This is a genomic window from Pseudomonas sp. 50_B, assembly GCF_017491625.1.
Classification (GTDB): Bacteria; Pseudomonadota; Gammaproteobacteria; order Pseudomonadales; family Pseudomonadaceae; genus Aquipseudomonas; species Aquipseudomonas danubii.
Genome location: NZ_JAFGYX010000020.1, coordinates 1 through 57671 on the forward strand (window position 1 = coordinate 1; position 57671 = coordinate 57671).

Below are 57671 nucleotides of genomic sequence, written 5' to 3' on the forward strand. Positions count from 1 at the left end.
TGGAACCACCTGATCCCATCCCGAACTCAGAAGTGAAACGATGCATCGCCGATGGTAGTGTGGGGTTTCCCCATGTGAGAGTAGGTCATCGTCAAGATTAAATTCCGAAACCCCAATTGCGAAAGCAGTTGGGGTTTTGTTTTTGCGCGGAGAAAAAGCCAAGTCCTACAGCGACCAGAAAGGACATTGCCCACGCATAGCCCCACAACCGCAGTGAGGGCCAGCACCATTGATCACTCGTGATGGAAATCCCCTCAAAAACAGTGAGTGGTTTTTGCTATGGTGCAGCTCTTTTTAAGGACTTGAGTTCACCCGCACGGATCAGCGTCGACCTCTATTCAACGAGAAGTTGTAGCAATGCCCGAAGCGATTCCGATCAAGGACCACGAAAAAGAGAACCGCCTGGTCAACAAGCGCCTGCTCGCCTGCGCTATGTTGGTGGTGGCCATTACTTGCGCCTTGGTAGGACGCATGTACTTCCTGCAGGTGGTGGAGTTCGACTATCACTCCACCGTCTCGGAAAACAACCGTGTCCACGTGCTGCCGATCACCCCGACCCGCGGGCTGATCTATGACCGCAATGGCGTGGTCCTGGCGGACAACCGCCCCAGCTTCAACCTGACCATCACCCGCGAACGCACCACTGATCTCAAAGGCGAGTTGGACACGGTAATCGACCTGCTGCACCTGCCGCCAGAGGATCGAACCCTGTTCGACAAGGAAATGAAGCAGGCCCGCCACCCCTTCGTCCCCGTGACCCTGTTCTACGAGCTCACCGAAGAGCAGATCGCCGTCCTTGCGGTCAACGAGTACCGCCTGCCAGGACTGGATGTGCAAGCCCAGTTCGTCCGCCATTACCCCATGGGCGCCCACTTTGCCCACTCCATCGGCTACGTTGGACGGATCAACGAGAAAGAAGCCAAGACCCTGGACTCGGTGGAATACCGTGGCACTCAGTCCATTGGCAAGACGGGCGTAGAGAAGTTCTATGAGTCCGAGTTGCACGGTCACGTCGGCTATGAAGAGGTGGAGACCAACGCTCAGGGGCGGGTCATGCGCGTGCTCAAACACACCGATCCTATCCCCGGGAAGAACATCGTCCTGAGCCTGGATATCAAGCTCCAGGAAGCTGCCGAAGAGGCCCTGGGGGACCGTCGCGGCTCAGTGGTGGCCCTCGACCCCGCCACGGGCGAAGTACTGGCCATGGTCAGCAAGCCAAGCTTTGACCCAAACCTGTTCGTCACCGGCATCAGCTTCAAGCAATACGCGGCACTGCACGACTCCATCGACCGCCCGCTGTTCAACCGGGTGCTGCGCGGCCTCTACGCACCGGGTTCCACCATCAAGCCAGAAGTGGCGATTGCCGGCCTCGACACCGGCGTGGTGACCGCCTCGACCCGAGTCTTCGATCCCGGTTACTACCAATTGCCGGACTTCGATCACAAATACCGCAACTGGAACCACAGCGGCGATGGTTGGGTGGATATGGACGCAGCGATCATGCGCTCCAACGACACCTACTTCTACGATCTGGCCCACAAGCTCGGCATCGACCGCCTGCACGACTACATGGCGATGTTCGGTCTGGGTCAGAAAGTCTCTCTGGACATGTTCGAGGAATCCCCCGGGTTAATGCCATCCCAAGACTGGAAGCGCGCCACCCGCCGCCAGCCCTGGTTCCCGGGGGAAACCGTGATCCTCGGCATTGGTCAGGGCTACATGCAGGTCACGCCGCTGCAACTGGCCCAGGCCACAGCGCTGATCGCCAACAAGGGCGTGTGGAACCGCCCGCACCTGGCCAAGACCATCGATGGCGTGGCTCCGGTGGATGAGCACCCAATGCCCAACATCCTGCTGAAGAACCCCCACGACTGGGATCAGGTCAGCCACGGTATGCAGATGGTGATGCACGACCCGCGGGGCATCGCCCGTGCTGCCGCCGCCGGTGCGCAGTACCGCATCGCCGGCAAGAGCGGCACCGCCCAGGTGGTGGCGATCAAGCAGGGCGAACGCTATGACCGCCTCAAGACCCGCGAGCGCAACCGCGACAACGCCTTGTTCGTTGGCTTCGCCCCCGCCGAGCACCCACAGATCGTAATTGCGGTCATGATCGAGAACGGTGAGGCCGGCGGCCGGGTCGCCGGGCCCGTGGTGCGACAGATCATGGACGCCTGGCTGCTGGACCAGAACGGCCACCTCAAGCCGCAATACGCTACACCCGCCAAGGCCCCTGGCGATCCCCACGTCTGACTCATTGCAACACCGGGCTGCCCGGCATCTTGTGAGTCCGCCCGAGCGTCCCTTGCCTCACTGAGCGCTGAGGCGTTCCTGCAGCAGCTCCAGGAACAGCACCTCGGCACGGCTCATGCGTTGTTCACGGTTCCACAGCAGATGGATGTCGACATCGGCGATGCCGTCGTGGGGCGGCAGACGCCACAGCAGCCTGGCGTCGACATCGGCCGCCACCACGTGCTCAGGCAGGCAGCCGATGCCAAACCCGGCGATCACCAGGCGCCGTACCTCCTCCAGGCTCGGCGACGACGCGACGATGCGCCCGCTGAAGCCTTGCTGGTCACGGAAGATGGTCAGCGGCGAGAGCATGCCGCCGATCTGGTAGCTGGTAAAACTGACGAAGTTCTCTCGCTGCAGATCGCCCTCGGCCACGTCCTGGCGCCCGAACAACGGGTGATGCTTGCCGCAAAAAAATGCGTAGCGCTGCCGCAGGAACAGCCGTTGTTCCAGGCGTGGCTGTGGCCGCCGATTAAGGCTCAGGCCCAGGGTCGCGGTCTTCTCTTGCAGGGCGCTGACGATGTCCGAACTGCGCATCACCTCCACCTCCAGGTCGACGCGCGGATGCTGGCGATGGAAGTCGGCCAGAAAGTCATCGAAACGCTCATTGAGGATCCGGCTGATGATCAACAGCCGCACCTTGCCGATCACCTCGTCGGCGGGTTGCTCCAGCACGCTGCTGACCTGGGACATCTGGCCGTAGATTTCCCCGGCCAGGGCAAAGATCTGTTCGCCCACTTCAGTCAGGGCAAAACGCGGCCCGCGCCGGGCGATCAACTGTCGTCCCAGCTGTTCTTCCAGGCGCTTGAGGGCTTGGCTCACTGCCGGTTGGGTCAGGTGCAGGCGCGCCGCTGCGCGACTGATGCTCAGTTCCTGGCCGATCACCCGGAAGGTGCGCAGCAGGTTCCAGTCGAGGCGGTCATTGAGCAGGCGTCGGGCATCGCGGTCGGACATGGCAGGGCTCTGGATCGGGATCTAGGCGAATAATAAGCAAGGATAATAATCGAGATAACCAATAGAAAATTGACTAATTATCCGGCGAAACGGATAAATCCCCCCAGACGGACGCCCACAGAAGCCCCTGCGCTTGACCCTTTCTCCTGCCACAAAAATAACCAAAGGAGCCAACCATGAAGCCTTCCGCTTCGCCGCAGCCACGTCGGGCCGCGGCCGCCGCCTTTATCGGCACCATGATCGAGTGGTACGACTTCTACATCTACGCCACCGCTGCGGCGCTGGTGTTCGGTGCCTTGTTCTTCCCCTCCGACGACAAACTGTTCAGCACCATGGCCGCCTTCGGAACCTTCGCCGTGGGCTTCTTCGCCCGGCCCCTGGGGGGCATCATCTTCGGCCATATCGGCGACCGTATCGGCCGCAAGAAATCCCTGGTCATCACCTTGCTGATGATGGGCGTGGTCACGGTGTGCATCGGCCTGTTGCCGACTTATGCACAGATCGGCGCCCTGGCCCCGGTGCTGCTGATCCTGCTGCGCATCGTCCAGGGCATTGCCGTGGGAGGCGAGTGGGGCGGGGCGGTGCTGATGGCCGGCGAACATGCGCTCAAGGGCCGGCGCAACTTCTTCGCCTCCTTCGCGCAATTGGGCAGCCCGGCGGGTTTGATCCTCTCGCTACTGGCCTTCAGCGCCGTGACCCGCCTGCCCGAGGACGCGTTGATGAGCTGGGGCTGGCGCCTGCCGTTCCTCGCCAGCGCGTTGTTGCTGCTGGTAGGCCTGGCGATTCGCCTGGGGGTCAACGAGTCGCCGGAGTTTCTCGCCAGCCGCGAGCAGGCGGCCAAATCGCTGCGCAAGGAACAGGCACCTGTGATGCAAGTGCTGCGCACGGCCTGGCGTCCGCTGCTGCTGTGCATCGGCGCCAACACCCTGGGGATCGCCGGGGTGTATTTCACCAACACCTTCATGATTGCCTACACCACCCAGCAACTGGAGATTCCCCGTTCGCTGATTCTCGAATGCCTGTTCGTGGTGGCGATCATCCAGTTCTGCATCCAGCCCCTGGCGGCCTGGACCGCCGAGAAAATCGGCGCCACGCGCTTTCTATGCCTGGTGTCAGTACTGGCCATGGCCTCGCCCTATCCGATGTTCGTCCTGGTGAGTTCCGGCCAGGCGCCGCTGATGATCCTCGGCATCGCCCTGGCAGTGGTGTGCATGGCCTCCTTCTACGCGGTGATCGCTGGTTACGTCAGCGGCATGTTCGAGACGCGGGTGCGCTACACCGCGATCTCCCTGGCCTATCAAGTCTGCGGTGCCCTGGCCGGTGGCCTGACCCCGCTGATCGGCACCTGGCTGGCCCATCGGTTTATTGGCCAATGGTGGCCGATGGCGCTGTTCTACAGCCTGATCGCTGCCGTTTCGCTGATCTGCGTGCTGGCCCTGTCGCGCCGTCACGCCCACGCCCATCGCCTGGAAATGGCGTCCCACGCTTGATTGTCCGGAGACACGATCGATGTTGAAAATCAATGGCCAACGCCTCTGGGCGAGCCTGATGGCCATGGCCGAAATCGGCGCCACCGCTCGCGGCGGCAGCTGCCGCCTGGCCCTGAGCGATGAGGACCGGGCCGGGCGCGAGCTCTTCGCTCACTGGTGTACAGAAGCCGGCATGACCCTGAGCGTCGACCCCATCGGCAACCTGTTTGCCCGGCGGCCCGGCAGTGACCCGCACGCAGCCCCAGTGATGATGGGCAGCCACCTCGACACCCAGCCCGAGGGCGGGCGTTTCGACGGTGTCTACGGCGTGCTGGCCGGCTTGGAAGTGCTGCGCACGCTCAATGATCTCGGAGTCCAGACGCGCAAGCCTCTGGAGCTGGCGGTGTGGACCAACGAGGAAGGCGCGCGTTTCACCCCGGCGATGTTCGGCTCGGCGGTGTTCACCGGGGCCATGTCCCTGGACGCCGCCCTGGCGGTACGCGACGCCGATGGCATCAGCGTTGCCCAGGCCCTGCAGCGCACCGGTTACGCCGGCAATCGGCCTTTGGGTGGGGCCGTGGATGCCTATTTCGAAGCCCATATCGAGCAGGGCCCGATCCTTGAAGACAACGCCAAGAGCATCGGCGTGGTCAGTGGCGGTCAGGCGATCCGCTGGCTCGACGTTCAGGTTGAAGGCAGGGCCGCCCACGCCGGCACCACGCCGATGTCACTGCGCAAGGATGCTCTGTATGGCGCCGCGCAGATGATCCTCGCCGTGGAGCAGGTGGCAGCGGATTTTGCCCCGCAAGGCCTGACCACTGTCGGTGAGCTGAGCGTTGCCAAGTCATCGCGCAATACCATTCCCGGGTTGCTGACCTTCACCGTCGACCTGCGCCACCACCATGATCAACAGATCACCGCCATGGAGCAGCAGGTTGAGGAACGCCTGGAGCGCATTGCCCGGCAGCGCGGGCTCAAGGTCCGCATCGACCGCCGTTGGCTCAGCCCGGCCACGCCCTTTGATGCCGAGTGCGTGGCGGCGGTGCAGCAGGCGGTGGACGGGCTGGGCTATCCTCATCAGTCCATCGTCAGTGGCGCGGGCCACGACGCCATCTTGCTGGCGCGCTATTGCCCCACCGCCATGGTGTTCATTCCCTGTGTCGGTGGCTTGAGTCATAACGAAGCCGAAGACGTGTTGCCCGAGGACGTGTGCCAGGGCGCCGATGTATTGCTTAATGCCGTGCTGGCCCGTGCCGGCCGGGTGGCCTGAGGAGACCTTGATGCGCAGTTTTTTCCACCCTGAACAATTGCTTCACCATCCCCGCAGCTATTACTCCCGGGGCCAGCTGCGCACGCCTCAGGAAGTCCCCGAGCGCGCCCAGCGCCTGGTGCAGGCGGCGCATTCCCTGAGCTTTGCGGTGTGCCAACCCGAGGACGCCGGTCTGCAGCCGTTGCTGGCGGTGCACAGTGCGCCGTACCTGAAATTCCTGGAGGAGGCTTACCCGCACTGGAATGAAATTCCCGAGGACTGGGGTGACGAAGTCATGTCCAACATCTTCGTGCGTGAGCCCAATGCCTTGCGCGGGGTCCTCGCCCAGGCCGCTTGCTATCTGGCCGACGGCAGTTGTCCGGTGGGCGAACAGACTTGGCGCTCGGCCTACTGGTCGGCGCAGAGCGCCATCGCCGGGGCCCGTGCCCTGCTGGATGGCGAACCTGCTGCCTATGCCTTGTGCCGCCCGCCGGGGCACCACGCCCGGGCCGAAGCCGCGGGTGGTTTCTGCTACTTGAACAACGCGGCGATCGCCGCTCAGGTTCTGCGGGAAAAATTCGCCCGGGTCGCGGTGCTGGATACCGATATGCATCACGGCCAGGGCATTCAGGAAATCTTCTACGAGCGGGACGACGTGCTTTACGTGTCGGTGCATGGTGACCCCACCAACTTTTACCCCGGGGTCAGCGGTTTTGCCGAAGAGCGCGGCAGCGGCGCGGGGGAGGGCTATAACCTCAACCTGCCGATGGCCCATGGCGCCAGCGAAGCGGACTTTCTCGCCCGCCTGGAACAGGCCCTGGCCGCGGTGAGGGCATTCGGCGCCGAGGTGCTGGTGCTGTCTCTGGGGTTCGACATCTACGAGCTCGATCCGCAAAGCAAGGTCGCGGTGACCCGAGACGGCTTCGCCATCCTTGGCCAGCGCATCCGCAGCCTTGGCCTGCCGTGCCTGATTGTCCAGGAGGGGGGTTACCACCTTGACAGCCTGGAAGACAACGCCCGCGCCTTCTTTGCCGACAGCGCCGCCTGGTCCCTTTAGGACCGGCCGGACGGCGTTTCGCCCGAAGGCCTTTTCGCCGGCAAGCCAGCTCCTGCAGCAGGGGCTGGCTTGCCGGCGTAGGGTACTTGCCATTTGCTTTACGTTAACGTCAAGATGCTCGGGCGCCCGTCCCACTGGCGCAGGTTTTGCTTGATCTCGAATGACAGGGTAAGCAATGCAGGGCTGCCCGATGATCCGGGCAAAGCCCCTTTACTGCCCTCTGAACCCGGTGTAGACATTGACCACGGCTTGCGTGCCTCGCGCAATCCAAGGGAGTGGAGCGGGTATAGCGGGCGGACCGATTCGGAGCGCTTGATGACTCTTATAAAAACAACAAAGGGTGAGCAGCAACACGAAGCCCGGCTGGCCCGGGAGCGGCTGCACCTGGAAGGCGAGATCCCCGACGGGGTCCTGCGTGCGGAAATCGATGCCTCATGGCGGCGCAGCCTCAGCCATGGCGTGCACTTTGGCAGTCAGCATCAACTGACCCTGGAATCTGGCGCCAGCCTTGAGGTGCTGCTGGCCAGCAATCGCCTGTTGCTGGACGCGGCAACCCCGGCCATCGACTACCTGACCCAGCATCAGGGCCAGGACGGCCTGATCATCCTGGCCAATGCCGACGCCACCATCCTGGCCATCGAGGGCCGTGCCGACCGGCTCAAGGACAGCGGGGTGCAGGACATCACCCTCGGCGCCTGCTGGAGCGAGGCCACCCGTGGCACCAACGCCCTGGGCACGGCCCTGGTGGAAGCCCGGCCGACCCTGATCGATTGCGGCGAGCATTACCTGGACCGCCTCAGCCATTTTTCCTGCACCTCGGTGCCGATCCAATGCCCCCAGGGCGAGATCCTCGGCGTTCTTGACCTGACCCGCGAAGGCCCCCTGGGCCGCGTCCAGGACAGCACCGCACTGTTGTCCATGGCGGTCAGCCAGATCGAGGCGCGGGTGTTCCATGCCTCCTACCCGGAGCAGATCGTCCTGGCCTTCCACAGTCGTCGGCAATACCTCGAATCGCCCTGGCAAGGTCTGCTGGCCCTGAGCCTGGGCGGGCAGATTCTTGCGGTCAGCGGCCAGGCCTGCCAGTTGCTCAACGCCCCGCGCGCGGCCCTGGTGGGACGGCGTTGCGAAGAGTTCCTCGGGCTCGACGGCCTGCAACTGCTGGCCCGCCTGCAGCAAGGCGCCGTGGGCAGCCTGCAGACCGCCAAAGGCGAGCTGTTCTACAAGGCCCTGCGGGCACCGCAGCCATCGCTGAACCTGCACCGCACGCCCCGCAGCACACCGAAAGCCACGCCCATGCCCCAGGACCTGGAAGCCCTGGCCGGGGGCAACAGCCGCTACGCCCGCACCCTGCGCATGGCCCGCCAGGGCCTGGCCAACGGCTTGCCAGTGCTGTTGCTGGGAGAGACCGGCACCGGCAAGGAGGTCCTGGCCCGGGCCCTGCATCGTGCGGGCAGTCGTGCCGAGAAACCCTTTGTCGCGGTCAACTGCGCGGCGATTCCCGAAGGCCTGATCGAGTCGGAGCTGTTCGGCTACCGCGAAGGCGCCTTTACCGGCTCACGTCGCGGCGGCATGATCGGGCGCCTGCAACAGGCCCATGGCGGCACCCTGTTCCTCGATGAGATCGGCGACATGCCCCTGGCCCTGCAAGCCCGCCTGCTGCGAGTGCTGCAAGACCGCAAGGTAGCGCCCCTGGGAGCCGGCGAGGAGCAGGACATCGACATTGCCCTGATCTGCGCCACCCACCGCGACCTCAAGCAGCAAGTGCAGGACCAGGCCTTTCGCGAAGACCTGTTCTACCGGGTCAACGGCATCAGCGTGCTGCTGCCGGCCCTGCGTGAACGCGAAGACCTGCAGCCGCTGGTGGACAGCCTGCTGGCCAGGCTCGGCGGCGCCGACGTGAGCCTCAGCGACGAACTGCGCCGGCTGCTGACGGACTACCACTGGCCGGGCAATATCCGCCAGCTGGAGATGGTCCTGCGCACCGCCCTGGCCCTGCGCGAAGAGGGCGAGTGCCACATCGGCCTGGAACATCTGCCCGACAGCATGCTCGACGATCTGCAGGCCAGCGAGCGGCCGCAGACCGGGAGCATCCGCGAGAACGAGCTGGAGCTGATCCGCAGTGCCCTGGACAACCATCAGGGCAATGTCTCGGCGGCTGCGGACGCCCTGGGCATCAGCCGCGCGACCCTGTACCGCAAGCTCAAGCAGTTGCGCGCCTGATGCGGCGCCTGATCACCCGGCTGGTGGACAGCCGCGATCCCCAGGCCCTGAGTGCCGCCCTGGGCTGGCTCTACAGTTTCGTGCGGCCCCATCGGCTGGCCATCGGTGGCCTGCTGGGGCTGTCGGTGTGCGCCTCGTTGCTGGTGCTGGTGCAACCCTGGCTGACCAAGCTGCTGATCGACGACGGCCTGCTGGCCCGGGACTTCTCCAAACTGGTGCTGATCGCCGGCTTGATGATCCTTGCCGGTCTGCTGGGCACGCTGTTGTCCGGGGTCAATCGCTACCTGCATACGCGCCTGTCCGGACGCATCCTGTTCGCCCTGCGCGACGACCTCTACCGCCATCTGCAACGACTGTCGCCGAGCTTCTACGGGCAGCGGCGAATCGGCGACCTGATGTCGCGCCTGGACGGCGATGTGGCGGAGATCCAGCGCTTTGCCGTCGACTCATTGTTTTCCGCAGTGTCCAGCGTGATCGGTCTTGTCGTCGCCCTGGCCATGCTCTTGACCCTGTCCTGGCAACTCTCGCTGCTGGCCCTGGTGTTGATTCCCCTGGACGTGCTCTGGCTGCGCTGGATGCGGCGCAAGGTGGAGCGCGATGTGCGCCAGTTGCGCGAGCGTTCCGCGGACATGTCTTCGTTCATGGTGGAAACCCTGCCGGTGATGAAGTTCATCCAGAGCGCCGGCCAGCAGCAACGGGAGGCTCAGCGCCTGGACCGCCTCGGCCAGGGCTACATGAGCCAGTTGCTCAAGCTGCAGGTCACCGAGTTCTTCACCCAGGCGGTGCCCGGCACCCTGACCTCATTGTCCCGGGCCTGCGCCTTCCTGATTGGCGGTTACTGGGTGGTGCAGGGCACCTGGCAACTGGGGGCGCTGATTGCCTTCTCCACCTACCTGGGCATGGCGGTGGGACCGGTGCAGAGCCTGCTGGGACTGTATGTGGCGATCCAGCGCATGACCGTGAGCCTGGGCCGGGTCATGGAACTGCGCGGTGAGGAGCCGGACATCAGCGCCCCCGTAGCGCCCTTGCCGGTGCCGGACAACGGCGAGCTGCACTTCAAGGATGTGCACTTCAGTCATCCGGGGCGCGGCTCGACCCTCAAGGGCATCGAAGCGCGGATTCCCTATGGCCTCAAGGTGGCCCTGAGCGGCACTTCGGGGGCCGGTAAAAGCACCCTGATCGACCTCTTGCAGCGCCATCACGACCCCCAGTCCGGGCAGGTGCTGCTGGGGGGCATCGACCTGCGTCAACTGGACCTGGCGCAACTGCGCCGTCAGGTGGCGGTGGTCAGCCAGGACATCGTGCTGTTTCGCGGCAGCCTGGCGGACAACCTGGCCTACAGCGTGCCCGCTGCCAGCCGCGAGGCCGTGGCCGAAGTGGCGCGGCTGGCGCAACTGCAGGGGCTGATCGAGTCCCTGCCCGAGGGCCTGGACAGCCCCCTGGGCGAGCGTGGCCAGCAGCTGTCCGGCGGGCAGAAACAACGCATCGCCATCGCCCGTGCATTGCTCCAGGACCCGCTGATCCTGGTGCTGGACGAAGCCACTTCGGCGGTGGACGAGGCCACCGAGCGCGAGGTGATCGACGCCATCGACCGCCTGTTCGCCGGGCGCACGCGCATCCTCATCAGCCACCGGCCTTCGACCCTGGCCGACGCCGACCTGCGTTTCGAGTTGCTCGACGGTGTATTGCACAGCGTGGTGGTGGCCCATGAAGCCTGAGCTGCGCATCGGCGTGATCGACAGCGGCCATGCCCCTCATCAACGGGTGGTGGCCGGTCGGCGTTTCTATCTGCTGGGCGAAGGCATGGGCGAGGGCGAGTTGCAGCAGGACGCCCTCGGTCATGGCAGCGCGATCATCGAGGCCATCGGGCAGCGCGCGCCCGATGCCCAGCTGTATCTGGCCCAGGTGTTCGATCAGCGCGGAGTCACCAGTGCCGCGCAAGTCAGTGCCGCCCTGTATTGGCTGCTGGAACAGGATGTACGCCTGATCAACCTCAGCCTCGGGCTGCGCCAGGATCGCGATTCACTGCGCGCCGCCTGCGCCGAGGCCGTGGCACGCGGCGTGCTGCTCTGCGCGTCCAGCCCGGCCCAGGGCGAGCCGGTATTCCCGGCCCGCTATCCCGGCGTGTTGCGGGTTACCGGCGATGCGCGTTGCAGTGCGCAGCAATGGTCCTGGCTGAACACGGCCCAGGCCGATTTCGCCGCCTGCGTGCGCGCCGGCCGCCCGGGGCCGTCCGGCGCCAGCCTGGGCTGTGCCGCCTTGAGCGGGCATATCGGTGCCTACCTCAAGACCCAGCCCGGCGCGAGCAATCTGCAGGTGCGCCAGTGGCTGCAGGAGCAGGCCGCCTACCAGGGGCCCGAGCGCCGGAGCGTGCCATGCAAACGATCCTGATCCTGGGGGCGGGGCCGGCCGGCGCGGCGGTGGCCCTGGGGCTGCGGCGCCTCGGTTACCCGGTGACCCTGATCAGCGACTGGCGGCGTTTTGCGGCGCTGGAAGGGGTCTCGCTGCGGGTGCTGGAAGCCTTGCGCGGCGCCGGTCTGGAGTCGGCACTGGCCCAGGCCCTGCATCCTTCCCAGCGGCAAGTGGCGTGGAACGGCGCGCAGCATGCACAGAACATCGAATACCTGCTGGATCGCCCGACGTTCGACCGTGGCCTGCGCGATGCCCTGCATCAGGCCGGGGTGACGCTGATCCAGGGCCGTGTACTTAGGGTGCAGTCCACGGCGCTCGGGCACCGGGTGCAGGTGCAGGGGCACGAGGAGCTGCTCGGCGAGTTCCTGGTCGAAGCCCGCGGGCGTCAGGCGCCTGCGCTGGACAAGGCCCTGCAGCACGGCGTCGGAAACGGCCGGCGAGGCCCGGAAACCCTCAGCCTGCTCAACCGCTGGCAAGGGCCGTCTGGCACTGCCGCCAGTGCCGTGCACAGCCTGGAGGACGGCTGGGCCTGGATGGCCCGGCGCAGCGACGGCCAGTGCTACTGGCAACTGACCCTGGATGTGGCCAGCGCCGCACTGCCGGGCAAGGCGCAGTTGCTGGAGTACTGCCGTCAGCGCCGCCAGGCGTCTGCCCTGGTCGCGGATTTTTTTGCCGGCGCTGCCGAACGTGATCTGCAGCTGCACGCCCGTAGCAGCACGGCCATTCTCTGCCCCCAGGTGTGCGGCGCTAACTGGTTGCGGGTCGGGGATGCGGCCATGGCGGTGGACCCGCTGTCTGGCAATGGCATCTTCCAGTCCCTGTCCTCGGCCCTGCAGGCACCGGCGGTGATCAACACCCTGTTGCAGCGGCCGGAGCGCAGAGCCCTGGCCGGGCGCTTTCATCAGCAACGGGTGGAGCAGCTGTTCCTGCGCTTTGCCCGCATCGGCCGGGATTTCTACGCCGACGAGCAGCGCTGGCCCGAGCAACCGTTCTGGCAGGCCCGTCGGCACTGGCCGGACCAGCAGCCGGCGCACGCGGCCGTGGACTTTACCGCCCTGCGTATCGAGCACGCCCCGGTCCTGCGCGATGGCCTGGTGGATGAAGCTGAAGTGGTGATCACCCCGGACCAGCCCCTGGGTATCTGGCATGTGCAGGGTGTGGAGCTGGCGCCGTTGTTGCGCCGCTTACAGCACCAGCCCCCGAACCAGGCCCTGGCGGACCTGAGCCCGGAGCAGGGGCGGGTGGTGCGGGGCTGGTTGCTGGCCCAGGGCTATCGACCCTGAACCCGCCGTGCACAAGCGAGCGGGCTCAGGTTCACTGCCCGGTAGGTTCAGCTAGCGTTGGTACACCCGCTGGCCGCCTTTCCAGGTCTGGTAGACCTGGATGTCCCTGATGCCGGTAGCCGGAATGTTTTCGTCGAGCGGGTCCTGTTCGAGAATCACCAGGTCGGCGAAGTTGTTGTCCTGCAACGACCCCATCCAGCGCTCGGCGTGGCATTGCCAGGCGGCATCGTAGGTGATGGCTTTCAGCGCCTCTTGGCGAGACAGGCATTCGCCAGCGTTGAGCACCGGGTAGTCTTCAGGGTTCTGCAGGACCGGATACGGCGATTGTGTGCTACGGATGCCCTCCATCTTGCGGGTCACGGCCTGCTCCATGGAGCGCAGGGGGCCCAGTGGGGTGACCGTGCAGTCGCTGTGCAGGGAAATGCGCAGATTGTGCTTGAGGGCCGATTTGCACAGGTCGAGCATGGTTTCGGCCCGCTGCTCGAAAATCGCCTGTTGGAAGGAGTAGCCCCAGTAACCGACATGCCCGATCAGGAAGCTCGGTGACAGCCCCAGCTGGTTCATGCGCTCAAGACTGTCCGCGTTCAGCAGCGAGCAGTGTTCGATGCGATGGCGCTTTTCCAGGCCGTTGCCGTCCTTGAAGGCCCCTGCGTAGGCTTGTAGGGTGAAGTCGATGGCTCGGTCGCCGTTGGCATGAATCATCAGGGGCCAGCCGGTCTCGACCGCTTTGCTGACCAGGGTCTGGTAGGCCACGGGGAGGGTTTGCGGGTCTGGTTGCTGCTCGTCGCAGACATTGAAATTGCCCCGGCGGGGGGTGGTTTCACAGCAATAGTCCACGCTCTGGTAGCCGGTCAGGCCCTGGTTGGAGCCGTCTGATACCAGCTTCACCGAGCCCTGGTAGATGCGTTTGGCTTCTTCGCGGGTGGCGGGTCGATAGGGTGGCAGGCTTTGCAGGCTTTTGGCGGAGCCGTCGCAGGCGGCGGCGTAACCGATCCGCAGATTCCTGGGATGAGTCAGGAAGTAGGCGTCTAGCACCAGTCTTGAGATGGGGTCCATCATGGCGTCGTACAGCAGGGTGATTCCGCGTTGCGTGGCGGTGTTGAAGTAGTCTTCGAGGTGCTTGAAGATCTTCAGCATCTGCAACTGCTGCTGGACCGGAATGGAGCGAATGGCGTGCAGGATTTCACGCTCCTGCAACAGGCCTTTGTTGGCTTTGACGCCGGTCTTGCGAAAGACCGCTTCGCTCGCCGCACTGTTCATGTAGGCGGTGTGCATCGACGCACTGATCAGCAGGATCGGGCGCTCGGCGTCGATGCTGTCCAGGTTACCGATCTCTTCATCGAAGCCACAGCCCAGGGTTATGAGTTGGTTCAGGCCACCTTCCACCTTCTTGAACGGCATCAAGGCCGGATCGACCATGCGCCCGAGAATCCATGACGAAGGGTCTTTGACCGGGGCACTGCGCAGGGTCTCGACCAACCAGTTCCAATCGTAGGTTTCTCGCAGGCGTTGTCGCTCTTGATCGAACGCGCCCACCGGTATCCAGTCTTCCATGGCGCAGCTCTGCACGATGTGCGCGTGGGGCTCGACCAGGCCCGGAAGCAGGGTCCTGCCTTCCAGCGACTGGACCCTGTAGGCGATGCCCAGGGCTCGCAGGCGGGATTCGACGTCGGCCAGGGTGCCTGAGGCGACCACATCGCCGGCGTGGATGCCCAGTGCCTCGACCCGCTCGTCCATGTTGCCGTTGCGTAGCGGATAGATGTGGCCATGGGTGAAGACGATGGATTCGCCACCCGTTTCAAGGCCCGGGCCATGGGCGTTGGCAGGCTGGCCCGTCAGATGGCCGGCGGGGTTCAGGCTGTGCTTCAAGGCCTCCCAGATCGGGTTGTGGCATCCACACTGGATGTGGTCGTGATCATTTCCATTCGATCCCATGATGCGTTCCTCGGCGGTGCGATGGTATGAGGGGTACAGGAAGAGGGGCCGGGCTCCTTGTACCAGCTGTCGAGCGGGCCCGGGCTGAGCGTAGCAGCGCTTTGAGTGAAGGCCGGGGGGGCGCCGAAAAAAATCGGGCGCCCCTGGCGAGGACGCTGAACGTCCGGAGGGGGGAGGCTGTACCAGCCACGGATCAGAGCTTGATCAGCACCGATTTCAGTTCGGTGTAGTGCTCGATGGCCGCGTGGCCCATTTCCCGGCCGAGCCCGGACATCTTGTAGCCGCCGAACGGCAGTGCCGGGTCCAGGGCGCTGTGGCAATTGACCCACACCGAGCCGGACTTGATCTTCGGAATCATCCGGTGCACCGCTGCCAGATCGTTGGACCAGATGCTTGCGCCCAGGCCATAGGGGCTGTCGTTGGCCAGGCGCAGGGCGTCGGCCTCGTCGTCGAAGGGAATCGCCACCAGCACCGGGCCGAAGATTTCTTCCTGGACCAGCGAGTGCTTCTGGTCGACATCGACGATCACCGTCGGCTTGACGAAATACCCCGGGCCGAACTGCTCGCCGCCACAGGCAATGGTGGCGCCGCTGTCCCGGCCCATCTCGATGTAGCGATAGACCCGTTCCTGCTGGCGCGCGGAAATCAGCGGGCCCATCTCGACGCTGGCGTCCAGGCCGTTGCCCAGCTTCATGGCATTGGCGATGCCGGCAATGTCGGCCACCACGTTGTCGAAGTGCTTGCGCTGCACATACAGCCGCGAGCCGGCGCAGCACACCTGGCCCTGGTTGAAGAAGATCGCGCTGGCGGCCCCGGCGGCGGCACTGCCCAGGTCGGCGTCGGCCATGACGATGGTCGGCGATTTGCCCCCCAGCTCCAGGGTGACTCGGGTCATGGAGTCCATGGCGATCTTGCCGATTTCCTTACCCACGGCGGTGGAGCCGGTGAAGGTCAGTTTGTCCACCAGGGGGTTGCGGGTCAGGGCGCTGCCGGCGGTGATGCCGGTGCCGGTGACCACGTTGAACACGCCGTCGGGGTAGCCGGCTTCCTGCACCAGTTCTGCCAGTTTCAACGCACTGAGCGGGGTTTCATCCGCCGGCTTGAGCACCAGGGTGCAACCGGTGGCCAGGGCCGGGCCGAGTTTCCAGCAGGCCAGCAGCAGGGGGAAGTTCCAGGCGACGATGGCGCCGACCACGCCCACCGCTTCGCGACGGATGAAACTGTGGAACTGATCGTCGGGCATCAGCGGCAGCGAGACCTCGACGCTTGAACCCTCGATCTTGGTCGCCCAGCCGGCCATGTAGCGCAAGAAGTCGATGGACAATTGCACGTCCATGGCCTGGGCCACAGCGGCGCTCTTGCCATTGTTCAGGCATTCCAGCTGGGCCAGCAGTTCGGCGTCGCGCTGCATCAGGTCGGCGAGTTTCCACAGCAGGTTCTGCCGCTCACGGGGACGGGTGCGGGTCCAGGGCGAGTCGTCGAAAGCCTGGCGCGCTGCCAGCACTGCGCGATCGACATCGTCCACCGTGGCCCGGGGCACCAGGCACAGCTGTTCGCCGGTGGCGGGGTTGCGCAGGGGCATGGTCTGGCCATCGGCGGCCTCGACCCAGTGGGCGCCGATCAACATGCGCGGGGCGCGCTGGATAAACGCCGTGGTAGCGGCGAGCAGTGGGGCAATAGCCATGGCGAAGCCTCTTGTTGTAGGTGAGGCAGGGTCTTTCGCAATGGCTATGCCAGTTCCGTCGTGGCGGCGTGGCCTCGGGATTGCGGGGGCTTGGGCGCGCTGCCGAGGCTGGCGCGGCGGTGGCTTTTCGCAAACTGCGACAGCCCGGTGAGATTCAAGAGACGCGCCGGTTCGTCGGTCTGGGCCCATGACCGCAAGCCTGGGGCGAAGCGGCTCAGAGTGAAAGTTGACCATTTCGCGATAATTGAAAGGAGATTCTCGTTAGACGGTCGCCAGTGAGGGTTTCTACAGTAGCCGCTTTGAATCCGTGAGTACTTCCCATGCCCATTTACCCAAGGCCTGCATGGGCCCTGTGCGCCCTGTTGGCCGGCTGCACCCTGGGGCCGGAACGGCCGCCCGGCAGCACTGTGCCCCTGCCTGTGAGCCAGCTGGATGCAGCGGCCGAGCAGGGGCTCGATCAATGGTGGCAGCTCTACCGTGACCCGGGGCTCAATGCCGCCGTGCAGGAGGCCCTGAGCCAGAACCGCGACCTGCGGATGGCCGCAGCCAACCTGCTGCAGGCCCGGGCGCTGCTGCGCGAAACCGATACCCTGCGCCAGCCCGCTACCCAGGTGACGGCCCGGGCCGGCTACGGCAGTACTGCGGATGACCAGCTGGAAGCCGCCTTGCAGGACAGCGAGCGGATTCGCACCGGCAGCCGCTATGGGCTTGGCCTGGATGTGCAGTGGGAGGCTGACCTGTTCGGCCGCCTGCACGGTCTGGCGAATGCTGCCCGGGCCGATGCCGAGGCGGCGCGGGCCGCCGAGGACGGCCTGCGGGTGGTGGTGGCCGCGGAAACCACCCGCGCCTGGTTGCAGGCTTGCAGCTACGGTCAGCGCCTGCAGGTGGCCGGCGAGTCCCTGGCGCTGGTGGAGCAGGGCCGGGCCCTGAGCGCCCAGCTGTATCAGGCCGGCGCCGCGGTGACTCTGGATGTGGTGCGCGCCGAGGGCCTGGTGGGCCAGGTGCAGGCCAGCTTGCCGCCGTTGCAGGCCGGGCGGCAGCGGGCCCTGGCTGAGCTTGCGGTACTGCTGGGGCGTCCCCCGGGCGCTGCACCGGCGGCGGCCGAGGCTTGTCACCAGGCCCTGCGCCTGGGTTCGCCCATGCCTCAAAGCGATGCCCTGGCCATGCTGCGCCGGCGTCCCGATGTGAGCCAGGCCGAGCGCCGGCTGGCAGCGGCCACGGCGCGCATCGGCGTGGCCCGGGCCGACCTCTATCCGCGGGTCAGCCTGGGGGCTGGGGTCTACACGTCGGCGCACCAGCCCTCGGGTTTCGATGAGCGCGACGCTTCGGTCTGGCAATTGGGGCCGCTGTTGTCCTGGAGCTTGCCCAACCTCAATGCCGCCCGCGCGCGCATCGCCCAGGCCGACGCCCGGGAAAGCGCGGCGCTGGCGGATTTTGACCGCAGCATCCTGGCGGCCTTGAAAGAGCAGCAGCAAGCCTTGAGCGACTACCAGGCCGCGTTGCAGCGCCAGGAGGCCCTGCACCTGGCGGCCGAGCGCGACCACCAGGCCTTGCACCTGGCCGGGCTGGCCCGCGCGGCCGGTGCTTCCAGCGCCCTGGATTACCTCGACGCCCAGCGCAGCGCCGTGCGCACCCGGGCCGCGGCGGCGCAGGCTGACGCGGCGGTGATCGATACCCAGGTGCTGGTGTTCAAGGCCCTGGGCGGTGGCTGGCGCAGCGCGCCGCCGATTGTCCTGCCGCCGCCGAACCGGGTGGCGGCCAACCCTTTCCTGCGAACTTCCGACGAGCCTGTGCCATGACCCAAAACCCTGTTTCCGTTTCCCCGGCGCAAGCCGTCACCCGCCGTCGCTTGCTCGGTTATGCCGGGTTGGCGCTGGTGTTGTTGCTGATCCTGGCCTGGTGCCTGAACTGGTGGTTCAGCGGGCGTTTCCTGGTGGAGACCGACGACGCTTACCTGCGGGCGGACATCGTCACCATTGCGCCCCGGGTGGCCGGTTACCTGGCGACGGTCGAGGTCCAGGACAACCAGTCGCTCAAGGCCGGCGACCTGCTGGCGCGGATCGATGACAGCGACTATCGGGCCCGGGTCGAACAGGCCGAGGCGGCGCTGCGCGAGGCCCTGGCCGAACAGCGTGCCGGGCAGGCGCGGCTGGCCAATCTGGCAGCCCGCCAGCAACAGCAACAGAGCCTGATCGCCGAGGCCCAGGCCCGGGTCGGCGCTGCCGAGGCCGAGGCGCAACGGGCCGGCCAGGAAGGGCGGCGCCAGCAGCACCTGGCCAGCCAGCAGGTCAGCAGCGTGCAGCAACTGGAAAGCGCCGCGGCCTTGGCGCGTCAGGCCGATGCCGCGCTGGGGGCGGCCCGGGCTACGCTGGCGGCGCGGCGCCAGCAGGTGCAGGTGCTCGATACCGAGCAGCAAAGCGCCCGGGCGCAACTGGACAAGCTCGAAGCGGGCGTGGCCCGGGTCAGTGCCCAGCGGCAGCTGGCCCGTATCGATCTGGCGCGCACCTTGATCCGCAGCCCGGTGGCCGGTATCGCCGGCCAGCGCCGCCTGCGCCTGGGGCAGTACGTTGAAGTCGGCGCGCCACTCTTGGCGGTGGTGCCCGAGGACGCCTATGTGGTGGCCAACTACAAGGAAACCCAGGTCGACGGCATGCGCCCCGGGCAGCCGGCGCGGGTCGAGGTCGATGCCTTGGGCGGCCACGTGCTGTTGGGCCGGGTGGAGAGTTTTGCCCCGGCCTCCGGTGCCGAATTCGCCCTGCTGCCGGCGGACAACGCCACCGGCAACTTCACCAAGATCGTGCAGCGCATGCCGGTGCGCATCCGCCTCGATCCGGGGCAGGCGCGACAGGCAGAACTGCGCCCCGGAATGTCGGTGGTGGTGAGCGTGGATACCCGTCATGACTAGTGCCCAGGCGGTACAGGACACCGCGGGCGAGGTGGGCGCGCAGGCGATTTCCCTGCGCACCTGGGTGGCGGTGCTGGGCAGCGTGGTGGGCTGCTTCATGGCCGGGATGAACGTGCACGTGACCAACGCTTCATTGCCGGACGTACGCGGTTCCCTGGGCGCCACCTTCGAGGAGGGCTCGTGGATCACCACCGCCTACCTGGTGGCGGAGATCATCATCATTCCCATGACCGGCTGGCTGGTGTCGGTGTTTTCCATGCGCCGGGTGCTGATGGTGGGCACCGCCGGTTTCGTGCTGTTCTCGATTGCCTGCTCCCTGGCACCGAATATCCACAGCCTGATCTTCGCCCGGGTGCTGCAAGGGGCCTTTGGCGGGGTGCTGATTCCCTTGTCGTTCCAACTGATCGTCACCGAGCTGCCGGCGGCCCGGCACCCCATGGGCATGGCCCTGTTCGCGGTGGCCAACAACGTGGCCCAGGCGGCGGGGCCGTCCCTGGGCGGCTGGCTCACCGATGCCTATTCGTGGCGCTGGATCTTCTACCTGCAAGTGCCGCCGGGGCTGTTGCTGCTGGCGGTCATCGGCTGGTCGGTGCGGCCCCAGCCCATGGTCCTGGCAAGGTTGCGCCAGGGCGACTGGGGCGGGATCGCCAGCATGGCCGTGGGCCTCTCGGCGTTGCAGATCATGCTGGAGGAGGGCGGCCGTCATGACTGGTTCGCCTCGGGCTTCATCCTCAATTGCGCGGTCCTGGCCACGCTCGGCCTACTGGCCTTCGTGGCCATCGAATTGCGCCGCGAGCAGCCGCTGATCAACCTGCGCCTCTTGGGCCGCTACAACTTCGGCATTGCCAGCCTGATGCAATTCACCTTCGGTGCGGTGGTGTTCGGCGTGGTGTTCCTGGTGCCCAACTACTTTGCCCAGATCCATGGCTACAACGCCCGGCAGATCGGTTTGATGATGATCCCCTACGGCCTGATCCAGTTCGTCATGTCGTTCGCCACCCCGCGCCTGATGCGCTGGACCAGCGCTCGCACCATCATCATTGCCGGCTTCGCCATCACCGGCATCGGCTGCCTGATGAACATCCACCTCAACCCCGATGCCTCGGTCAACGTCATCGTACCGTCGCTGGTGGTGCGCGGTATCGGCCAATCGCTGGTGGTGGTGGCGCTGGGGGTGATGGCGATCCAGGGGCTGGAAAAGGATCAGGTGGGCTCGGCCTCCGGGCTGTTCTCCATGGTGCGCAACGTGGGTGGGGCGATTGGTATCGCGCTGTCCAGCCAGATCGTGGTGGAGCGCGAGAAGCTTCATGCCCAGCGCATCGGTGAGTCCATCAACCTGTTTGCCCAGGCCACCCAGGAGCGTTTGCTGGAGCTGGTGCGGCTGCTGGCCCAGGCGCCGGTGGAGTCCGCCAGGGCCCTGCACTCGGCGGCGCTGGCGCCGTTGCGTCAGCAAGCCCTGGGCCTGATGGACAAGGTGCTGCACCGCGACGCCTTGCTGCTGGCCTACAGCGATGCCTTCCTGCTGGCGGGGCTGGCCATGCTGTTGTGCGTGGTGGCCGGCCTGTTGCTGCGCCGGGCCTGAGCCCTCAGCGGTAGAACTCCGACGGTGGTGTGCCGAACTGGCGCTTGAAGGCGGCAGCGAAGGCGCTCTGGCTGTCGTAGCCGTGTTGCAGCGCCACTTGCACCACCGGCATGCCCTCGGCCAGGCATTCCAGGGACATCAGCAGGCGCGCCTGCTGGCGCCAGCGGCCAAAGGTGATGCCGGTGTGGCGCTGGAACTGGCGATGGAAGGTCTTGGCGCTCATGGCCAGGCAGTCGCTCCATTGCTCGGCGGTGCGATTGTCCGCCGGGTCGTCCGCCAGCGCCTGGCACACCCGCAGCATGCGCGGCTCATGGGGCCAGGGCAGGCTGAACGGCAGCACCGGCAGCGAGCGCATCTCATCGAGGATCAGGCGCATCAGGCGGCCGTCGCGGCTGTCCGGCGCATACTGGGTGCCGACCTGGGCGGCGGCCAGGATCAGCTCGCGCAACAAAGGCGAGACCTCGATCACGCAGTCATGCTCGGGCAGGCCGTCTATGGCATCAGCGTTGATGAACAGGCTGCGCATGCGCACTGCGCCGCGCATCCGCACCCGGTGTTCGACGCCTGCCTGCAGCCACACCCCGCGACTGGGCGGTACCACCCAGCGTCCGGATTCGGTGTCGATCACCAGCACGCCTTCGATGGCATAGGCCAGTTGTGAGCGAGGGTGACTGTGGGCCGGTATTGCATGGCCGTTGGGGTAATCCACGGCGATGCTGGTGACCGGCAGCGCCAGGCTATCGATGGACGAGACAACCAGCAGATCGGACATGCAGCGCAGCGCCTCCGGAGCGGAAGGGATCATGGGGCGACCATCATAAATTCAAATGTCCATTTCGCGATAATAAAAGGCTGTTTAGCGCAGTACATTCAGATGGCAGCCCCCTAGACTGCCAGTCATTCCTTTCGTCCAGACGGTTGCCACCGCCCATGAATCCCCGGTTCCTGACCCTGCTACTAGCCCTACCCCTGCCTTACGGCCGGGGTCTGCCGGTGCTGCCAGGAAGCTGGCACCCAGGCTGATCTCCCCCAGACTCCGGCCTCGAAGCGCTTTCCATGCTGAAAGCGGGGGAGATCCATCGCCTTCTCCATGCTTCTTTCGAGGTCAGTATGCTCACCCATCCCCATACCAAATATCGTGCCTTTGCCCCCGTGGACCTGGACTCGCGCCAGTGGCCGTCACGCACCATCACCCAGGCGCCGATCTGGCTCTCCACCGACCTGCGCGATGGCAACCAGGCGCTGTTCGAGCCGATGAACCGCGAGCGCAAGCTGCGCCTGTTCGAGGAGCTGGTGCGCCTGGGCTTCAAGGAAATCGAAGTGGGATTCCCCGCCGCTTCGCGTACCGATTTCGAGGTGGTTCGTGAGCTTGTGGAACAGCAACGGATTCCCGCCGACGTCACGCCCATGGTGATGACCCAACTGCGCGAGGACCTGATCCGCGAAACCGTACGCAGTGTGCAGGGCGCGCGCCGGGTCATCGTCCACCTGTACAACGCCATCGCCCCGGTCTGGCGGCGTGTGGTGTTCGGGCTTTCGGTGGACGAGGTCGAGGCCCTGGTGGAGCGCCATGTAAGGCTGTTGCGCGACTTGACCGACCAGCACCCGGAAACCCAATGGGTGTTGCAGTACTCCCCCGAAACCTTCTGCATGGCGGAGCTTGAGGTGTCGCTGCGCATGTGCAACACCGCGATCCGTACCTGGGACGCCGGCCCCGGGCGCCCGATCATCATCAACCTGCCGACCACCGTCGAGGTGGCCACCGCCAACGTCTTTGCCGACCAGATCGAATGGATGCACAAGCGTCTGGAGCGCCGTGATCAGGTGACGTTGTCGGTGCACCCGCACAACGATCGGGGCACCGGCGTGGCCTGTGCCGAGCAGGCGTTGCTGGCCGGGGCCCAGCGGGTCGAGGGTTGCCTGTTCGGCAATGGCGAGCGCAGTGGCAACCTGGATCTGGTGACCCTGGCCCTGAATCTCTATACCCAGGGCATCAGCCCCGGGCTGGATTTTTCCGATATCGCTGCGGTGGCCCGGGTCGCCGAGGCGTGCACGGCGCTGCCGATCCACCCGCGCCATCCCTATGTCGGCGATCTGGTGTTCACCGCCTTTTCCGGCTCGCACCAGGACGCCATCGCCAAGGGCTTTGCCGCCCAGGCGGCCGACGGTTTCTGGGAGGTGCCCTATCTGCCCATCGATCCGCAGGATCTGGGGCGGACCTACGACAGCATCGTGCGCGTCAACAGCCAGTCCGGCAAAGGTGGAATCGCCTTCTTGCTGCAGCGCGACCACGGCATCGTCATGCCTCGGCGCATGCAGATCGAATTCAGCGCCATCGTGCAGAAGCTGGCCGATGCCAGTGATGCCGAGTTGAGCAGTGACGCTTTATGGGAGGTGTTCCAGCGCACCTATCTGGCTTGCACGCAGGCAACGGCCGGCCTGCAGTATCTCGGTCACCGATTGTTCGATGCCCCCGAGGGGCAGGGCATCGAGTTGCGGATCGCCACCCCCGGGAACCCGGCGCTGTGCTTGCGTGGAGTGGGCAACGGACCTGTCGCCGCGACCTCGGCCGCCCTGGGCTTGCCCCTGCGCATCGACAGTTTTGAAGAGCGCAACCTGGGAGCAGGGGCCGATGCACAGGCGTTGGCCATTGTTGAAGCGGCGTGGCCAGGGGTTGCCGGTTCCCGCTTTGGCGCCGGGTGCCATGCCAATACCGTCACCGCTTCGGTGCAGGCGGTGATCAATGCCGCGGCGCGGTTTTATCCGGAACCAGTGCTGAGGTTCACCCCAGCCTCGAAATCCGTCCTGGAGCCCGCGACTCGCTGAGCGACTCAGGTCCGTGGCCGGCCCTTTGTTGTGCCGGCCGCCGGATGCCCGGACAAAAAAAAGCCCGCTATAGGCGGGCCAAATGGGATTCGTTCAGGAATGGCAATCAATCTAAGGGAGGCGAGGTGAAAGTCCTGTGAAAAAAAGGTCGTGCTGAGGAAAAAGCCTAAAGTCATTTGTCCAGATCGCACGGCGTTTTAGGATCTGTCCGATAGGACCGTCCCCAGCACCTGCGTATATTCCTCCCTGCTCGCCCAGCCAAAGGGGGTACTTCGGCTTAGGTGCCACTGCCGAAGTGATGGGCGAGCACTTTTTCCTTCCTGCCTTTTCCTGCTTCTCGTTTCCCACCTGCTGTTTCCCACCTGTTTGCTTCCCAGCTATCGCTCCTCACCTGTTGTTTCCGCTCTGATTGGCCTGCGCCAACCGTCCCGCTGCACGCTCCAGCGACATTCCTTTCAAGACCTGATCCATGCTCGTGCCTTTATGGGGGCCCGGCTTGGTGGCGGCCCGTCCTTCAGGCCAGGTTGAGGCGGCGATGAATCTCGGCCCACAGTTGCGGGTCGTCGAAGTCCTGGATCACCCGATGGGCGCCGGCATTCAGCAGGGTCTGTGGTTGCTGGCTGGTGGCCAGGCCGAAGGTGCAGATGCCGGCCTTGACCGCGGCGGTCAGCCCGGGGACCGAGTCCTCGAAGGCCAGGGAATGCTCGGCCCTGGCTTGCAGGCATTCCAGGCCGCTGAGGTAGGGCAGGGGATCGGGCTTGGCCCGGGGCAGTTCCTCGGCCACCAGGACCGTCTGGAAACGCTCCTCAAGGCCCAGCACCTTGAGCATGTGCTCGGCGTTCGCCCGCGGGGCGTTGGTCACCACACACACGCCAATGCCGTGCTCGGCGGCAAAGTCCAGCAGGCGCAGCAGGCCGGGCATGGGCTTGAGTTGGGGGGACAATTGACGAAAACGCACTTCCTTGCGTTCGGCGAAGGCTTCATGTTCCGCCACGCTGCGCTCGGGGAACAGGTAGCGGCACATGTTGGCGTTGGCCTGGCCACTGACGTGGGCGGCGAACTCTTGCTCGGTGAACACCCGGCCGTCCTCCTCCTGCAACAACTGTTGCAGGGCCAGCAGGTGCAGGGCGTCGGTATCGGTCAGGGTGCCATCGAGGTCGAAAAGCAGAGCGTTGAGCATGGGACAGTTCCTGTCGGGCCCCATCCGGGCCGGTTGGCTGAATCGATCAAGCCCGCATCCTAGCAGGCTTGATTGCCACCGTGACCAGCTCGCCCAGGGCCTCAGCCCTGAGCGTTGTCGCCTTCGCCCTGGTCTTCTTCTTCGTCCGGTTGTGGGCAGTGCTCCTGCGGGTTGACCGGCCACAGCACCTTGTCCTGGCCGTCACGTACCTGCTCGGCGCCGCACTCCACCTGGCTGACCTGGAAGCTCGGGGTGCCGTCCAGGCGATACAGGGCCTTGAGGCTGCGGGTCTGGTCGTCGCCCAGGCCTTCCACGGCATAGCCGAAGATTGCGCCGCGGGCTTGGTCCACCACCAGCTCCTGCCACTTGCTGGCGATCAGGCGCTTGCCTTTGAGGTCATACAGGGCCGAGGTGGCCAGGGGCGAGGTGTCGTCGGTGGCCAGCAGGTAGTGGCCGCTGGCATCCAGATGGATATCGACGTACTGGCCCGGCTCCACCAGCACCTTGCCGCTGGCGTCCATCAGGCCCACGGTGCGCACTTGGGTGGCCTGGCCGAACAGGGTGGCCTGCTTGGTCGGGCTATTGGCGGTGCTGAAGACGAACAGGTCGGCGTTGATCGCACCGATCTGGGCGTAGGTGGGCTTGAACAGCTCGACGCCCTTGTCCACATCGAAGATGCCGAAGGTGGCGCTGAACACGTTCTGCAGCACCGCGACCTGGTTCAGCCCCGATACCTGCTTGAACATCCCCAGGGGGCTGAAGCCGGCCGGGTCTGCCGAGTCATAGACCGGCTGCACCTTCCACTGGCCCTGACGGTCAATGAACCCGGCCTTGCCGGAGCTGCCGTCGGCATTCTTGGCGGTGACCAGCGCGCCCTGCTTACCGAACACCTGGCAGGTGCCGAACTGGGCCTGGATCACGGTCTTGCCCTGGAAGTCCATGTAGCCGCAGGGGCTGTCGTATTGTTCGCGGAAGGCCACCAGGCCGTCTCCCGGCTCGCCCATCCAGTTGTAGGTGGCGGCGCTGATCAATTGGGCCTTGGCATTGGCCAGGGCCTTGCCCTGTTCGGTGCTGACCACCATATGCTGGTTGGCAAAGTCGTCGATGCTGTCGAAGTCGATCTTTTTCTGCTCGCCGGTCTTGAGGTTCAGCGCCCACTTGTCACTGCCACGCTCGGCGATCATCCACCAGCCACGCTTGGCGAAATCGTCGCGGACCATGCTGCTGTCGAACACCGCTTCGGTGAGCACCTGCCCGGTGGCGCTGAGAATGCCGCGCTTGCCACCGATCTCGTAGACGATGAAATCGTCGTTGCCGCCCACGTACAGATCGTCGAAGCGCGGTGGCTGAATCTGCTGGCCGGCCTGGTCGATGATCCCCAGCTTGCCGTCCTGGCCGAAGCCGAAGAGGCCGGGGGTCAGCAGACGCAGGTCATCGGTAAAGTCGGCCTTGATGATTTGCTTGCCATCGGCGCTGGCCAGGTTCCAGGTGCCGTCCTTGGCGAACAGGAAGCTCTTTTCCAGGGGCATGGCGACCACGGCGTCGTAGTCATTGTCGGCGCTGACCAGTACCGCACCGTTCTGGTCGAGTACGGCGCATTCGCCATTGGCGCAGATCGGCATGACCATGGCCGCCGGAGCCGGGGCCGGCGCGAGGGTGGTGGTTTTGGGACTGGAGTCTTCCTTGCATCCAACCAGGGTCAGAGCAGACAACGAGAGGATCAGCGAGCCGAGACGGGCACAGGCGCTTCTATCCATGAACTTCAGGTTCCTTGTAAATGAGGGGTAGTGCAGAGCGCCCCGAAACACGGGGCGGGCAAAGCGCGGGAGATTCTGCGGTGGCGCCGGATAAATGCAAGATCCAATTGCAAAGAAAACCACAGGTACAGCGCTAAACCCTGTCTCAGACTGAGACGTTTGTCGCGAAATTGTACGTCGAGTAACACCCATCAGCCTGATGGCGCCCCGGGCATCTGTCTAAGTCATTGATCGGGCGCTGGTTTGTAAGCTGGCACGCTCCGTGTATTGCATAGCTTCAGACGTTTCTCTTGCCTCCATGGCCGGTATCGCCGGACATGGCAGAAACCAAAAAAACGACTCGCTAAAAATAAGAAAGCACCGTGGGAGGTTCGACCCTGATGAAGAGAAAACTCCGCCTTAGGCTGAGCGCCAGCCTGCTGGCCATTGCCACCTGTAGCGCCTTGCATGCCCCTTCGAGTTTCGCCGCCCGGGATGCGCAGAGCATCCTCAAGGAAACCTGCCAGGGCTGCCACACCCCCGAGGCCGGGGGCGCCCTGAGCCGCATCAGCCATCAGCGCAAGACCCCGGAAGGCTGGCTGATGAGCATTGCCCGCATGCAGGTCATGCACGGGCTGCAAATCAGCGATGACGAGCGCCGCACCCTGGTCAAGTACCTCGCCGATACCCAGGGCCTGGCCCCCAGCGAGACCGACGGCGTGCGCTACGCCCTGGAGCGGCGCCTGAACACCGTCGAGCACTTCGACGAGCAGACCACCCAGATGTGCGCCCGTTGTCACTCTGGCGCGCGCATTGCCCTGCAACGGCGTCCGGCCCAGGAATGGGAGCGCCTGGTGAACTTCCACCTCGGCCAGTGGCCGTCCCTGGAGTACCAGGCCCTGTCCCGGGACCGCGAGTGGTTGCCCACCGCCCTCAAGGACATGGTGCCCTTGCTGGCCCAGCGTTACCCCCTCGACAACCCGGCCTGGAAGGCCTGGCAACAGGCCCGCCCGCAAGCGGCGGCACTGGCCGGCGACTGGAGCTTCAGCGGCCATCTGCCGGGCAAGGGCGCACTGGCCGGGGTGATGAGCGTCAGCGCCGAGGCAGGCGATCAGTTCAAGGTCAGCGTCAAGGGCCAGTACGCCGATGGCAGCCCGTTCAATGGCCAGGGCAGCGCGATCCTCTACAGCGGTTATGAATGGCGCGGCAATGTCACGGTCGACGGCGTGGTCATGCGCCAGGTGCTGGCGGCCCAGGGCAACGCCCTGCAAGGGCGGATGTTCGAGGCCGAGCACGACGAGCGCGGCCTGGATTTCATCGCCGCCAAACAGGGCAGCCAGCGTCTGCTGGCGGTGCAGCCGGGTTACCTCAAGGCTGGCGAGGAGGCCGAAGTGACCCTGGTGGGCGCGGGCCTCTCCGGCACTCCGAGCTTCGGCAAGGGCGTCGAGGTGCTGCAGGTGCTGGAGCAGAGCCCGGAGCGCATCCGCCTCAAGCTCAAGGCGGCGGCCAGCGCCCAGCCGGGGCTGCGCGAAGTCAGTGTCGGCAGCCTCAAGGGCGCCACGCTGGCGGTGTACCAGCGCATCGCCGAGGTCAAGGTGGTGCCGGCGTTCTCGGTGGCGCGGATTGGCGACGGTGGCGGTTCGACGCCCAAGGTCCAGGGGCGTTTCGATGCCGAGGCCTGGGGCCAGGGCGCCGACGGCAAGGCCTATCGCATCGGCGTGATGCCGGCGCAATGGAAGGTCGAGGCCTTCGACGAGCAGGCGGCCAAGGACGAAGACGTCAAGTACGCCGGCAGCATGCAGGCCGACAGCGGGGTGTTCACCCCCGGCGATGCGGGGCCCAACCCGCAGCGCAAGATGTCCACCAACAACGCCGGCAACCTCAAGGTGATCGCCGCCGTGGATGACGCCGGCAAGGCCCTGACCGGCGAGGGCCAACTGATCGTCACCGTGCAACGCTGGAACAATCCACCCATTCCCTGAAGGCCGTCGAACGCTACCGACAGACACTTTCAGGCAATGACCGCAGGCCCCGAAAGCGGGGCTTGCACAGGAGGTTGTAATGGGCGCAATTCTGAATCTGGTGGAGCGCAACCTGCATGAAGTGCAGATGGACGCCGACCGCATGCTGTTCCATATCCCCAGCAGTTCGCTGTTCGCCAGCGATGCCTTGACCTGCAGCATCATCGATGCCCTGCGCGGGCCCGGCTGTACCCCGGAAGACTTGATCCAACAGCTGGCTGGCGCTTACGACGGCTTGGATGTCAGCGACACCCTGCGCGAGCTGATCGCCCTGGAGCTGGTCAGCGACGGCTCGCCCCTGACCCCGGAAATCGGCGTCAAGCGGGTCGAGCGCACGGCAATCAATACCGTGGTGCTCAACGTCAACACTGGCTGCAACCTGAGCTGCACCTACTGCTACAAGGAAGACCTGGACAAGCCCTCGGCAGGCAAGAAGATGGGCCTGGACACGGCCATCGCCTCGGTGGAGATGCTGCTGCAGGAATCCCCGGACGAAGAACGCTACACCGTGGTGTTCTTCGGCGGCGAGCCCCTGAGCAACCGGCCGCTGATCGAGGCCATGGTGGACTACTGCGAACAGCGTTTTAGCGCGGCCGGCAAGTTCGTCGAGTTCGTCATGACCACCAACGCCACCCTGCTGACCGAGGAGGTAGTGGATTACCTCAACGCTCATCGTTTCGGGCTGTCGGTGAGCATCGACGGGCCCAAGACCGTGCATGACCGCAACCGCATCACTGTGGGCGGGCAGGGCACCTATGACGTGGTGCGGCGCAAGGCGCAGATGCTCCTGGCGCGTTACAACAGCCGCCCGGTGGGGGCGCGGGTGACCCTGACCACCGGGGTCACCGACCTTGAGACCATCTGGGACCACTTGTTCAACGAGCTGGGGTTTGCCGAGGTGGGATTCGCCCCGGTGACCTCCGGCGACATCAGCAGCTTCAACCTCAGCAGCGAGGAGTTGATCGAGGTCTTTGCCAGCATGAAGCGCCTGGGGCGGCGTTATCTGGAGGCGGCGCTGGAGCACCGCAATATCGGTTTCTCCAACCTGCACCAGCTGATCACCGACATCCATGAAGGCCACAAGAAGGCGCTGCCCTGCGGCGCTGGGTTGAAGATGCTGGCGGTGGACCACAAGGGCGAACTGAACCTGTGCCACCGCTTTACCGGCTCATCCTTGCCGACCTTCGGCAACGTGCATGGCGGCGGGGTCAAGCAGGTGCAACTCAACGACTTTCTGTCCCAGCGCCTGGACCGGACCCACACAGGTTGCGACAGCTGCCGCATCCGCAACCTGTGTTCCGGTGGCTGCTACCACGAGAGCTACGCCCGCTACGGCGACCCGGCGCACCCGACGTATCACTATTGCGAACTGATGCGTGACTGGGTGGATTTCGGCATCGAAGTCTACAGCCGGATCATGGCGCACAACCCTGCGTTCATCAGCACTTACATCACTCCGCGCAAGGCTCACTGACATGAAACATCTCAAGCCAATCAACAACAAAGCTCAGAAACTGACCGAGGCTGCGGCCCAGGACCGGATCGAAGACGTGCTGGCGATGAACTCCGTGGCCGGTTGCGCTTCCACCACCGACCCGGGCTGGGAAATCGACGCCTTTGGCGGGGTCTCGTCCCTGTGCCAGCCCATGGAGGCCGACCTCTATGGCTGCTCCGACCCGTGCTGGTGGCCGGCCCAGGTGCCGGACATGATGAGCACCTACCCCGACTGGAACAAGGACGCCCAGGCCTCCAACGACAACTGGCGCAACCTCGGCACTGTCTTCCCGAAAGACAAGTGATGAACAAGAAGAAGGATTCCAGCATGCACAGCATCAAAGCCTGCGGCCTGGTCGCACTCGCGGTTCTCGGCGCCTGCTCGTTCAGCGTTCTGGCCGATGAAGGCCTGGCCCTCAACAGTGGCCACGAATACATGGTGACCACCAATTACCCGAACAACCTGCACGTCATCGATCTGGCCAGCGACAGCCTGTACAAGACCTGCAAGATGCCCGACGCCTTCGGCCCCGGCACCGTGCAACTGTCGCCGGACCGCAAGATCGCCTACGTGTTGAACAACCACTACGCGGATGTCTACGGCGTCGAGCTCGACAGCTGCAAGCAGGTGTTCCACGCCAGCATCACCCAGCACCCGGGGGAGAAGGCGCGCTCGATGTTCGCCTTCACCGTCAGCCACGACGGCAAGGAGCTGTACACCGTGGCCAACCCGACCTTGCTGCTCAATGATCGCTACGAGGTCAAGGAACCGCGGCTGGATGTCTACGCCACCGACGCCGGGCTCAATGCCAAGCCGGTGCGCAGCTTCCCCGCGCCGCGCCAGCTGACCATCATGCAGAGCGGTGATGACGGTACCCTGTATGTGGCCGGGCCGGACCTGTACAAGGTTGACGTCAAGACCGGCAAGTTCGAGGTGCTGATCCCCAGCCGCCATTGGCAACGTCCCAACTACAGCGCTCCGGACGTGCTCTACGTGTGGAACCAGCAAACCTACCGGCATGACTTCTCGCTGCTCTACACCGCCGCGAAGTTCAAGGACAAGCAGCAGGACCCGGCCACCGCCGAGCCGCTGTACGGACTGTTCAGCGTCGACCTTGCGACCGGCAAGACCGAGACCACCGACTTCGGCCCCCTGACCGAAATCTACTTCAGCGGCATGCGTTCGCCCAAGGACCCGAACCTGATGTTCGGCGTGCTCAACCGCCTGGCCAAGTACGACATCAAGCAGAAGAAGCTGCTCCAGGCTGCAACCCTGGAACACTCCTACTACTGCATCTCGTTCAACCGGGCGGGGACCAAGATCTACCTGTCGGGGACCTTCAACGACGTAGCGATCTTCGATGTGCAGAGCATGCAGCAGATCGGCAAGATCACCTTGCCCGGGGGCGACATGGCCATCACCACCGCGCAGATCTTCATCCGCTGACTGCGTCTCCCGCCGCCGGCTCCTGTGGTAGGAGCCGGCTGGCCGGCGAACAGGCCCGCACGCTGTGGGGCGTCCTTACCGATGCTTTGCGGGCAAGCCCGCTCCTATTGCCTGGGTACCGGGCAGCTCAAATCCCCTTCCTCGCACTTCAGGTATTGCTTGAAGCTTTCCACCCGAGTCTTGGTCAAGGCCGTGATGCAGTTGCTGTAGGCTACCGGATACAGGCTGCCACCTTCCACCCCCGAGGTGGAAAAACCGCACTCGGCATCGCGGAACGCCAGCCAGGCGCGTTGGGCGCTGACCAGCAGCTTTTTGCTGTGTGGCTGGTCTTTCAGGCGCTGGTTGATCTGTTGGTAAAGGGTATTCAGCTCCTTGTCCGCGGCCTTGTTCAGGGCGTTGGCGCACAGGTTCATATCGGTCTGGGTGCTGCTGTTGCAGTCGTAGGCCTGGGCCAATGGAGCCAGCAGCAGCGGCGCAAGGGCCAGAAGCAGGATCGGACGCATGGAAAGTCTCGCAGTCGGTCAATGAGAAAAAACAGTCTAGCCGCGGCTGGGTTGCCACTCGGGCCAGCGCTCCAGCGCTTCGTCGGCCAGCCAGGGCACATCGTGGGAGGTCCAGATATGCACCTGTGGCGTCTGCCCCGGATCATCGTCCAGGGTCGCCACCCGCAGGATCACGTGGGGCTGGCCCGGCCGCTCCGCCAGCAAGTGAGAGCCGCAGACCGAGCAGAAGTGCCGCAGCTTGCCCGGCGAGGACTCGAACGCCCTCAGCAGCTCCTGGCCCCGGGTCCAGCGAAAGTGCTCGCGCATCACCCCGGCGGTGGAGGCAAAGGCCGCGGCATGGGCCTTGCGGCAGGTCCGGCAATGGCAGTGACCGATGGGCATGTCCAGGCGTTGCACCTGATATTGCACGCCCTGGCACAGGCAACTGCCGTTGAGTGGTCGGGCAGAGGCGTGGCGTTGCGAGGCTTGTAGCAGGTCGTCGGCCATGGCCTGGATCTCATCGCCCATGTGCAGTTGGGCCAGCCAGTGCGGCGGTATCCCCTGGACCCCATAAAAGGCTCCGGCCAGCTGACCGACGATGGCGGCAGTGGTGTCGGCGTCATCCCCCAGGTTAGTGGCGGCGAGCACCGCTTCGGCGTAGCTGTCCGTGTGCTGGAAGCACCACAGCGCGGCCTCCAGGGTGTCGACGCAGTAGCCGCTGCCGCGAATCTGCTCGCGGCTTTTCTCCCGGTAGCCGCCCTGGGCCAATGCCGCGACCTTGGGCTGGCTGAACGCCAGATCATCGAGCTGTTGCAGTTCCACCCTGCTGGCGCCACCCAGGGCCTTGGCAATCAGCCCGGCGAACAACTGGCAGCATTCGACGGCTTCGGCGGCGCCGTGGGTGGTGCGGGAACTGGCGCCGGCAAATTCACGGACCCGGGCCAGGTCGGGGTAGTGAAACAGCACCACGGGCGCCAGGCGCATCAACGAACCATTGCCGGCGGTTTGCGGGTCGGTTGCGCCGGCGAAGGGCTGGCCGTGTTCCTGGAAGTCGCTCAGGGCCTGGCGCACGGTCATGCCGATATCGAAGCACTCGCCGGTGGCGCTCAAATAGCCCCATTGCCACCAATTGAGGTAGCGGCCCATCTGGTCGGCCGGGTCGAAGCCGTCCTTGCGCAACAGGCTTTCCCCCAGGCACAGGGCCATGGAGGTGTCGTCGGTCCACTGCCCGGCCTTGAGGTTGAAGGGGCCGCCGCCCAGCAGATCGGTGACTGGCGTGAAGCTGCCACGGGGCTTGAATTCGACGCTGGTGCCGACGGCGTCGCCACAGGCCAGGCCCAGCAGGCTGCCACGGTAGCGGTCGATCAGGGAGAGGGGCATGGCAGATCCTTTGCAAAGTAGAGGTGCGGTGGCGCCGGCGACAGTAGCATTTTTCGTTGGGGACGATCAGTCGCGCCTTCGGCCAGATAAAGGTTGCGCTGGACTCACAGAGGTCTAAGGTCTGTACGAAAACCCGCCGAACGAAGATCAGGTAGTTTCCGTACAGAGCTAGTGCTCATCACTGGAGGTGATCCATGAACTCTTCAGATCGCATCGAACGCAAGATCCTGCTGCATGCCAGCCCGGCGCAGGTATGGGCGGCACTGAGTGAAGCCGAGACCTTCGGTCGCTGGTTCGGCGTGGCCCTGCAGGGCCAGCATTTCGCTCCCGGCCAACGCACCCGGGGGGCGGTCACTTACCCAGGTTATGAACACCTGACCTGGGATGTGCAGGTGGAGCAGATGCTGCCCGAAGAGCTGTTTTCCTTTCGCTGGCATCCCTATCCCGTTGACCCGGCCCATGACTACTCGGCGGAGCCCACCACCCTGGTGCAGTTCGAACTGGAACCCCATGGCGGCGGCACCTTGCTGCGGGTGGTCGAATCGGGCTTCGACGGCATTCCCAGCGAGCGTCGGCTCAAGGCCTTTCGCATGAACAGCCGTGGTTGGGACGAGCAGATGAGCCAGATAGAGAACTACTTGCAAGCGGGCTGAGGCGCTCATCGGCATAGCTGTAGAGCGAAGGCATGCCCCGCTGCTAAAGCCTTGGCCTTGAGGACTTGGGCAAGGTCCTTAAGGTCGGGCCATAGGGTAATCCTTGCGTATGCGCTCTACTTCGCTGCTGGAGCCAAGTTCCGCGAACAGGGCCCTTGCTTGCGCCGCACAGTGGTTGGCTTGCGGTTCTTCATGCAGCGCCCTGTGGACATCGGCCAGTCCTGACAGCGCTGTTGCCGTCAATTGGCGAAACTCTAAGATGTTTTCGTTGGCAAAGCAGTTTTCGTAGGTTTGCAACGCTTGCCGATGGTTGTGTTCTTGGTAGTAGGCCTGGGCCAGGTTGACCTGTACCGTCAATTTATCTTTCAAGGTGCCATGGCTGATGGAAAGCACGCGGGCTTTTTCCAAGTGTCTGTGCATCTTTTCATACTGTTCTTGCAGCTTGTAGATGTTGGCCAGGTTGCCGTGGTGGCGGATAAGAAACGACTTGTTGCCGCTGGACTGATCAATGTCTATGGCGCGTTTCAGGAGCTGTTCGGCTTCGTCCAGGTATGCACTCCTAGCGCTTTGCAAGAAGAGCTTTTTCTTGTTTATGGCCAGGTTGCTCAAGGCGTTGGCTTGTATGGACTTTAGCTTGGCAAGATCGGGGTCAGTTTGCGGTTGGTCCAATAAGCTTTCGATCTTCTCCAGCGCCAGTTGAATGCAGGAGCCGGCCTCGCTCAGCTCACCCGTGTGGTTGAAGCAGGCGCCCAGGTTGTTCAGGTTCGACGTTTCAATGATTTTATTGTTGTTACGGATGGACAGCACTTGGGCCTGACGCAAATAGCTAATGGCTTCTTGCCACTTGCCCTGGTTTTTATAGAGCACGCCACGATTGCCGAGGGCGAGTTCCCTGACCTTATCGTCGCAGTGGCTCATTGCGAGCAGCAAGTCGAATACCGTGTGGGCTTCGTCAAGCTTGCCTGTATTCATCAAGTAGATTGCATACTTGTTCAACAGCTCGGGATTGTCCTGTCCCGCCTGCGCGGCCTGTGCATAACAAAGCCCGGACTTTTCTTTGTTCAACGGCAGATACAGCTCTGCAATTTCCAGCAGTTCTTGGGCATATGAAGACTTTCTCTGCGTCAGCAAGGCGTCCAGTGCTGCTTCGGCCTTGCTGAATTCCTGGCGCTCAAGAAGCAGGAGAATGTTCTGTTTCTCACTGTCCGCGGAGTTTCTCATGTTGTTGATTGCGTGATTGAATTGTTGCAGAAGCTCGGGCGGCAAATCGATGTGGTTGATGGTCAGGTCTCTGCCGGCCTGATTGTTATAGCTGCCAGCTCCGGACTGCTGGGTCTGAGTTATTTTTTGCTGTTCTTCTTGCCGGTGGTTATGTCTCGGCCTGCTTGCAGGTTGGTGCTGTTGTTGCCGCTGCGTTGACTCTGGGTCTGTGCTGCGCGATTTTTTTTTTGCAAGAACCAGGCAAAGAGCATCGACGGTATCGTGATACCAATACCGCTCAGTAACCACTCCTTGTTGCTTAGAATCCACTCCATCAAGTATTTGACTCCGTAACTTTTGCCTGGTCTACCGATTGCAGGAGCACTCTTGTCGTACCGAGCAGTTGGGGGGGCGATGATTTTTGCCGAGGCACACTAACAGGGCCAGCAGTTTTGTGCACGGCGTCTATCAAGCTCGAGCAGCAGAGTAACTTCAGGCCGATGTTGGCCGCTCTCATCCGCATCGGGAGACTACAGGTGAGGCATGGCTGCATCACTTCGCGCAATGGCCGGGGGCTGTGGATGCCGTCAGTGGCAAGCTTCACCATCAAGTTGCGGCTCAGCTTCGGTGCCCCGAAACTGACCACTTACCGTTTGGAGCTGTTCTTTTGTTCGCAACCTATCTCGAACGTTGGCGTCTGCTGCCCGATGGCGAGGCCATCGTCACCCCGGGCAGCCGTTTGCTGCCCGTACGCCTGGAAGACGGCGCGCCAGCGATGCTGAAACTCGCCCTGGATGAGGACGAGCAGGGCGGTAACCGCCTGATGGCCTGGTGGGCCGGGGAGGGCGCGGCGCAGGTTTATGCCCAGGAGGCTGAGGCGCTGTTGATGGAACGCGCGCAGGGCTCGCGTTCATTGATGCGCATGGCCCTGGCGGGCGAGCACGACGCCGTCAGCCACATTGTCTGCGCCACGCTGGCGCGCCTGCATGCGCCACGTGCGCAACCCTGGCCGGCGTTGCTGCCCCTGGATCATTGGTTCAAGGATCTGCGCGAGGCAGCGCAACAGCAGGGTGGCTTGTTGCTCAATAGCCTGGCCATGGCCGAGCAACTGTTGGCCGCGCCTCGGGACCTCGTGGTACTGCACGGCGATGTGCACCACGACAATGTGCTGGACTTCGGCGAGCGCGGCTGGCGGGTGATTGACCCAAAACGCGTGTACGGCGAGCGCACCTTCGACTTTGCCAACCTGATCTGCAATCCGGATTTGCCCAGCGCCACCGATCCACTGCGCTTTGCCCGGCAGGTGCAGGTGATCGCCGCAGCGGCGCAGTTCGATCCTCGACGCCTGGTGCAATGGGTGCTGGCGTTCAGTGGCCTGTCCGCCGCCTGGTTCCTCCAGGATGACCACCAGGCCGGAGCCCGCCACCAGCTCAAAGTCGCGGCTTTGGCCATTCAGGCACTGGCGTGTTGAGCTAGGGGTTTGCGTAAGTGAGCTATAGCGAATTTCCTACACGCGCTGTAATTCAATGCGCCTTCTGCGCACCGGGCTTTGTGTTTAATCTTCTTTCCCACAACTGCAGCGCAGGAAGCGCTCAGGATCAAGGAAGATCGACCATTAGCACGGATGCTGCAGACAGGAAGTCATGATGGTCTTGGAAAAAACCCGCTTCGGCGGGTTTTTTTTCGTCTGCATTTTCCAGTACCGCAGTCCTCGATAAACCCAGCAGCCGGCTTGCCGGCGAAGGGGCTGTTCAGGTCGCTTTCGCCGGCAAGCCGGCTCCTACGAATAGTGGTTGAGTTCGGCGGGTGATGTGCTGGCCGCAACCCGGAGTGCTCACGCTCAGCGGGTGACTTCGTTGCGGACTTTTACCAGGGCCTGTTCCAGCAGCGGCAGGCCAATGGAGCCCAGGGCTACCCGCAAAGCCTGGGGCACGTGAGCGGTGGTGGCGAAGGGTTCTGCCGAAGTCACCGTCACCCCCTGATGCTCCAGGGCCGACACCACGGCCTCGGCTCGCAAGCCTTCAGGCAATGTCAGCCAGAGAAAATACGACGATGGCCAGGCCTGAACATCGCAGTCCTTGAGTACCCGCCTGGCCAGCTGCTGGCGGCTGCGGGCATCGTTGCGCTTCTGCTCTTCCAGGCTGTCCACCAGCCCCGACTCGATCCAGCGACAGCCCAGGGTCACGGTCAGCGACGGGGTGCTCCAGGTCGACACGCGGATAGCCCGCTCCAGGGCCGGGATCATCTCCGGCGGCGCGACGATAAACCCCAGGCGCAATCCCGAAGCGACACTTTTCGACAGCCCGGAAATGTACAGCGTGCGCTCCGGGGCCAGGGTCTGCAGCGGCGGCGGTGCCGGTTCGGCGAGGAAAGCGTAGGCGCCGTCCTCGATCAGCAGCAGGTCATGCTCGCGGGCCAGTTGCGCCAGGCGTCGACGTTCGGCCAGGGGCATCACTGTGCCCAGCGGGTTGTGCAGGGTCGGCATGCAGTACAGCGCCCGCACCGGGCGCCGGCGGCACAGGGCCTGCAGGGCGTCGAGGTCCATCTGGCCGTTGTGTTGCGGCAGTGGTTCCAGGTCCAGGCGCTGGACCTGGGCCAGGGTCTTGAGGCCCGGGTAGGTCAGGGCGTCCACCGCCAGGATATCCCCGGGCTGGAGCAGCGCCAGCAGGCTCACCGCCAGCCCCTGCTGGGCGCCGTTGACGATCAGTACCTGCTCGGCGGCGACGCGGATCTCGCGGTTGCGCAGGTGCCGCGCTGCGGTCTGGCGCTCATGGGGGCGCCCACCCTGGGGCGCGGAATGCAGCAGGGCATCCAGGTCGCCGGAGGCGGCAATCGCCCGCAGGCCCTCGCGCAGGCTTTCCGCCTGGCCGGGCAGGGACGGGTAGTTGAACGACAAGTCCACCGAGGCGGCGCCGGCGGGGTGCTGTTCCAGGCCCATGCCCCGGGGCAGGCTGGTGTCGCGGACAAAGGTGCCGCGCCCGGGCTCGCCCACCACCAGGCCGATGGCTTCCAGCTCGTGGTAGACCCGCAGCGCCGTGGCCAGTGCCACCTGCTCGCTGGCCATCAGCGCCCGAACCGTCGGTAGCTGGGTGCCTGGGCACAGCTGGCCGGCGCGGATGCGCTGGGCGAAGTGATCGACGATGGTTTTGTAGCGGGTACGGCGCATGCTCGGCCACCTTGTGTATCTAGAACACTTTTTTGTTTGTATCAGATAGGGGGCCTAATCTAGCGGCTTTTGCGCAGGAGCGCGCACATGCCGGACCTTTCCACTCTGTCGATCTTCCTGGGCGCCGTGTTGCTGTTGCTGCTGTCGCCGGGGCCCAACATGGCCTTTGTCATCAGCCATGGCGTGGCCTATGGCTGGCGCGGTGGGGTGGCGTCGGGGTTGGGGATTGGCGCGGCGGATATCGGCCTGACCCTGCTCACGGCCACAGGCGTCACCGCCGTGGTGGCCAGCTGGCCACCGGCGTTCGATCTGCTCCGCTATGCCGGGGTCGCCTACCTGCTGTGGCTGGCCTGGAAAGCCCTGGCGGGTAACGGCGCCTTGAACCTCGTCGATGCCGTCCGGGTGCCGCTGTCCACGGTGTTTGTCCGGGCCCTGTGCAACAGCCTGCTGAACCCCAAGGCGTTGTTGTTCTTCATGGTGTTCCTGCCGCAATTCGTCCGGCCGGCTCACGGCAGCATCGCCTTGCAGCTGGTTGTCCTGGGACTGTTGCTGACCCTGGTCAGCGGAATCTTTCACACCAGCTTGGGGATCTTCGGCGCGCTCCTGACACGGAGCTTCTCCGGCACGACGGCACGTTTTGCCCGGCTGCAATCCTGGCTGCTGGCGGCGGTGTTGCTGGCGCTGGCTTTGCGCCTGGCACTGTTGGCCCGGCCGGTCTGACTTATCACCTCAACGGAGTTCAAGCATGTACATCGCCGCCTTTATCTATAAGCCGGGCCAGCGGGACGAGGAGTTCCATCGCCTCAGCGCGCTGATCGACGAAATTGCCATCAGCTTGCCGGGCTTTGTCGGCGCCCAATCCTGGACCAGCGCGGATCAGGCGCTGATCAATGCCAGTTATTACTGGGAGGATGAGGCTTCGATCCAGGCCTTTGCCCGTCACCCCAGGCACCTGGAAGCCAAGCGCCAGTACCGGCGCTGGTACGCCGGTTATCAGGTGGTGATTTCCAAAGTCGAACGCACTTATGGTGACGGCGCCATTGCTCAGTTGCTGAGCAATGATCGCCATGGGCAGGTACGCCGCGCCTGAAGGGAGGAGGCGTTGCGCGGCTCAGCCGGCTTGCAGTCGGGCAGCCGCCCGCAGGGTGATCTCCCGGCGCTTGTGCAGGGAATCCGCTGCCCGGCTGCGGGCCTCTTGCACCACGCTGGCCGGGGCGGTGTCCGGGCTGCCGGCCTCGAACGGCGGCGCCGGGGCGTACTCCAGTTGCAGTTGCACCCGCTGCGCGGTGGCGGCGTCGAACAGTTCGGCGGCCAGGGTCAGGGCGAAGTCGATGCCGGCGGTAATGCCGCCGCCGGTCAGCAGGTTGCCGTCACGCACCACCCGCTCGCGCACCGGGATCGCCCCCAGGGGTGCCAGCAGTTCGTGGTAGGCCCAGTGGGTGGTGGCGCGCTTGCCCTGCAGCAGGCCGGCGGCGCCAAGCACCAGGGAGCCGGTGCACACCGAGGTCACATACCGCGCCCGGGCCGCTTGCCGACGGATGAACGCCAGGGTCTGGGGATCTTCCATCAAGGGCCCGACACCGGCGCCCCCGGGAATGCAGAGCACATCCAGGGGCGGGCAGTCGGCAAAGCCGGTGGTGGCCTGTAGCACCAGGCCGGAGCTGGCGATCACCGGCCCGGTTTCCTTCCAGAGCAGGTGCAGCTGTACGTCGGGCAGCGAGGCCAGCACGTCGTGGGGACCGGTCAGGTCCAGTTGTTGAACCTCTGGAAACAACAGAAAACCTATCTGCACTGTCATGGCCTGTTCCTTGTGTGGGTGGGGTGGACGGCTTGACTCTAGCGTTCTAGGATTTGGCGCATACGCCAACCTGCCCTCGATTTACGCCAATCATGTCCAGCTCCGCGAAAAATGTGTTTGTCCTGGCCTTCGCCAATGCCCAGTTGCTGGATGTCACCGGCCCGTTGCAGGTGTTTGCCTCGGCCAATGACCGGGCCCGTGGCCTGGGCTTGCCCTTGCCCTACAACCCCAGGGTCATTGCCAACCCGGGCGGGGCGACCCTGAGTTCATCGGGGCTGGCGCTGCTGGCCGAGGCCCTGCCGGCGCCGGAGGTGGCCTGCGACACCTTGATCATTGCCGGCGGTTGGGGCGTCTATGAGGCGGCTCGGGACCCGCAGCTGGTGGCCTGGGTCGCCCAGCGCGCAACGGCCTCGCGGCGGGTGGCCTCGGTCTGCACCGGGGCTTTTTTGCTGGCCGCCAGTGGCTGGCTGGACGGGCGCCGGGTGGTGACCCACTGGACCCGCTGCGATCAACTGGCCGAGCAATACCCGCAGCTGCGGGTGGAGCCCAATCCGATCTTTATCAACGATGGCCCGGTGTGGACCTCGGCCGGAGTCACCGCCGGTATCGACCTGGCCCTGGCCCTGGTGGAGGCCGACCTGGGGCGCGAGGCGGCGCTGGATGTGGCCCGGCAACTGGTGGTGTTTCTCAAGCGCCCGGGCGGCCAGTCGCAGTTCAGCGTGACCCTGTCGCTGCAAAACAGCGGCGGGCGTTTCGATGGCTTGCACGCCTGGATTGCCGAGAATCTCAGTCGCGAGCTGACCTTGCCGATCCTGGCCCAGCAGGCGGGCATGAGCGAGCGCAGCTTCGTCCGTCACTACCGCGCCGACACCGGCCAGACCCCGGCCCGGGCCATCGAACTGATCCGCGTGGAAACCGCCCGGCGCCTGCTGGCCGACACCGGCCTGCCGATCAAACGCATCGCCGCCCAATGCGGTTTTGGCAGTGAAGAAACCCTGCGCCGCAGCCTGCTGCGGGCCCTGGGGGTGACGCCCCAGGCCTACCGCGAACGTTTTGCCAGCACCGAGCAGGTCTGAGCCCAGGGGCGCGGTTCAGCCTTCGACCAGGCTCAGCTGGCCGTCGCTATACAGCACTTCGCGGCCGACCCAGGCCGTGTCCACTTGCGGCAGCACCGCCGACGGCTTGCGCAGTTCCCGCAGTAGCGTGGAGCCGTGGGACAGGCGCCCACCCATGCGCGCGATCACGGCCCGGGCCGCTTGGTAGTGAGCGTGGCGCCCGGGATCGAGGGTATCTTCCAGGAGGATATCGACCCCCAGCACGCCCTGGACCTGCCCCGGATAGATCATGAAGCCCGCGGCCTGCTCGCTGCCTTCGCGGCCGTCCTGCCAGAAGCTGCCGCCGCGGCTGCGCGGCTGCTCGTGGGGGGCGAACCAGTAGCCGCGATCGGCCTCGGGCACGGCGTGGTGCAGGCGGAAAAAGATCCGCATCAGGTTGTCCCGGTACCACTCGCGCACTTGCAGGTAGTAGCCGCGCATGCCCGGCAAACCCAGGCGGTGGGCCAGGGTGATGGCCGGGCTCCAGTGCGGGAAAGCCTGCAGCGGCAACTCCGTGCAGGGCGGGCGCGGGGTGCCGGGGTCGGTTTCCCAGGGCAGGCGATGGGGGCTGTGGTCCAGGTTGTCGTAGGCGGTGGGCGGGCGCCCCAGCAGCGCGCCGCCGCTGCTGGCCAGGGCGGTGGCGATGCACAGGTTGCCCTGCACCACGAACACATAGAAACGGCTGAACCAGTCCGCCAGTTGTTGGCCATCGGCAGCGCTCTGATGCAACTGCGCCAACTCGTCATCGAAGCGCCGCAGGCCGCGTTCCAGGGTCAGCAGATGGCCTCGGGCAACGTGCTGCATGCGCAGGAAACGCGGCAGCGAGCGCAGCAGCCGCAGCGGGCGCAGGGGCAGCTCCGGGGTGGCGCCACCGACTTCCCCGGCGTAGCTGGAGGAGGGCAGGCCCCAATCGGCCAGGCGCGCCAGGAACAGGTCGTTGTTGATATAGGAAGCCCCGCCGAACACCGCGGTGAAGGGTTCGTTGTCCTGCAGCACCCGGCTGTCCCAGCGGGCCATGATCGCCGGGATGCTCGCCGCCGCGCGGCGCTGGCCGTACTCGACGAAGCGGCTGGGCTGGGGCGGCAGGATTTCGGCGATATTGGCTGCGGTCAGGTGCCGGCGCCAGCCGTAGTCGCTGATGGGGCGGTACTGCAGCAGCCACAGTTGCTGACCGTCCCAGGCCCATTCCACATCGCCGGGCACATAGTGGAAGACCTTCAGCACCCCTTGCAGGAAGTCCCACAAGGCACTGGCGTCGAGTCCCTGGGTGCTGGCGAAGTGGCCACTTTCCCAGGCACTGCCCAGCCGCGAGAGCACCGCCCGCTGGGGGCTGACCTGACCGTCGGCGAGGCTTTCCAGATGGCCTTCGACCCACTCCAGCTCCACCGCGAGATGACGCACGAAGGCGATCCCCGACAGGGTCGGCTGGATGAAGCGCTGCACCACCACTTCCTCGACGCCGGCGTCCCGCAGCTCGCTGATACGCGCAGGCACGTCCGCGCTGGCGACCCGCAGGTAAGTGGTGCTCAGCCCGGCATTGGCCGAGTCGGCCTGATCTTCGCCGTAGCTGGAAGAACGCACCGCCCACAGGGCCTGCGGCTGGCTGGCGAGCAGGGCCGGCAAGCGCGGGTCGCCGGCGCTGTCCAGGGACAGGGCGCTGGGCACCGGCTGGCCGGCCAGTTGCGCCAGGTGCAGGCGGCCGCCCTTGGTGTGGGCGACAAAGCCCGGATCGGCGGACTCCAGCCAGTCGACGAACGCCGTCGGCGCATCGATCCAGGGGTAATGGCCCCAGCCCGGCTTGAGGCTGATCCGCAGGTCGGCCCGGGCCAGGATCGCCGACCAGGCCGCAGCCTGGGCCATCCCCAGCAGCCGGTCCTGGTCGCCCCAGACCAGGTGCACCGGGTCCTTGATCCACTCCAGCAGTGGCAGCGCGGTGTCGGCCCGCAGCTGTTGCCACAGCGGCACGAAAGCCCGGCAGCGGGCATAGCCCGAGCCCATGCGCTGGTATTGCTCCTGGGTCCACGGCTGGCGCGAGAACTTGCCGGCGAACAGGGTCGGTTTATGGCTGAGCAAGCCATGAATCAGCAGGCGCGCCGGCAGCGGCGACATCAGTGCCGGCAGGCGCCGTTGCCAGAGAAAGGCCCCCACCGGAGACAGCAGCACACTGCGCGAGAAATGCCCGGGGCGGCGTTGCAAGGCGTGCAGCACGATCAACGCGCTGACCCCCACCGCGACAATCGCGTTGCCCGGCGCCGTCATGCCCAGCAAGGCCTCGGCGTACTCACCGAGGTCATTGCAAGGAGGCAGCGGATTGTCGCCAAAGCCCGGCAGTTCCAGCGGCTGCACCTGATAGCGCTGAAAGTGCGGCAGGGCATCGTCCCACCAGTCGGCGGCGCTGCCATTGCCCGCCAGCAGGTACAACAGGGGCTTGCTCATGGGCATTCCTCAGCTCAGGTCAGGTCGCGCAGGGCGGCGTCCAGGGTCGGGTAACGGAAGCGGTAGCCGGCCTGCAGCAGGCGCGCGGGCACCACCTTCTGGCCGTCGAAGAACAGCTCGGCCATTTCCCCGGCCAGGGCTCGCACCGGCGCGGCCGGCACATGCAGCCACACCGGACGCTTGAGCACCTTGCCGACGGTGGTGGCGAAGGTGCCCTGGCTCACCGCTTCCGGCGCCACCATGTTGTAGGTGCCGGACAGGGACGCGTCGTTCATCGCCCGGGCCATCACCTGCAACACGTCGTCGCGGTGCACCCAGCTCATGATCTGCCGACCATCGCCCATGCGTCCGCCAAAGCCGAAATGGAAGGGCAGCAGCAGGGGTTTCAAGGCGCCGCCGGGACCGAACACGATGCCCAGGCGCAGCACCACCTGGCGCACGCCGAAACGGGTGGCCGGTTCCGCCGAGGACTCCCAGCGTGCGCACAGATCGGCCATGAAGCCTTCACCGCGCTCGGCGTTTTCATCCAGGCTCTGGTTGGCGTCGCGCACCCCGTAGAAGCCGATGGCCGACGCCTGGATCCACAGCTCCGGCTTGTGCTGTGCGTGTTGCAGCCAGTTGAGCAGGGCCTCGGTGGTGCCGACCCGGCTGGCCAACAGTTGCGCCTGGCGCTTGGCCGACCAGCGCGGCCCGGCCACCGGGGCGCCGGCCAGGTTGATGATCACGTCGAAGGCCTCGCCATGGCCCAGCTTGCTCAACGAGCGCAGGCAGCGGGCACGACCGTCGAACAGGTAGGCGGCGCGCAGCGGATCGCGGGCCAGCACGCTGACGGTGTGCCCGGCATCCAGCAGTTGGTTGACCAGGGTTTCACCGATAAAGCCGGTGCCACCGGTGACCAGCACCCGTTTGCCGGCACCGCCGGCAAAGGGATTGGCGCCCTGGCCCTGGCGTTGCAAGCGCAACGCCGCCAGGCCGTCACGAATCCCCGAGGCCGTCACACCGACGGCGAACAGGCTCAGGGCCCAGCCTTGCCAACCCATATCGATAGGGCTCAAGGCGCTGGGCAGGCGCGACCACTCCAGCAGTTGCAGGCCGTACAGGGCGAAGAAGGCCCCGGCATTGATCGCCAGCACGGTGTGCATGATGCGTTCGATGGCCGGCAGCTTGCGGCTGCGGTCCTCGACCACGAAGTCCCACAGGGTCAGGCCGATTTCCAGGGCGAACAGCACGGCGATCACCAGCGCCCAGATGCCCTGGAACGCCAGGTGGGCAATGCCCATGAACAGTACGCCGTAGAAGCACGAGCGCAGGGCATGGATCGCCAGCTCCTTGCGCGCGCCGTGGCGTTGCGGCAGGGCCACGGTGAGTTCGTGATGGTAGATCGTGTCCAGGGCGCCGAGCACGCCCTGGGCGAGCAACAGGGCGATGGCCCACTGCAGGATTGGCAAATCAGCCACGATGGTGAAGTCCTTTTACGAGGGAAGACGAGAGGTACGGCGGTCGTGGCGCTGCAGCCACAGTAACGGTGGCAGCAGCACCAGCAGGGCGAAGCTGTCGATCCACAGGTGCGCGGTCATGTTCATCTGCCACGACAGCCACATGTCCTGGGGCGCCCACAGCACAATCCCGGCCATCAGCCAGGCCCAGGCCGCCGGTGCCCGCAGGCGGTTGCCCAGGTGCACCAGGCCCAGCAGGTACAACGAATAGCTTTGCAGGGTGGCGCCGAACAGGCCCAGCCACCAGACCTGCTGGGCCCGGGCCGGCGCCGGTGCGGCGGCGCCCCAGAAGGCCTGTTCGATACTGGCCAGGTAGTCGTTGAACAGGCCGCTGTGGCCGGCCCAGGTCAGCAGCAGTCCGGCCAGCAGATGGCCGGCGCCGACAGCGTAGAGCCAAAGCACCAGGGCCCGGCGCAGGCCGGGCCGGGGGGAAGTCGTGGCGGGTAACATTCCATGTCCTGTGGGGGATCAAAGGCGCGAAGTGTACCGATTTTTCCCCGGCATGGCGTGCAGCCTGCAGCTCTTCTCAGGCGTTCTGGAGCAACTCCAGCAGCGCGTCGAGGGTGGCTTGCGGGGCTTCCTGGGGCAGGTTATGGCCGACGCCGGGCAGGATACTGCGCTGATAGGGCCCGCTGAACAGGCCGATATCGGGGTCCGGCTCGGTCGCCGGGCCGACCCCGTCGTCGGCGCCACAGAGGGCGATGGTCGGCACCTGGATCGGCGGTTGTGCCTGCAACGCCTGCTCGATGCTTTCCAGGCTGGGGTCGCCGGGTACGTAGCCGAAGCGATGGCGGTAGGAATGGATCACCACTTCGACAAAGTCCGGGTTGTCGAAGGACGGCGCGGTAAGGCCATAGCACTGCGGTCCCTGCTTCCAGGTCGGCGACCACTGGCGCCACAACAGCTCGCAGAAGGCCCGACGGTTGGCCGTCAGCCCATCCACCCCGCGCTGGGTGTTGAAGTAGTACTGGTACCACAACCGGTGCTCGGTCTCTGGCGCCCTGGGTTCGCAGGCCCCGGGGATGTCCTGGATGTTGTAGCCGTCGGCGCTCATCAGGCCCTTGACCCGCTGCGGCCACAGGGCGGCGACGATGCAGGCGGCGCGACCGCCCCAGTCGTAGCCAGCGAGGGTGGCTTGGGGCAACTGCAGTGCATCCATCAGCTCCAGCAGGTCCCGGGCCAGGGCGGCCTGCTGCCCGGAGCGCATGATCTGCTCGCTGACAAAGCGCGTCGGGCCGTAGCCCCGCAGGTAGGGAACGATGACCCGATAGCCGCGCTCGGCCAGGGGCGGGGCGATCTCGTCGTAGGCCCGCACGTCGTAGGGAAAACCGTGGAGCAGGATCACCGGCTCGCCAGTGGCAGGGCCGTGTGCTTCATAGGCAAGGTGCAGGCTGGGGGTCGTGACCTGATGCAGGGTGGCTGAGCTGGGCATGGTGGCTCCGGGGTTCGGTGACTTGAAACACCCTAGCTCAAAACGGTTACGGCTGATCTAGAGCGACTCGTACTGGCCGTCCTGGTCGACGTAGAACACCTCGCTGAGGTACCAGCGCTGGCCGCTGAAGATCAGGTGGTAGTGGTAATCGGCAGCAAAGCCCTCGCCGGGGCTGATTGCCCGGGTTTTCACTAGCGCGCGATCCGCGGTTCGGCTGCTGGAGAGGATCTGCTCGTACGCCGTGCCGTGGCTGGCCGGGGAACTGAAGGCAATGGGCTGGCCCTGAAAGCCCGGCAGGCAGAACTTGGTCAGCAACTGGGCGTACTCCTGCTGTGCCAGATCCATCGATTGCAGGGGCGCGTTGTCCGCTTGGCGGGCGCTGGCCCTGTCGCTCCACTGCTGATAGTCGGCAATGAATTGCCGGACCAGCGCTTCGGGCGAATCGCTGAACGAGGCGCACAAGGCGGGGTTGCAGAACAACAGGGCAAGCAGGGCGACAATTTTTTTCATGGGTGGGGAGTCACTTGCGTTTTGGTAGGCGAACGGCGCGCAGGCGCGGAGTCTAGCGCTGCTTGGCACCTGGCGTATCGATGGCCTCACACTGCCTTCGCCGGCACGCCGGCTTCTACAGTTCGTCGCTGCGGATCAGGTGCTTGAAGTGATGTCGCCACAGGTCAATACCCAGGCCGCCGCTGCGGTCCAGGGATGAACCCACCGTCAGGTCGGTAAGCAGGGTCGGCTGCAATCCGGCATCGAACAGGGCAAAGCCGGCGGCCAGCACGCAGGTGTCGGTCTGGATGCCACACACCAGCACGCGTTCGGGACAGAGGCTTTTCAGGTAGTCGAGTATCTCTGCCGTTGGCCCATAGCCGTGCTTGATGAAAACCTTATCGGCGGCCACCAGGCTCTGGTCGTCCGCCGCCGGTTGCCAGCCCAGTTGCCGGGCGAAGGGCGTGCGGCTTTCATCATGGCGTTCCACCGTGGCCACCGAGGGCATCTGTCCCAGCAGTGCGTTGATGCCTTCCACCAGCCATGGCGGTGGGTTGAAACAGGGTTGCACATCAATGATCAGCAGCACCTGATGCATGCCGTTTCTCCTTGGGGCTCGGGTGAAAAGCTCGTCAGTGTGCCGCCAGTTAACACGTCAGGCGAGCGTCGCTGGCTGGCGCAGGCCGATGCAGTTGCCCCAGGGGGCCTGCACCTGGCAGATCCGTTCACCGCCTTGATCGGAGAGTCGGGCATGGGGCCAATTCCGTTTCTGGCGGGCACAAAGGGCTGAGCGCTTCGGTCAGCACCGGAGCCGGGCTCAGGGTGTCAGAGCGTTCAGTTCGGTTGCTGCCGCCGCAGCCCGCGCAGCAGCAGCTCAAGCCCCTGCAGCGACTCATCGAGGCGGGCCTCAGGCTGCTCGGCGGCGGCAATCCACAGTGCGGCCTCCACCAGGCTGCCGTTGATCAATCGCGCCAGGGCCTGGGGCGACGCCGGTTCGATCACCTGCTCCTGGATCAGCCGGCTCAGCAGGGCACCAAGGGTGTCGATGCACTGATCCTCGCCGGCCTGGGTGACGTCCCCCAGCACCGCCCGTGCGTCTTGCAGGACGATGCGTTGGATTTCCGGCTCCAGCGCCATCTCCAGATAGGCCTGGCAACGCTGGCAGAAAGCCTCCCAGGGATCGGCAACCTCGCTGGAGATGGCCTCCAGGCGTTGATCCATTTCCCCGTCGATCTGTTCCACTACCGCCGCCAGCAACCCCTGCTTGTCGCCGAAGTGGTGATACAGCGCGCCGCGGGTCAGCCCGGCTTCAGCGGTCAGGTCGTCCATGGACGTCTTGGCATAGCCCAGGCGGGCAAAGGCCTGGCGCGCGCTGGCAATCAGCCTGGCGCGGGTGGCTTCGATCATCTCGGCGCGAGGGCGGCGGCTCATGAACACAGTTCTCCAACAAAGGGTGGGTTGACATACGCGGCGTATGTTTACATGATTTTTGACATACGCGGCGTATGTATTTTTACTGCGCGAGCACTTTGTGGCAAGTTGCAGCCCCCCCAAGGAGTCGTTGTAAATGGCAAACCCCTATCGCGAACTGTTCAAGGCCCCCGGCAGTCGGGCGTTCGTCCTGGCCGGCATGATCGCGCGCATGCCGATCTCCATGACCGGCATCGGCCTGATCACCATGCTCGCGCAGCTCCATGGCGGTTATGCCCTGGCCGGTTCCGTGGCGGCCACCTTTGCCTTGGCCACGGCCTTCTGCGCGCCCCAGGTGTCACGCTGGGTGGACCGCTTCGGCCAGGGCAGGGTGCTGCCCCTGGCCGCGGGCCTTGGAGGCGGTGCCTTGCTGGCGCTGCTGCTGTGCACGCGTTTGCAGGCCCCGCACTGGACTCTGTTCATCTGCGCCGCCCTGGCCGGCTGCATGCCCAGCATGTCGGCCATGGTCCGCGCCCGCTGGACCGAGCTGTACCGTGGCCAGCCGCAGTTGCAGACCGCCTACGCCCTGGAGTCGGTGCTCGATGAGGTCTGCTTCATCATCGGTCCCCCGGTGTCGGTGGGCCTGTGCGTGGGGCTGTTCCCCGAGGCCGGGCCCCTGGCCGCGCTGTTGATGCTGGCCCTGGGGGTGAGTGTGTTCGTCATGCAGAAAAGCACCGAGCCGCCGGTGCACCCCCACGAGGAGGGGCATGCGGGCTCGATCATTCGCTCCGCTGAAATCCGCCTGTTGATCCTGTTGATGGTGGCCATGGGCACCATAGTCGGCGTGGTGGATGTGGTCAGCGTGGCCTTTGCCCAGCACCAGGGGCAGCCGGCGGCGGCGAGCATCGTGCTCTCGGTGTACGCCATCGGCTCGTGCCTGGCGGGCATTGCCTTCGGCGCGCTGAAACTGGCCACGCCCTTGCCCCGGCTGTTCATGTACGGCGGTATCGCCACGGCCCTGGCCACCTTGCCGCTGCTCTGGGCGAGCAATGTCTTTGGCCTGTCCCTGGCGGTGTTCGTCGCCGGGCTGTTTTTCTCCCCGACCCTGATTGTCGCCATGGCCCTGGTGGAGCGCATCGTGCCCCCGGCCAAGCTCACCGAGGGCCTGACCTGGCTGGTCACCGGCCTGAGCATCGGCGTGGCCCTGGGGGCAGCGGGGTCCGGGTTCCTGGTGGACCATTTCGGCGCCCGCAGCGGCTTCTGGCTGGCCCTGGGCGGCGGCGCGGTGGTGCTGGGGGCGGCGTTGCAGAGCTATCGACGCCTGATGCGCGATGCCCCTGAGCCGGATGCCACCTGAGTCCGACGTCAGCTGAATCCGACGTCGCCTCAAAACCACCAGCAAGCGTGCGGCCTGAGCGGGCGCCTCCTGCTGGCGTGCGCCTGAGCGTGGACGGTGCGTTCATCCGGCCAGGCGAGGGGGGTATTTCCCGACCATACTTGCCCCACGTTGCCTGACCTGTGCGTCGCGGCCGCGTTTTTTCTGGCCGGGGATTGCACATGAACTATTTCAGCATACGAGCACGGCTCATCGTTCTTATCGTTCTGATGCTGGTGGGCAGCCTGGCGATAGGGGTTTCGGGTCTGCTGGGGGTAGAGGGGGTCCTGGGGCGGCTCAACAGCGTCTATCTGGATCGTGTGGTGCCCTTGCGGGACTTGAAGCAGGTGGCTGATCTGTACGCGGTGAATATCGTCGACAGCAGCCACAAGGCCCGCAATGGCAGCTTGTCATTCAAGGAAGCTCGGCAGCGGGTGGAGGAGGCCGAGCAGCAGATCGCGGACATCTGGAAGGCCTACAAGGCCACGTTGCTGATCGATGAAGAGGTGCGCCTGATCGAGCGCATCGAGCCCTTGATGGTCCAGGCCAAGCAGCCATTGCAGAAGCTCAAGACCTTGCTCGGCAGCGAAGACAAGGCCGGCTTGGCGCTGTTCACCGCCCAGGAACTGTATCCGGTGATTGATCCGCTGTCAGAGGACTTCAATCAACTGATTGCCGTGCAACTGCAGGAGTCGTCTCGCAGTTACGAACAGGGCAAGCGGGTCTATGAGAACAATGTGCTGTTCACCTGGGGACTGCTGCTGATTCTCCTGTGTGGCGGTGGCGGCTTTGCGTGGTTGCTCAGCCGCAGCATTACCCAGCGTTTGGATGGGCTGCAAAAGACGGTGGCCCGCACCGCCTCGGGGGATTTGCGTGAGCCGGTGAAGGTCGCCGGTCGCGACGAGATCAGTCAGGTTCAGCTGTCGCTGCAGAGCATGCAGAACACCTTGCGCGATACCTTGCAGGCGATTCAGGCCAGCGCTACGCAATTGCACAAGCAAGCCCAGGGGCTGCGTGTGACCGCGACCAGCAACAAACAGGGCATCAGCCAGCAGAACCAGGAAATCGAGCTGGCCGCGAAAGCGGTCAACCAGATGTCCCTGGCGGTGGATCAGGTCGCTCGCAACGCCAACCTGACCTTCGACTCCACCCGTGATGCGCAGCGCGAGGCCCGTTCAGGGCGTGAACAGGTGGGGCAGACCTGCCTCACCATCGAACAGCTGGGACAGCGGTTGCAGACGACCTCGGGCACCATCACGCGGCTGGCCGATGAAGTGTTGTCCATCAGCCGAGTGCTGGAAGTGATTCGCGCCATTGCCGAACAGATCAACCTGCTGGCCCTCAATGCGGCCATCGAGGCCGCCCGGGCAGGCGAGCAGGGGCGAGGGTTTGCCGTCGTCGCCGACGAAGTCCGAGCGCTGGCGCAACGCACCCAGAGCTCCACTGCGGAAATCGAAGGCATGATCACCTCCGTTCAGGCCACCAGCCGTGAGGCGGTGCAGGCGATGGTCGCGAACAATGAGTATGTCGAGCGCAGCAATGCGAAGGCGTTGGAGGCTGACGGGGTGCTGGCGCAGATTGCCGAGCGCATCGTTCAGATCAACGAAATGAACCAGGCAATTGCCAGCACCGCAGAGCAACAGGCGCAGGTTTCCCGGGAAGTCGATCAGAATCTGCTGGCGATTCGCGACGTGGCGGTACACAACGTCGACAGCGCGGCACAGACTTCCAGCGTCAGCGACCAGTTGGCGAGCCTGGCGGGAGACCTGCATGGCCAGGTCCAGCGCTTCCAGCTATGAGCACCTTGGACCGGCTCGCCACGCTTACGCGGCGTCGCAGACAACCGGTTAGCGCCGGCCCATGGGTTGCCGTCCGCTTGCCGGGGGCGAGCGCGTCCTAATTTCTCCGCCTTGCACTGCGTTTCCTTAACAGATCATCTGTCGAGGGATAAACCGTGACCCAATTGAACCTGCTGTGCCTGCCGTATTCCGGCGCCAGCGCCATGGTCTACAGCCGCTGGCGGCGCAAGCTGCCTCAGTGGCTGCACCTGACACCCGTGGAACTGCCCGGGCGCGGCGCCCGTTACACCGAGCCCCTGCACACCGACATGCGGGTGCTGGCGATGCAGCTTGCCCGGGAACTCCAGAGCACGTTGCGCGCGCCCTATGCCCTGTTCGGCCACAGCCTGGGGGCCTTGCTGGCCTGTGAGCTGGCCCACGCCCTGCGCGCCCTGGGGTGTCCGGAACCGGTGGCGCTGTTCGCTTCCGGGACAGCGGCACCGACCTTGCGCAGCGAATACGACCGAGGGTTTGCCGAGGCCAAGACTGACCAACAGCTGATCGAGCAGTTGCGTACCCTCAATGGCACCAGCGAAGAGGTGCTGGCCAACCAGGAACTGATGAGCCTGACCTTGCCGATCCTGCGGGCCGACTTCCTGCTGTGCGGGCGTTTTCGCCCGCTGCAGCGCCCGTTGCTCAATTGCCCGGTGCATGTGCTGGGGGGCACGACCGACCGCGCCACCAGCGAACAACTGATTGGCTGGAGCCAGGAAACCTGCGGCAGCTTTTCCGTGGACATGCTCGCGGGCGGGCACTTCTTCATCCACGAGCAGGAAACCAAGGTGCTGAGCCTGATCAAGGGCCACCTGGAAGTGCATCGCCGGCGCCACCTGCAACCGGTAGCCGCGCTTTCCTAGCGGCTACAGACATGCTCCCTGTAGCCGCTGCCGCAGGCTGCGCACGGCCCGCAGGGACGCAAAAAACCTGAGGGCTCCAAAGGTTCGACTGGCGATCGCCAAGCAAGGGCCTTCGGGCCTTTGCGCAGCTTCGCGGGCTCGGCAGCGGCTATAGGGAATAGGGGGGCGGTTGGTGGGCTCAACCCAGGGACATACCCAGGCGCCAGTAACCCATCAGGGTCAGGTTGCGCCGTTCCTGGCCGCGCTCGTTGATCAGATGGCGGCGGATGCTCATCACCGTCGCCGACTCGCCGGCTATCCAGGCATAGAAATGGTTGTCTGCTGGCGCTGCGGTGTCCCAGAGCCGTTGCGCGTCGTGGCGCTCGGAAACCTTGAGCGGCCGGCGGCCACCGTTGGGCGGTGGCAGCTCGGCCAGCTCCCGGGCGGCATGGAGCAGGGTTTCACCGTGTTGGGCATTGAGCACGTCCCGAGGCAGCCAGTTGACCCGGGTCTGCGGATGGCAGCGCAGGTCGATGCAGTCGCTTTCGCAGGGCACCTCGATGAACACCTGCACGTCCGGGTAATCCGGGTAATCCTGCAACTCCTCCAGAATCCCGGCGATGGCGGGCAGGGCGGTTTCATCGCCCATCAGCAGCACCTTGCCAATCCCCGCCGGCGGCAGCCACTCATAACCGCCGGGGTCACCGCTGTAGGCCTTGTTCGGCACCACCATCTGCAGGCGGTCGCCGGGCCGGGCGTGGGTGGCCCAGGCAGAGGCCGGGCCGTTGACCCCGTGCAGCACGAAATCCACATCCATCTCTGCCGGCTGCATGCGCAAGGCACGAATGGTGTAAGTGCGCATCGGTGGCTGCTGCTCGGCCGGCAACTGGCGCCGGGCCGCTTGCCAGTCGCCTTCCACCGGCAATTGCGCAGGCGTGCCGTCGGCCCCGGGAAACAGCAGCTTGATGCGCTGGTCCGGGGCCAGGGTGCGGGCCTGGGCGATGTCCTCGCCGCCGAACACCAGGCGGGTCATGGAGGGGCTGAGGTCGATGCGTTGCTTGAGTTCGACGTTGATCAGCCGGTAGCTCCGGGGTTGTTGGGCGCCGGCACCTACCAGCTTGCGCAAGCCATTTGCCAGTGAGCTGGCCAGGGAAGTGGCTGAGGACATGATCGCGACCTTATTAAGGGGAAGGTCCTGATTTGACGAGCCGCAAGCGCTGGAATTTACCGTGCAAGCCCTGATCTGGCTGTCGCGCAGGGGGTTAATTTTTCACCAGGCCCATCCGTTTCGTAGGGATAGCCGAGCCAACGCTCGATACCCAACATGTACGGATGAATCCAGATGAACGCTGAAAAGTCCCTGAAACTTGCACGCCGATTTATCGAGCTGCCGCTGGAGAAGCGCCGGTTGTTCCTCGATAGTCTGCGGGCGGAAAATATCGACTTTTCGTTGTTTCCAATCCCTGCCGACGTGGCCGTGGAGGACCGTCAGGAACTGTCCTACGCCCAGCGGCGCATGTGGTTCCTGTGGCAGCTGGACCCCGAGAGTGGCGCCTACAACCTGCCGGGGGCGGTGCGTCTGACGGGGGCGCTGAATCACCAGGCGCTGGAGCAGGCATTCGCCGCCCTGGTGGCGCGCCACGAGACCCTGCGCACGGTGTTCAAGCGCCACGCCGATGATCGCCTGGAACAGGCTGCGGCAGAGGTCGAGCTGGCCGTGCAATACCTGGATCTGAGTGCAACCGATGCATCGGAACAGGAGCAGGCGGTGGCGGCACAGGCGCAGCAGCAGTCGCTGCTGCCGTTCGACCTGGCAACCGGTCCGTTGCTGCGGGTCAAGCTGATCAGGCTGGCCGCCGAGGAGCACGTGTTGCTCCTGACCTTGCACCATATCGTCTCTGACGGCTGGTCGATGAACGTGCTGATCGACGAGTTCATCCGTTGCTACGACGCCTTCGAACGGGGCGATCAGCCGCAACTGCCGGCGTTGCCAATCCAGTACAGCGACTATGCCTTGTGGCAGCGGCGCTGGCTGGAGGCAGGGGAGCAGGCACGGCAGCTGGAGTACTGGCAGGCGCAGTTGGGGAGCGAGCATCCGGTGCTGGAACTGCCCACTGACCATGGACGCCCGGCGATGCCCAGCTACCGTGGCACCCGCTATGACTTCGCCGTGGCGCCGGAGTTGGCCGAGCAACTGCGGGCTTTGGCCAAACAGCACAATGTGACCCTGTTCATGCTGTTGCTCGGCGCCTTCAATGTGCTGCTGCACCGTTACAGCGGCCAGGACGACATTCGCGTCGGCGTACCCATCGCCAACCGCAACCGCGCCGAGGTCGAAGGCCTGATCGGCTTTTTCGTCAACACTCAGGTGCTGCGCACCCAGCTCACCGGCCAGATCCGGGTCAGCGAACTGCTGCAGGCCGTCAAAGAGGCGGCGCTGGGTGCCCAGGCTCATCAGGACCTGCCGTTCGAGCAACTGGTTGAAGCCTTGAAGCTGGAGCGCAACCTGAGCCACACACCGCTGTTCCAGGTGATGTACAACCACCAGCCCCAGGTGGCGGATATCAGCACGGTACAGACAGCGTCCGGGCTGGAGCTGAGCCTGGTGCAATGGCAGAGCCGCACCACCCAGTTCGACCTGACCCTGGACACCTACGAGAAGTCCGGCAAGCTGCACGCCGCCCTGACCTACGCCGAAGACCTGTTTGACGCTGACACCATCGCACGCATGGCGCGGCATTGGACCGCACTGCTGCAAGGCATGCTGGAGGATGCCGAGCAGCGCATCGGCGAGTTGCCGATGCTCGATGCCCGGGAGCGCCAGACCCTGGTGCACGATTGGAACGCCACGGCGCAGGCTTACCCCACCGGGTTGAGCATGCCGCAACTGATCGAAGCTCAGGTCCGGCGTACCCCCGACGCCTGCGCCTTGGTGTTCGGCGAGCAGCAACTGAGCTACGCCGAACTGGATGCCCGAGCCAACCGGCTGGCCCGCTTGCTGCGTGAACTGGGTGTGGCGGCGGATGTGCTGGTGGGCATCTGCATCGAACGCTCCATCGAAATGGTCGTGGGCCTGCTGGCGATCCACAAGGCCGGTGGCGCCTACGTGCCCCTGGACCCGGAATACCCCCGGGACCGCTTGGCCTACATGATCGAGGACAGCGGCATCCGCCTCTTGCTGAGCCAGCGTTCGCTGCTGCCGCTGCTGGATTTCCAAGCCGATGCAGAGGCGCTCAAGGTCATCCTCCTGGACCAGGATCAGGACGCGCTGCTGGCTTATGACAGCGGCCCGCTGGAGACGCCGGTCGACCCGCTGAACCTGGCCTATGTGATCTACACCTCGGGTTCCACCGGCAAGCCCAAGGGGGCTGGCAACAGCCACGCGGCGCTGGTCAACCGTCTGTACTGGATGCAGCAGGCCTATGGCCTGGACGCCAGTGACGCGGTGCTGCAGAAAACCCCGTTCAGCTTCGACGTCTCGGTCTGGGAATTTTTCTGGCCGCTGATGACCGGTGCCCGGCTGGTGGTGGCGGCCCCGGGGGCCCACCGTGAGCCGGCGCGCCTGATCGACACCATCATCGACCACGGCATCAGCACCCTGCACTTTGTGCCCTCGATGCTCCAGGCCTTCATCCATGAGCAGGGCGTGTCGGCCTGCGCCAGCCTCAAACGCATCGTTTGCAGTGGCGAGGCCTTGCCCCTGGATGCCCAGCAGCAGGTCTTCGCCCGATTGCCGGGCGCTGGCCTGTACAACCTCTACGGCCCGACCGAGGCGGCGATCGACGTCACCCACTGGACCTGTGTCGACGAAGGCGCAAGCAGCGTGCCGATTGGCCAGCCGATCGCCAACCTGCGTACCCATGTCCTGGATGCCCAGTTGCAACCGGTACCGGCGGGTGTTGCCGGTGAGCTCTATCTGGGCGGCCTCGGGCTGGCTCGCTGTTATCACCGGCGCCCGGCCCTGACCGCCGAGCGCTTTGTACCTTGCCCCTTCCACCAGGGGGCGCGGCTGTATCGCACCGGCGACCGGGTGCGCCAGCGGGCCGATGGGGTGATCGAATACCTGGGCCGCCTGGACCATCAGGTCAAGCTGCGGGGCCTGCGTATCGAACTGGGTGAAATCGAAGCCCGGCTGATGCAGCACCCGAGCGTGCGCGAGGCCGTGGTGCTGGTGCAGAACGCCAAGCACCTGGTGGCGTATCTGGTGTTGCAAGAGGGCGCCCAGGCCCGGGGGTGTACCGACGAACTCAAGGCCTGGCTGGCCAGCAGCCTGCCGGAGTACATGGTGCCCCATCACCTGCTGGCCCTGGATCGCTTGCCGGTGACCGCCAACGGCAAGCTCGACCGCAAGGCCTTGCCGCTGCCCGAGACGGCGCCGCAACTGGCCTATGTGGCCCCGGAGAACGCCATGCAGAAGGCCCTGGCGGGCATCTGGTGCGATGTGCTGGGGCTCGCTCAGGTAGGCCTGGACGATAACTTTTTCGAGCTTGGCGGTGATTCGATCATCTCGATCCAGGTGGTCAGTCGCGCCCGTCAGGCCGGGGTCCGTCTGGCGCCCCGGGACCTGTTCCAGTACCAGAGCGTGCGCAGCCTGGCCCAGGTCGCGGTCCTCGACGATCAGCCGCAGATCGACCAGGGACCAGTGACCGGTGAGGTGCCGTTGACCCCGGTACAGCGCTGGTTCCTGGCTCAGGAGGTGCCTCGACCGGCGCACTGGAACCAGTCGTTGCTGCTGGACCCGCGCCAGCCCTTGCAGCCAGCGCTGTTGCAGGTGGCGTTGTTGCAGGTGGTCAATCATCACGATGCCTTGCGCCTGCGCTTTGTCGGCACGCAGCAGGGTTGG

Annotated in this window: 44 protein-coding genes, 1 rRNA gene and 1 pseudogene (1 of these 46 running past the window's edge); 26 read left to right on the plus strand and 20 right to left on the minus strand. The window is 65.1% G+C overall.

Translation table 11 applies throughout. The annotated features are described in order from the left end of the window. Both rrf and mrdA read left to right on the plus strand, forming a co-directional pair. Positions 1–97 (plus strand): 5S ribosomal RNA (gene rrf, locus J5M73_RS23715); the annotation flags it as partial. A gap of 260 nt (positions 98–357) precedes the next feature. After that, complete coding sequence (gene mrdA / locus J5M73_RS23720; RefSeq protein ID WP_102861802.1) at positions 358–2250, plus strand: penicillin-binding protein 2; 1893 nt, start codon at positions 358–360, stop codon at positions 2248–2250. Between the two features lie 57 nt (positions 2251–2307). Here the strand turns inward: mrdA and J5M73_RS23725 are convergent, their stop codons facing one another. Further along, positions 2308–3243 carry a LysR family transcriptional regulator gene (locus J5M73_RS23725; RefSeq protein ID WP_102861801.1) on the minus strand — a complete coding sequence of 312 codons (936 nt, stop codon included), beginning with the start codon at positions 3241–3243 and terminating at the stop codon, positions 2308–2310. A gap of 176 nt (positions 3244–3419) precedes the next feature. Between J5M73_RS23725 and J5M73_RS23730 the strand changes: the two genes are divergently transcribed. The 7 genes from J5M73_RS23730 (at position 3420) to J5M73_RS23760 (ending at position 12933) form a co-directional block, all read left to right on the plus strand. Next, on the plus strand, positions 3420–4733 hold the full coding sequence (locus tag J5M73_RS23730) for an MFS transporter (protein ID WP_207816254.1): 1314 nt from the start codon (positions 3420–3422) through the stop codon (positions 4731–4733). A 19-nt stretch (positions 4734–4752) separates the two neighbouring features. Beyond that, a complete protein-coding gene (locus J5M73_RS23735; RefSeq protein WP_207816255.1) occupies positions 4753–5982 on the plus strand; it encodes a Zn-dependent hydrolase in 1230 nt (409 codons plus the stop codon). A gap of 10 nt (positions 5983–5992) precedes the next feature. After that, entirely contained in the window at positions 5993–7018 is a 1026-nt protein-coding gene (locus J5M73_RS23740; RefSeq protein WP_102861798.1) for a histone deacetylase family protein, read from the plus strand. A 315-nt stretch (positions 7019–7333) separates the two neighbouring features. Next, complete coding sequence (locus tag J5M73_RS23745; protein WP_207816257.1) at positions 7334–9238, plus strand: sigma-54-dependent Fis family transcriptional regulator; 1905 nt, start codon at positions 7334–7336, stop codon at positions 9236–9238. After that, positions 9238–10956: an ABC transporter ATP-binding protein gene (locus J5M73_RS23750; RefSeq protein WP_207816259.1), complete on the plus strand. Its 1719-nt coding sequence runs from the start codon at positions 9238–9240 to the stop codon at positions 10954–10956. The genes J5M73_RS23745 and J5M73_RS23750 overlap by 1 nt, the downstream gene beginning before the upstream one ends. Continuing rightward, entirely contained in the window at positions 10946–11629 is a 684-nt protein-coding gene (locus J5M73_RS23755) for a S8 family serine peptidase (RefSeq protein ID WP_207816261.1), read from the plus strand. Before J5M73_RS23750 ends, J5M73_RS23755 begins: the two co-directional genes overlap by 11 nt. Beyond that, positions 11614–12933 carry a tryptophan 7-halogenase gene (locus J5M73_RS23760; protein ID WP_102861794.1) on the plus strand — a complete coding sequence of 440 codons (1320 nt, stop codon included), beginning with the start codon at positions 11614–11616 and terminating at the stop codon, positions 12931–12933. The genes J5M73_RS23755 and J5M73_RS23760 overlap by 16 nt, the downstream gene beginning before the upstream one ends. Positions 12934–12984: 51 nt before the next feature. Here J5M73_RS23760 and J5M73_RS23765 read toward each other — a convergent pair whose 3' ends face one another. Both J5M73_RS23765 and J5M73_RS23770 read right to left on the minus strand, forming a co-directional pair. Continuing rightward, positions 12985–14868 (minus strand): amidohydrolase family protein, encoded by a 1884-nt coding sequence (locus tag J5M73_RS23765; protein WP_102861793.1) that lies wholly within the window; start codon positions 14866–14868, stop codon positions 12985–12987. Positions 14869–15061: 193 nt separating this feature from the next. Next, positions 15062–16552: an aldehyde dehydrogenase family protein gene (locus J5M73_RS23770; RefSeq protein WP_102861792.1), complete on the minus strand. Its 1491-nt coding sequence runs from the start codon at positions 16550–16552 to the stop codon at positions 15062–15064. A gap of 320 nt (positions 16553–16872) precedes the next feature. On the opposite strand from J5M73_RS23770, the gene J5M73_RS23775 reads away from it, so the two are divergent. Genes J5M73_RS23775 through J5M73_RS23785 form a run of 3 tightly spaced genes read left to right on the plus strand, consistent with a single transcriptional unit; the run spans position 16873 to position 21039 of the window. Beyond that, the gene (locus J5M73_RS23775; protein WP_102861791.1) at positions 16873–18351 is read left to right on the plus strand and encodes a TolC family protein; all 1479 of its coding nucleotides are present in this window, start codon (positions 16873–16875) and stop codon (positions 18349–18351) included. Continuing rightward, a complete protein-coding gene (locus J5M73_RS23780) occupies positions 18348–19457 on the plus strand; it encodes an HlyD family secretion protein (RefSeq protein WP_102861790.1) in 1110 nt (369 codons plus the stop codon). Before J5M73_RS23775 ends, J5M73_RS23780 begins: the two co-directional genes overlap by 4 nt. Continuing rightward, positions 19450–21039: a DHA2 family efflux MFS transporter permease subunit gene (locus tag J5M73_RS23785; protein WP_102861789.1), complete on the plus strand. Its 1590-nt coding sequence runs from the start codon at positions 19450–19452 to the stop codon at positions 21037–21039. Before J5M73_RS23780 ends, J5M73_RS23785 begins: the two co-directional genes overlap by 8 nt. A gap of 4 nt (positions 21040–21043) precedes the next feature. On the opposite strand, the gene J5M73_RS23790 is transcribed toward J5M73_RS23785, so the two are convergent. Beyond that, positions 21044–21844: a helix-turn-helix transcriptional regulator gene (locus J5M73_RS23790; RefSeq protein ID WP_306383628.1), complete on the minus strand. Its 801-nt coding sequence runs from the start codon at positions 21842–21844 to the stop codon at positions 21044–21046. A gap of 305 nt (positions 21845–22149) precedes the next feature. Between J5M73_RS23790 and J5M73_RS23795 the strand changes: the two genes are divergently transcribed. Then, a complete protein-coding gene (locus J5M73_RS23795) occupies positions 22150–23865 on the plus strand; it encodes a 2-isopropylmalate synthase (RefSeq protein WP_102861805.1) in 1716 nt (571 codons plus the stop codon). A 514-nt stretch (positions 23866–24379) separates the two neighbouring features. Here the strand turns inward: J5M73_RS23795 and J5M73_RS23800 are convergent. Both J5M73_RS23800 and J5M73_RS23805 read right to left on the minus strand, forming a co-directional pair. Continuing rightward, a complete protein-coding gene (locus J5M73_RS23800; protein WP_102861788.1) occupies positions 24380–25045 on the minus strand; it encodes an HAD-IA family hydrolase in 666 nt (221 codons plus the stop codon). 101 nt (positions 25046–25146) lie between these two features. Beyond that, positions 25147–26802 (minus strand): WG repeat-containing protein, encoded by a 1656-nt coding sequence (locus J5M73_RS23805; RefSeq protein ID WP_102861787.1) that lies wholly within the window; start codon positions 26800–26802, stop codon positions 25147–25149. 380 nt (positions 26803–27182) lie between these two features. Between J5M73_RS23805 and peaA the strand changes: the two genes are divergently transcribed. The 4 genes from peaA to peaD all read left to right on the plus strand — a co-directional run bounded on the left by peaA (position 27183) and on the right by peaD (position 31743). Beyond that, positions 27183–28763, plus strand: coding sequence for a quinohemoprotein amine dehydrogenase subunit alpha (gene peaA, locus J5M73_RS23810; protein ID WP_102861786.1), 1581 nt, complete (start codon positions 27183–27185; stop codon positions 28761–28763). A 79-nt stretch (positions 28764–28842) separates the two neighbouring features. Then, positions 28843–30276: a quinohemoprotein amine dehydrogenase maturation protein gene (gene peaB / locus J5M73_RS23815; RefSeq protein ID WP_207816266.1), complete on the plus strand. Its 1434-nt coding sequence runs from the start codon at positions 28843–28845 to the stop codon at positions 30274–30276. 1 nt (position 30277) lies between these two features. Then, complete coding sequence (gene qhpC / locus J5M73_RS23820) at positions 30278–30601, plus strand: quinohemoprotein amine dehydrogenase subunit gamma (protein WP_102861784.1); 324 nt, start codon at positions 30278–30280, stop codon at positions 30599–30601. Between the two features lie 23 nt (positions 30602–30624). Further along, on the plus strand, positions 30625–31743 hold the full coding sequence (gene peaD / locus J5M73_RS23825) for a quinohemoprotein amine dehydrogenase subunit beta (protein WP_102861804.1): 1119 nt from the start codon (positions 30625–30627) through the stop codon (positions 31741–31743). Positions 31744–31847: 104 nt separating this feature from the next. On the opposite strand, the gene J5M73_RS23830 is transcribed toward peaD, so the two are convergent. The 3 genes and pseudogenes from J5M73_RS23830 to J5M73_RS23835 form a co-directional block, all read right to left on the minus strand. Further along, a complete protein-coding gene (locus J5M73_RS23830; RefSeq protein ID WP_102861783.1) occupies positions 31848–32246 on the minus strand; it encodes a lysozyme inhibitor LprI family protein in 399 nt (132 codons plus the stop codon). A 36-nt stretch (positions 32247–32282) separates the two neighbouring features. Continuing rightward, a complete protein-coding gene (locus tag J5M73_RS31915) occupies positions 32283–32732 on the minus strand; it encodes a GFA family protein (protein WP_308412655.1) in 450 nt (149 codons plus the stop codon). A 51-nt stretch (positions 32733–32783) separates the two neighbouring features. Beyond that, positions 32784–33605 (minus strand): annotated as a pseudogene (locus J5M73_RS23835) (ADP-ribosylglycohydrolase family protein); the annotation flags it as partial. Positions 33606–33799: 194 nt separating this feature from the next. Between J5M73_RS23835 and J5M73_RS23840 the strand changes: the two are divergent. Continuing rightward, positions 33800–34258 (plus strand): SRPBCC family protein, encoded by a 459-nt coding sequence (locus J5M73_RS23840; RefSeq protein ID WP_102861781.1) that lies wholly within the window; start codon positions 33800–33802, stop codon positions 34256–34258. Between the two features lie 78 nt (positions 34259–34336). Here the strand turns inward: J5M73_RS23840 and J5M73_RS32180 are convergent, their stop codons facing one another. Then, positions 34337–35767: a tetratricopeptide repeat protein gene (locus tag J5M73_RS32180; RefSeq protein WP_180988532.1), complete on the minus strand. Its 1431-nt coding sequence runs from the start codon at positions 35765–35767 to the stop codon at positions 34337–34339. Between the two features lie 358 nt (positions 35768–36125). On the opposite strand from J5M73_RS32180, the gene J5M73_RS23850 reads away from it, so the two are divergent. After that, positions 36126–36929 carry an aminoglycoside phosphotransferase family protein gene (locus tag J5M73_RS23850; RefSeq protein WP_207816272.1) on the plus strand — a complete coding sequence of 268 codons (804 nt, stop codon included), beginning with the start codon at positions 36126–36128 and terminating at the stop codon, positions 36927–36929. A 369-nt stretch (positions 36930–37298) separates the two neighbouring features. Here the strand turns inward: J5M73_RS23850 and J5M73_RS23855 are convergent, their stop codons facing one another. Next, positions 37299–38624, minus strand: a complete 1326-nt coding sequence (locus tag J5M73_RS23855) for a PLP-dependent aminotransferase family protein (protein ID WP_115580573.1) — start codon at positions 38622–38624, stop codon at positions 37299–37301. An 87-nt stretch (positions 38625–38711) separates the two neighbouring features. On the opposite strand from J5M73_RS23855, the gene J5M73_RS23860 reads away from it, so the two are divergent. Continuing rightward, entirely contained in the window at positions 38712–39344 is a 633-nt protein-coding gene (locus tag J5M73_RS23860) for a LysE family translocator (protein ID WP_102861776.1), read from the plus strand. A gap of 25 nt (positions 39345–39369) precedes the next feature. After that, positions 39370–39714: an antibiotic biosynthesis monooxygenase gene (locus J5M73_RS23865; protein ID WP_102861775.1), complete on the plus strand. Its 345-nt coding sequence runs from the start codon at positions 39370–39372 to the stop codon at positions 39712–39714. A 21-nt stretch (positions 39715–39735) separates the two neighbouring features. Here the strand turns inward: J5M73_RS23865 and inhA are convergent, their stop codons facing one another. After that, positions 39736–40422, minus strand: a complete 687-nt coding sequence (gene inhA / locus J5M73_RS23870) for an isonitrile hydratase (RefSeq protein ID WP_207816273.1) — start codon at positions 40420–40422, stop codon at positions 39736–39738. 92 nt (positions 40423–40514) lie between these two features. Here inhA and J5M73_RS23875 point away from each other — a divergent pair, with 92 nt between their 5' ends. Next, complete coding sequence (locus J5M73_RS23875) at positions 40515–41498, plus strand: GlxA family transcriptional regulator (RefSeq protein WP_115580571.1); 984 nt, start codon at positions 40515–40517, stop codon at positions 41496–41498. A gap of 15 nt (positions 41499–41513) precedes the next feature. Here the strand turns inward: J5M73_RS23875 and J5M73_RS23880 are convergent, their stop codons facing one another. The 7 genes from J5M73_RS23880 to J5M73_RS23910 all read right to left on the minus strand — a co-directional run bounded on the left by J5M73_RS23880 (position 41514) and on the right by J5M73_RS23910 (position 48800). Further along, a complete protein-coding gene (locus J5M73_RS23880) occupies positions 41514–43952 on the minus strand; it encodes an alpha/beta hydrolase (RefSeq protein WP_207816274.1) in 2439 nt (812 codons plus the stop codon). A 14-nt stretch (positions 43953–43966) separates the two neighbouring features. Then, a complete protein-coding gene (locus tag J5M73_RS23885; RefSeq protein WP_207816276.1) occupies positions 43967–45409 on the minus strand; it encodes a TIGR01777 family oxidoreductase in 1443 nt (480 codons plus the stop codon). A gap of 15 nt (positions 45410–45424) precedes the next feature. Further along, positions 45425–45898, minus strand: a complete 474-nt coding sequence (locus J5M73_RS23890; protein ID WP_102861770.1) for a hypothetical protein — start codon at positions 45896–45898, stop codon at positions 45425–45427. A gap of 76 nt (positions 45899–45974) precedes the next feature. Further along, positions 45975–46880, minus strand: coding sequence for an alpha/beta hydrolase (locus J5M73_RS23895; protein WP_207816278.1), 906 nt, complete (start codon positions 46878–46880; stop codon positions 45975–45977). 57 nt (positions 46881–46937) lie between these two features. Beyond that, a complete protein-coding gene (locus tag J5M73_RS23900; RefSeq protein ID WP_207816279.1) occupies positions 46938–47390 on the minus strand; it encodes a hypothetical protein in 453 nt (150 codons plus the stop codon). A gap of 115 nt (positions 47391–47505) precedes the next feature. Further along, the gene (locus tag J5M73_RS23905; protein WP_102861767.1) at positions 47506–47967 is read right to left on the minus strand and encodes a cysteine hydrolase family protein; all 462 of its coding nucleotides are present in this window, start codon (positions 47965–47967) and stop codon (positions 47506–47508) included. 236 nt (positions 47968–48203) lie between these two features. Beyond that, positions 48204–48800 (minus strand): TetR/AcrR family transcriptional regulator, encoded by a 597-nt coding sequence (locus tag J5M73_RS23910; protein WP_102861766.1) that lies wholly within the window; start codon positions 48798–48800, stop codon positions 48204–48206. 136 nt (positions 48801–48936) lie between these two features. Here J5M73_RS23910 and J5M73_RS23915 point away from each other — a divergent pair, with 136 nt between their 5' ends. The 3 genes from J5M73_RS23915 (at position 48937) to J5M73_RS23925 (ending at position 52849) form a co-directional block, all read left to right on the plus strand. Further along, on the plus strand, positions 48937–50136 hold the full coding sequence (locus J5M73_RS23915) for an MFS transporter (protein WP_102861765.1): 1200 nt from the start codon (positions 48937–48939) through the stop codon (positions 50134–50136). A gap of 200 nt (positions 50137–50336) precedes the next feature. Continuing rightward, a complete protein-coding gene (locus J5M73_RS23920) occupies positions 50337–51953 on the plus strand; it encodes a methyl-accepting chemotaxis protein (RefSeq protein WP_207816281.1) in 1617 nt (538 codons plus the stop codon). A 155-nt stretch (positions 51954–52108) separates the two neighbouring features. Next, a complete protein-coding gene (locus J5M73_RS23925; RefSeq protein WP_102861763.1) occupies positions 52109–52849 on the plus strand; it encodes an alpha/beta fold hydrolase in 741 nt (246 codons plus the stop codon). A gap of 178 nt (positions 52850–53027) precedes the next feature. Here the strand turns inward: J5M73_RS23925 and J5M73_RS23930 are convergent, their stop codons facing one another. After that, positions 53028–53996: a siderophore-interacting protein gene (locus J5M73_RS23930; protein ID WP_207816282.1), complete on the minus strand. Its 969-nt coding sequence runs from the start codon at positions 53994–53996 to the stop codon at positions 53028–53030. A 174-nt stretch (positions 53997–54170) separates the two neighbouring features. Between J5M73_RS23930 and J5M73_RS23935 the strand changes: the two genes are divergently transcribed. Next, on the plus strand, positions 54171–57671 hold the start of the coding sequence (locus tag J5M73_RS23935) for a non-ribosomal peptide synthetase (RefSeq protein ID WP_102861761.1). 5796 nt of this gene lie beyond the right edge of the window; 3501 of the gene's 9297 nt are visible here — the first part of the coding sequence; it begins with the start codon at positions 54171–54173; its stop codon lies beyond the right edge, outside the window.

What these genes read in the sequence shown, in the direction of transcription:
- mrdA (WP_102861802.1), top strand. Translation starts at nt 358, where the DNA reads ATGCCCGAAGCGATTCCGATCAAGGACCACGAAAAAGAGAACCGCCTG.
- J5M73_RS23725 (WP_102861801.1), bottom strand. Translation starts at nt 3,243, where the DNA reads ATGTCCGACCGCGATGCCCGACGCCTGCTCAATGACCGCCTCGACTGG.
- J5M73_RS23730 (WP_207816254.1), top strand. Translation starts at nt 3,420, where the DNA reads ATGAAGCCTTCCGCTTCGCCGCAGCCACGTCGGGCCGCGGCCGCCGCC.
- J5M73_RS23735 (WP_207816255.1), top strand. Translation starts at nt 4,753, where the DNA reads ATGTTGAAAATCAATGGCCAACGCCTCTGGGCGAGCCTGATGGCCATG.
- J5M73_RS23740 (WP_102861798.1), top strand. Translation starts at nt 5,993, where the DNA reads ATGCGCAGTTTTTTCCACCCTGAACAATTGCTTCACCATCCCCGCAGC.
- J5M73_RS23745 (WP_207816257.1), top strand. Translation starts at nt 7,334, where the DNA reads ATGACTCTTATAAAAACAACAAAGGGTGAGCAGCAACACGAAGCCCGG.
- J5M73_RS23750 (WP_207816259.1), top strand. Translation starts at nt 9,238, where the DNA reads ATGCGGCGCCTGATCACCCGGCTGGTGGACAGCCGCGATCCCCAGGCC.
- J5M73_RS23755 (WP_207816261.1), top strand. Translation starts at nt 10,946, where the DNA reads ATGAAGCCTGAGCTGCGCATCGGCGTGATCGACAGCGGCCATGCCCCT.
- J5M73_RS23760 (WP_102861794.1), top strand. Translation starts at nt 11,614, where the DNA reads ATGCAAACGATCCTGATCCTGGGGGCGGGGCCGGCCGGCGCGGCGGTG.
- J5M73_RS23765 (WP_102861793.1), bottom strand. Translation starts at nt 14,868, where the DNA reads ATGGGATCGAATGGAAATGATCACGACCACATCCAGTGTGGATGCCAC.
- J5M73_RS23770 (WP_102861792.1), bottom strand. Translation starts at nt 16,552, where the DNA reads ATGGCTATTGCCCCACTGCTCGCCGCTACCACGGCGTTTATCCAGCGC.
- J5M73_RS23775 (WP_102861791.1), top strand. Translation starts at nt 16,873, where the DNA reads ATGCCCATTTACCCAAGGCCTGCATGGGCCCTGTGCGCCCTGTTGGCC.
- J5M73_RS23780 (WP_102861790.1), top strand. Translation starts at nt 18,348, where the DNA reads ATGACCCAAAACCCTGTTTCCGTTTCCCCGGCGCAAGCCGTCACCCGC.
- J5M73_RS23785 (WP_102861789.1), top strand. Translation starts at nt 19,450, where the DNA reads ATGACTAGTGCCCAGGCGGTACAGGACACCGCGGGCGAGGTGGGCGCG.
- J5M73_RS23790 (WP_306383628.1), bottom strand. Translation starts at nt 21,844, where the DNA reads ATGATCCCTTCCGCTCCGGAGGCGCTGCGCTGCATGTCCGATCTGCTG.
- J5M73_RS23795 (WP_102861805.1), top strand. Translation starts at nt 22,150, where the DNA reads ATGCTCACCCATCCCCATACCAAATATCGTGCCTTTGCCCCCGTGGAC.
- J5M73_RS23800 (WP_102861788.1), bottom strand. Translation starts at nt 25,045, where the DNA reads ATGCTCAACGCTCTGCTTTTCGACCTCGATGGCACCCTGACCGATACC.
- J5M73_RS23805 (WP_102861787.1), bottom strand. Translation starts at nt 26,802, where the DNA reads ATGGATAGAAGCGCCTGTGCCCGTCTCGGCTCGCTGATCCTCTCGTTG.
- peaA (WP_102861786.1), top strand. Translation starts at nt 27,183, where the DNA reads ATGAAGAGAAAACTCCGCCTTAGGCTGAGCGCCAGCCTGCTGGCCATT.
- peaB (WP_207816266.1), top strand. Translation starts at nt 28,843, where the DNA reads ATGGGCGCAATTCTGAATCTGGTGGAGCGCAACCTGCATGAAGTGCAG.
- qhpC (WP_102861784.1), top strand. Translation starts at nt 30,278, where the DNA reads ATGAAACATCTCAAGCCAATCAACAACAAAGCTCAGAAACTGACCGAG.
- peaD (WP_102861804.1), top strand. Translation starts at nt 30,625, where the DNA reads ATGCACAGCATCAAAGCCTGCGGCCTGGTCGCACTCGCGGTTCTCGGC.
- J5M73_RS23830 (WP_102861783.1), bottom strand. Translation starts at nt 32,246, where the DNA reads ATGCGTCCGATCCTGCTTCTGGCCCTTGCGCCGCTGCTGCTGGCTCCA.
- J5M73_RS31915 (WP_308412655.1), bottom strand. Translation starts at nt 32,732, where the DNA reads ATGGCCGACGACCTGCTACAAGCCTCGCAACGCCACGCCTCTGCCCGA.
- J5M73_RS23840 (WP_102861781.1), top strand. Translation starts at nt 33,800, where the DNA reads ATGAACTCTTCAGATCGCATCGAACGCAAGATCCTGCTGCATGCCAGC.
- J5M73_RS23855 (WP_115580573.1), bottom strand. Translation starts at nt 38,624, where the DNA reads ATGCGCCGTACCCGCTACAAAACCATCGTCGATCACTTCGCCCAGCGC.
- J5M73_RS23860 (WP_102861776.1), top strand. Translation starts at nt 38,712, where the DNA reads ATGCCGGACCTTTCCACTCTGTCGATCTTCCTGGGCGCCGTGTTGCTG.
- J5M73_RS23865 (WP_102861775.1), top strand. Translation starts at nt 39,370, where the DNA reads ATGTACATCGCCGCCTTTATCTATAAGCCGGGCCAGCGGGACGAGGAG.
- inhA (WP_207816273.1), bottom strand. Translation starts at nt 40,422, where the DNA reads ATGACAGTGCAGATAGGTTTTCTGTTGTTTCCAGAGGTTCAACAACTG.
- J5M73_RS23875 (WP_115580571.1), top strand. Translation starts at nt 40,515, where the DNA reads ATGTCCAGCTCCGCGAAAAATGTGTTTGTCCTGGCCTTCGCCAATGCC.
- J5M73_RS23880 (WP_207816274.1), bottom strand. Translation starts at nt 43,952, where the DNA reads ATGAGCAAGCCCCTGTTGTACCTGCTGGCGGGCAATGGCAGCGCCGCC.
- J5M73_RS23890 (WP_102861770.1), bottom strand. Translation starts at nt 45,898, where the DNA reads ATGTTACCCGCCACGACTTCCCCCCGGCCCGGCCTGCGCCGGGCCCTG.
- J5M73_RS23895 (WP_207816278.1), bottom strand. Translation starts at nt 46,880, where the DNA reads ATGCCCAGCTCAGCCACCCTGCATCAGGTCACGACCCCCAGCCTGCAC.
- J5M73_RS23900 (WP_207816279.1), bottom strand. Translation starts at nt 47,390, where the DNA reads ATGAAAAAAATTGTCGCCCTGCTTGCCCTGTTGTTCTGCAACCCCGCC.
- J5M73_RS23905 (WP_102861767.1), bottom strand. Translation starts at nt 47,967, where the DNA reads ATGCATCAGGTGCTGCTGATCATTGATGTGCAACCCTGTTTCAACCCA.
- J5M73_RS23910 (WP_102861766.1), bottom strand. Translation starts at nt 48,800, where the DNA reads ATGAGCCGCCGCCCTCGCGCCGAGATGATCGAAGCCACCCGCGCCAGG.
- J5M73_RS23915 (WP_102861765.1), top strand. Translation starts at nt 48,937, where the DNA reads ATGGCAAACCCCTATCGCGAACTGTTCAAGGCCCCCGGCAGTCGGGCG.
- J5M73_RS23920 (WP_207816281.1), top strand. Translation starts at nt 50,337, where the DNA reads ATGAACTATTTCAGCATACGAGCACGGCTCATCGTTCTTATCGTTCTG.
- J5M73_RS23930 (WP_207816282.1), bottom strand. Translation starts at nt 53,996, where the DNA reads ATGTCCTCAGCCACTTCCCTGGCCAGCTCACTGGCAAATGGCTTGCGC.